Origin of the sequence: Paenibacillus sp. FSL H3-0321 (assembly GCF_038002865.1) — a bacterium.
GTDB lineage: Bacteria > Bacillota > Bacilli > Paenibacillales > Paenibacillaceae > Paenibacillus_AQ.
Genome location: NZ_JBBODH010000001.1, coordinates 1,153,428 through 1,211,098, shown reverse-complemented (window position 1 = coordinate 1,211,098; position 57,671 = coordinate 1,153,428). Strand labels below are relative to the sequence as shown.

Here is a 57,671-nt window from a genome sequence, read left to right as displayed (position 1 = left end):
GATTCAAAACCTGAACCAAGATGAACTGAAGCAGATTATATATTGGAAACCACAAGTACTTAAAGAGATAGTTTTTAATAATTGGGATTAATGAATCAACCTGACAGAGACTCTTCCCGGGAAGGGTCTTTTTTACGCAGATTGCTGAATAGAGCGGATCAGAATGAAGCATGTCTCGATAAGCTGGATGAACATTACTACTTAGGTTGGCTGGCAAACGTAACAGAAACGGAGGGGAGACCCTTTAAAGATTGATCGGAGGCCCCCCCTCTCCGCAGTGGCTACGTCACTCTTTTCTCATGAACCGGGGGCTAAGTAGTAACTTAAATTCATTCAATACAGCAGTCTTGAAATTCTTCCAAAACCTTGGATTTGTCTCCATGAATCTTTTCCAGGTGATCCTCTCCCCAATAGCATAAATGGTCTAGCGCGGGTTTTAATCCCCAGCCGTAGTGCGTTAACTCATACTCCACTTTAGGGGGGATCTCCTTATAAACCTTTCGTGTAACAATCTTATCCTTTTCCAGGCCTCTGAGCTGAGTGGTCAGCATTTTTTGAGTAATGCCGGGTATTAACCGACGAAGCTCAGACGTTCGTTTCCGTCCTGTCATCAAATGGTAGATAATTAAAGGCTTCCATTTTCCTCCCATTACTTCTAAAGCCGCTTCCACTCCAACTTGATACTTCTTTTGAACGCTATTTTTCATCTGTTCAGTCATCTCTTAATCCTCCGTTAAAAAGGCTAGGTTTGCTGAGAAGAACCAATCACTTCAATCTGTTACTCAGGTCAGTTTCTAGGGAATCTGCCTAGGGTACTTCCATGTTCCTATGGCACCTGTATCTTCCTATAGAACTTAAAAGTGCGTACTTCCAGATCATTTTCCTACTGTTTATAATAGCATCAGCCATTGATCATGGCTAGAAGTCAGCTGCTCAAGAAAGGTAGTGAAGATACAAGCATGAAAGTATTAATCGTTGTTTCACACCCGAGAAAAGATTCCTTGACCTTTCAGGTGACTGGTCGTTTCGTACAAGGTCTTGCCGAGGCTGGCCACGACTACGAGATATTGGATTTGCACGGGATTGGTTTTGACCCTGTTTTAAAAGGAGCAGATGAACCCGATTGGTTAGTTGCGGAACAGTCCTTTTCCCCTGAAGTAGAAATGGAAATAAGACGGATGAAGGAGCATGATGCTTTGGCATTTATTTTTCCACTTTGGTGGTGGCATTTGCCGGCTATGCTAAAGGGGTATATTGACCGTGTATGGAACAATGGGTTTGCATACGGTTCGAACCACCTTCATCATCAGCATGTCTTGTGGATTAGTTTGGCTGGCGTTTCGAAAGAACAGATGAAAAAGCGTAACTATGATGAAACGATTACTCATCTGCTGAATGTAGGAATTGCAGATTATTGCGGTGTTTCCAATTCCAAGGTTGAATTCTTATATGAGACCATGGATTCAAATCCCGGTCATTTCGAAATGCTGCTGAACCAAGCTTACCGCTTAGGTTTGAATTATGCCAAGGATCATTAAGCTGGAGGGCGGTTTGCTGCTGCTGTTATAGCTACGTTTTCCGAGCAACTTTGTGCGCGAATTCCCGCCCAATTCAGGATCATTCTATTAACCTCAGAGGGGAAAGAGGTAGTTAAGCCGAATAATATATCAAGCGAAAAAGTGCACAAAGAATTAACATCGCTGAGGTAGTTGAGATCGGAGAAACTGCATTAATTCACTAGGAGGTAGAGTATGGGACATCGGGCCAATCTCATGATTATTCGGGAAGGTAATTACTCTTTGTACTACAGCCATTGGTGCGCAATTACTCTTCCAAATGATTTGTTCTGGGGGCCGGAAGCGGCTGTGGCTTTTATTGAACAGCAGGAACCAGCAGAGGGTTGGCTGGACAATGCATGGGCGGAAGGCTGTGCATGTGTGGATTTGGATCACCGGCAATTATTGTGGTACGGCGGAGAAGACGAGCATTATGAGATTCCGCTGCGCCGGCATCTATTGAAGATGATGCAGCCCTTATGGCCGGGATGGACCATTGAATGGGCTTCTTCCGGGATATTGGACATGGCAGCTTATGTGGGTTATCCGGTGGAAGAACTCATCAGTGAAGTGAGTAGGACCATTACACCATTAGCGCTGGTGCCTGAATCCAGGGACGGCTGGGTCCGAACGGTGGCAAGCGTGGTTTATCTGGATGGGGAACTGCGGCTATACCCGGTACAATCGGAGCTGGAAGATTATCTATTGCAGGGGCCTTCGCTGGTAGAATTGCTTAATAAATCGGAAGGCAGCACAGAATTGGACTTAAACGAATGGCCGAAAGAGACACCGGATCAAGGCTTCCACCTGGATTTGCTGGCACGAACGATAGATATCTGGTATGCCCCGGATGCGGGGACTCTGTTGCAGCAGATTCGCACAGCTTGGCCGGGATGGACCGTTACCGATCAAAGAGATCAGTATGAGTCGCAGATCCGGCTGACAGAAGGGAAGCTGTGCTTTAAGATGGAGAATCCGCAAGAGTTGACGGAGCGGTTAACCTCTCATTTGCTGGGAAGTCACTCCAGTCCTGTAGATACCATTAAAGAGTTTGCCCGTTTAAAGGCAGAAGCTGGAGAAGAGATAGAGGTGAACCCGCATGCTCTGGTGGATGAGCCTCAGGACATTCCGCTAGATACGCGTGAGCAGCTGCTGCGGTATGCCGTTGCGAACATGGCTGGGTGATGTTGTGGATTTGAACCCAGACCTATCGCCCAGACCGTATTCCACAGGGGCGCAAAGTATGAGGTGCTTGCTTCGTGCAAGTGCCTTTTTTTGGTGCTTGTAAATCAAATCGGGATATGCTAATCTGTAAATGTAAAACATGTAACCGGTTACACACATGAGGGAGTGAGAGCAGTCCATGATTACAATTAAGGATGTCGCCAAAATTGCCGGCGTTTCGGTGGCCACGGTTTCACGGGTGATCAATGAATCAGGTTATGTCAACATCGATACCCGCAAAAAGGTAGAGGCGGCGATCCGGCAAAGCAATTATTCCCCCAATGAAGTGGCCCGGTCTTTATACAAACGCAAATCCAAGTTAATCGGTTTACTGCTGCCGGATATTACCAACCCTTTTTTTCCACAGTTGGCACGCGGTATCGAAGATTACATGCAAGAGAATGGGTACCGGATTATTTTTGGCAATAGTGACGAGAATGAGGAGAAAGAGCTGGATTATATCCGCACTTTTGTACAGAATAATGTTGTAGGTGTGATATCTTCAACGAATTTTCCCGACAGCGGGGCTTATCTGGAAATGAATATTCCGGTCGTCTTCCTGGACCGTACTTCCAATGACAGTCCTTCCGTTTACGCGGATGGCCGGAAGGGCGGACGTCTCGCCGCTCAGGAAATGGTCGCAAGAGGCAGCAGCCGGATTACCATTATCCAAGGACCGGCCCATGTCAAGCCGGCGCAGGACCGGTTTCAGGGCGCGGCCGAAGCGCTTGAAGAAATGGGGATCAGCTACAATGTGATCCGGACATCATCCTTTTCCTATACCGAAGCAGAGCAATGGGCGACCGAGCTGTTTGAACGGTTTTTGGATACAGACGGCGTGATCGCCAGTAATGATATTGTGGCCACAGCGGTTCTTCATGAAGCTCACCGGCTGGGCAAAACCGTACCGGAGGACGTTCAGATTATCGGCTTTGACGATATTCCGCTCAGCAGTCTGATGTCGCCATCTTTATCAACTATCCGCCAGCCTGCACGTGACATGGGCAGTGAGGCCGCCCGATTATTGATTCAGCTCATTGAGCAGGATCAGGTGGAAGATAAGATCATTCAGTTGCCGGTCAGCTTCATCGAGCGGGAAACTACCCGGAGCAGAATGGAAACCAGTAAGAAAGGGTGAAAGATATGGCTAAGATTTGTGTAATTGGAAGCTGTTCCATGGATTTGGTGGTAACCGCTTCCAAACGGCCTCAAGTTGGTGAAACGGTTCTAGGAGACCGCTTCACCACCGTTCCGGGAGGCAAGGGTGCGAACCAAGCGGTTGCCGCCGCACGGCTGGGTGCTGAGGTAACGATGATCGGCTGTATCGGGGACGATTTTTACGGCAAAGCGATCATGGACAATTTTAAAAGAAATGGCGTTATTACCACCAATGTGGAACCGGTTACACATGTAGAGAGCGGAACAGCCCACATCGTTTTAGCTGAGGGGGACAACAGCATTATCGTGGTCAAAGGTGCAAATGATCACGTCACACCTGCTCTGGTCGAACGGGCACTGGACGCCATCCGAAGCGCCGATATGGTCCTGGTGCAGCAGGAAATTCCGGAGGAAACGGTATCGTATGTTAGCAGCCTCTGCCAGAGAATCAATGTGCCCTTGCTGCTCAATCCAGCGCCTGCCCGCCCGCTTAGTGAAGCGGTGATCGAAAAGGCTGCCTATCTTACGCCGAATGAACACGAATGCTCCATTTTGTTCAGCGGGATGGATAAAGCAGAAGCTTTACGGAAGTTTCCGGGCAAGCTATTCATAACGGAGGGTAGCAGCGGCGTGCGGTATTACGATGGAGAGCGCGAGGTGCTGGTGCCCACTTATCAAGTGGAGGCTATAGATACAACTGGAGCTGGAGATACGTTCAACGCCGCATTTGCCGTGGCTCTGGCCGAAGGCAGCTCCATCCCGGACAGCGTGAAGTTCGCGAATCGTGCAGCGTCTTTATCCGTAACAAAATTCGGCGCTCAAGGCGGCATGCCCATGAGAGCTGAAGTCGAGGAGAGTCTTTAATTATGAAGAAACATGGAATATTGAACAGTCATATTTCCAAAATACTGGCCGACCTGGGCCATACCGACATGATTGTCATTGCAGATATCGGACTGCCGATTCCGGCGGGCGTTCTCAAGATTGACCTGGCCCTAAAACTGGGCGTCCCCGGCTTTCAAGAGGTCGTCGATGTCATTGCGGAGGATATGGTGATCGAAAAGGTGATTGTGGCCGAGGAACTGGCCGTGAATAATCAAGCAACCTCGCAATATGTGAATGATAAATTCAGGGGAACGCCGATAGAGGCGCTTACCCATGAGCAATTCAAGCAGTTGACCCAGAAGGCCAAGGTGATTGTTCGCACGGGAGAAGCGAAGCCTTACGCGAACTGCATCCTGCAAGCCGGCGTCTATTTTTGATATGGAGGAGGTTCGAGGGATATGCGCATTGCAATGAAAGACATTTATAAGTCCTTTGGCACCAACCCGGTTCTTGCGGGGGTAGATTTTGAGCTGCTGGATGGGGAGATTCATGCCCTGATGGGGGAGAATGGTGCCGGCAAATCCACGCTGATGAACATTCTGATTGGTCTTCATCAGCGGGATCAGGGAACGATTCACATTGATGGGCGGGAAACCTATTTTGCCAACCCCAGAGAAGCAGAGCGAAGCGGGATCGCCTTTATCCACCAGGAGCTGAATGTATGGCCGGATATGACGGTTCTGGAGAACCTGTTTATCGGGAAGGAAAAAATCTCTTCACTTGGGCTATTGAATATGAAAGAAATGAAAGCGTTAGCAAACGAACAGTTCCGCAAGCTCTCCGTGACGATTCCACTGAACCAGGAGGCTGGGGAATGTTCCGTCGGGGAGAAACAGATGATCGAGATTGCCAAGGCGCTCATGACCCATGCCAAGGTTATCGTGATGGACGAACCCACGGCTGCACTGACCGAACGGGAAATTCAGAAATTATTCGAAGTCATTGCCTCCCTCAAAAAAGAAGGCGTCTCCATCGTCTATATTTCGCACCGGATGGAGGAGATCTTTACGATATGCGACCGGATCACCGTCATGCGGGATGGGAAAACCATAGATACCCAAGCCATTCCAGACACGGATTTTGACGATGTGGTTCGGAAAATGGTCGGGCGCCAATTAACGGACCGTTTCCCTCAGCGCGTCTTCCAGCCCGGAGAAGTGGTGCTTGAAGTGAAGAATGCTTGCAAAACGGGAAAATTTAAAGACGTTAACTTCTCGGTGCGGGCCGGTGAAATTATTGGATTCTCCGGATTGATGGGATCGGGCCGGACGGAAATCATGAGAGCGTTGTTCGGACTGGATACACTGGACAGCGGTGAGGTGAAGATTCGGGGAAAGCAAGCGGCAATCCGCAATCCCCATGATGCGATGCAAGCGGGTATCGGCTTCGTTACGGAGGACCGGAAGGATGAGGGCTTGATTCTTGATTTTTCCATTCGGGACAATATGGCAATGACGAATTTATCCAGCTTCGCCCCCAAGGGTGTAATCATAGACAAGAAGGAAAAAGATTTCGCGGACCTGCTCATTCAGCGTCTTCAGATCAAGACGGAGTCTTCATCTACGCTGGCGCGTCAGCTCTCAGGAGGTAATCAGCAGAAAGTGGTCATCGCCAAATGGATTGGTATCGGCCTCAGCGTGCTGATTCTGGATGAACCCACACGCGGCGTCGACGTGGGAGCGAAGCGCGAAATCTATCAGCTCATGAACGAGTTAACTGAACGCGGCGTTGCGATCCTTATGGTCTCTTCTGAACTGCCAGAGATTCTGGGGATGAGTGACCGCATAATAGTGGTCCATGAAGGGGAGATCGGCGGAGAACTCTCTCGGCAGGAAGCGACGCAGGAAAGCATTATGACATTAGCCACAGGGGGGCAATAGAGATGACAACAATTACGGATGGCAAAGACAAGAAGAGTTTGCGGGTGGGGCAGATTACACAGAAGTTGGGTCCGCTGTTGGGTTTATTTATTCTTGTTCTCATCGTGTCCATGCTGAACCCAAGCTTTCTGGAGCCGCTTAATATTCTGAATTTGCTCCGGCAGGTTGCGATCAACGCGCTGATCGCCTTTGGCATGACCTTTGTCATTCTGACAGGCGGAATTGACTTATCGGTGGGTTCCGTTCTCGCGCTCTCCAGTGCCTTCATGGCCAACTTGCTGTTGGCGGGCTGGAATCCCATACTGGCGATTATCGGCGGCTGTGTATTGGGTGGAGTGATCGGGATGGTCAACGGCCTAATGATTACCAAGGGTAAAATGGCACCGTTCATCGCTACCTTGGCGACTATGACGATCTTCCGGGGATTAACCCTAGTCTATACGGATGGCAACCCGATTACGGGCCTTGGAGACAGCATGACGTTCCAATTGTTTGGCCGCGGGTACTTCTTGGGCATTCCCGTTCCCGCTGTGACGATGATTATCGTGTTCGCTCTGTTGTGGGTCGTACTGCACAAAACGCCGTTCGGCCGCAAGACTTATGCCATCGGCGGCAATGAGAAAGCTTCAATAATTTCCGGGATTAAGGTAGACCGCATCAAAATTATGATTTATTCACTGGTAGGTATGCTGTCGGCATTGGCCGGGGCCATTCTGACTTCCCGGTTGAATTCGGCCCAGCCAACGGCGGGAACCTCCTATGAGCTGGATGCTATCGCGGCCGTTGTACTGGGAGGCACCAGCTTGACCGGGGGCCGCGGACGTATTGTGGGTACCTTAATCGGTGCGCTCATTATCGGAATTCTGAACAACGGGCTTAATCTGCTGGGCGTTTCTTCTTTCTACCAAATGGTGGTCAAAGGGATTGTCATTGCGATAGCCGTACTGATTGACCGCAAGAAAGCCGCATAAAAGGGGGATTCTATTATGAAAAAAATCACTTTAGTCCTGACGTCCATACTGCTGCTGCTAATGACCGGCTGCTCCCTGGAGCCCCCGGAATGGGCCAAGCCCAATAATGAAGGCAACGGGCAAAATTTGAAAATCGGCTTATCTCTCTCAACCCTGAACAATCCCTTCTTTGTGGCCCTCAAAGACGGCGTGACGGCGGAGGCGAATAAGCAAGGGGTGGAGATCCTGGTTATCGACGCGCAGAATGACTCTGCCAAGCAGAACAATGATGTGGAAGATCTGATACAAAAAGGGGTAGACGCGTTATTGATCAACCCTGTGGATTCATCGGCAATCTCGACGGCGGTCCAGTCGGCGAACAGCCTGGATATCCCCGTCATTACATTAGACCGCTCGGCGGATAAAGGAGATGTCAAAGCGCTGGTTGCTTCGGACAACATCAAAGGCGGTTCCATGGCGGCCGAATATATCGTCCAGAAGCTGGGCAAAGGCGCGAAGGTCATCGAGCTGGAAGGATCGCCGGGCGCATCAGCCACCCGTGAACGGGGTAAGGGATTCCATGAAATCGCGGATACCCAGCTTGAGGTTATTGCAAAGCAAACCGCCGATTTCGACCGCACCAAAGGATTGACCGTCATGGAGAACCTGATCGAAGGAAATCCGGGCGTGCAGGCAGTCTTCGCACACAATGACGAAATGGCTCTTGGGGCGATTGAAGCGATCCAGAGCTCGGGTAAAAACATCCCCGTAATCGGGTTCGACGGCAACAAAGACGCGCTTGATTCCATCGAGGCGGGCAAACTGACCGGAACCATTGCCCAGCAGCCCGAATTAATCGGCCAGTTGGCCGTTCAAGCTGCAAAGGATGTGTTGGACGGGCAAACCGTGAAGCCGATGATTCCCGCACCGCTGAAGCTGATCGTGAAAGAGTAATAGAAGACAAGGCATATTCTGCTTCAACCCATGAAAAGCCCGCGTGATTCAGGAATTCCTGCATCACCGGGCTTTTTTTAGCCCTATATTATTCCATTGAAACAATATGCATATCAATCCAGTCATTTGAATTAGAACTCAATATACTTTTTGCTGCCTCATCAAATGTCAAATCAGCATCATTCGTGTAAATAACCCATTTACTCGACTTTTCAGCATTTGGCATTGTGCCGCTTAACTCAAGACTATATGTATACTCTTTTCCATTTGCATCTACATATTTAGTGGGGCTATTTTTTGCACAAGCTGACGAAGAGATAAGTAAAATTGCGAGAATCAATGCAACTGAAATGTTTTTTTTCATATTCATTACCTCCATAATAGAATTTACTTGGTTAATTATACCATAAAGGCAAAGGCAGCCCCGAAAATTGGACCTAACAATTCCAACAATACCGGTGGAGGTTAAGTATTGGGGAAAGGGTTAGAAAGGCAGGATATGTTATTAAAAAACAAAAGCTCCCACAGCATAATATATGATGCTGCGGGAGCTTTTGCAGTTATCCTATTTATTTTTTAGGATAAGGAGCTTTATGATTTGTTCTGTTTAAAAGATAATCAGTACTGGTCTGATGCAAATCAGCAAGTTTTATCAAAATAACTACAGGGATATTTACGTCACCTCGCTCGTAGTTACTGTAGATTCGTTGACTACAACCGAGATATGCTGCAACCTGTGCTTGTGATAAATCCTTGTCTTCACGAAGATCCCTGATTCTCTCATACATAATGACCACCTCAATTTCATCATACTTTAGCGATTAGGTCGCTATTGATTTTTAGCGATATAATCGCTAAGATTGTATTAGTATGGCGAAAGAGAAAGGGGCTTAACCATGAGTAACTTATTGGAAAACTTATTTTACGGTAATATACGTCCAGACGAGTCCATTCATCCCAATACTCCTGAATACCAACTGCTAAATCAGCAGATTTCAAAGACAATAGAAGCCTATCAAAAGAAACTCACAATGGAAGAATTCGATGCTTTGGAGGAATTAATAGATTTGCTGGGTCAAACTACATCCATTTATGCTGCTGCGTCATACACGCAAGGTTTCAGGTTGGGAGTCTTGATGATGCTTGAGGTGTTGGGTGGTGGGGATAGATCAAATTCTTCGTAAAAGAACAATTGAAACTGGCTCATGGAGGATAGGCGATGTTATAATAAACATAATTTTTCAGGAGGTGCTCCTTGTGACCCATTCCATACGTTTACGGTAATTGGAGGTGCAAGACTGGTGAACTCGCCCATTTTTCGAGACAAGGGAATGAGTTTATTTGTTATGCGCCTGTTTCAGTCTGCCTATGCTAAGGGAATGAGTTTATTTGAGTTTTCAATCAAAGGAGATGACCTTATGCAAAAACAATGGAAAAAAACATTCGCGCTTATTTTTAGCGGACAGATATTCTCTATACTTACGAGTTCGATGGTTCAATTCGCGGTGATCTGGCATTTGACGGAATCGACAGGGTCAGCCGCAGTTTTGATGATTGCCGGATTGGCTGCATTCTTGCCGCAAGCTGTCCTGGGTCCCTTCGTAGGGGTCTGGCTGGACCGCTGGAGCCGTAAATTAACGATGATTATTGCGGATAGCGCAATTGCGCTCTTCAGTCTGATCTTAGGGTTCTATTTCATTTTGGGGGAGCCGGGACTCGGCTTCGTCTATATCATTCTGAGCTTGCGTTCGGCGGCTTCGGCCTTTCATGCCCCGGCGTTCCAGGCGGCCGTTCCGTTGATTGCACCGGAAGAGGAGCTGACAAGAGTCGCGGGTTGGCAGCAGATGGTCTTCTCTTTCTCGAATGTAATGGGTCCAGCGCTTGGGATAGCAGTATATTCGGCGACTTCGCTTGGGGCGGTATTGCTCCTGGATGTGGCCGGGGCGCTGATTGCGAATCTAATGCTGTTCCTGGTGAAGATTCATCAGCCCAAAGCGCAGGCAACAGTTTCACCCTCCTTTATCCATGAATTCCGGTTGGGTTGGAGCGCACTCATTCAAGCAAAACCCATTGTGTTGATTACGGGGGCTACAGCAGTGTTCAGTATCGCGTTTATGCCGCTGGCGACACTATTTCCTTATATGACGTTGTCTCATTTTGGCCGTGGGGGCTATAGTGCCAGCTTGGTGGAAGCGGTGTTCAGCATCGGGATGATTTTGGGAGGATTGCTTCTGTCGGTGTTCTCATCCAAATGGAGTGATATTAGCTATATGAGCTTGGGTCTGCTGGTCATCGGCCTGACCTGTGTAATCAGCGGCCTGATTGGTCCGAATGCTTTTGTGATCTTTGCGGTTCTCTCGTTCTTCATGGGCAGTGCCGCACCCTTCTTCAATGGCCCCTTCATGGCGATGATTCAGCGTTCATTCGAGCCGGAGATGCTGGGCCGCGTCATTTCACTCGTGACCAGTATTATGATGCTGTCTTCACCGATTGGACTTCTGTTGGCAGGACCCGTGGTGGATGAATACGGCGTGCAACTATGGTTCCTCGGTTCAGGAATTGTCGTGATGCTGACCGCTCTGTTTATCTTCATTCAGTTTCGGCGGCTGGCGTTCCGGCAGCGCACTGAGACTGAATAGACGTTTAGCCGCGAACAGCGGAACGAAATCAAGAAATTCTTACGACTACAGCGGCCGGAAGATCAAACATTCTCCGCAGGTGTATGGTAAGAACAACGATGGAACAATTGCAGAAAAATGGTGGGGAGAGGGTACCTTGTTCTTGCGCAGTCTTGAAATTCTGAGGAAACATGAAATGGACCATAGCCGTTATCCGTTTTCCATTACAGCTCTAAAGAACCTCAGCACCATCGAATTCAAATCAAACGTTTCCTTCTTTGTGGGAGAAAACGGTTCGGGCAAATCAACCCTTCTGGAGGCCATGGCCTATCAATGCGGGTTTAATACTGCAGGAGGCAGCAAGAACAACCTCTACGAGGTGGATGCTTCCCACTCAGCTCTGGGAGATCATATTCGCCTATCATGGCTGCCCAAAGTTACAAACGGCTTTTTTCTTAGGGCAGAGACCTTTTATCACTTTGCCTCTCATCTGGATACTATGCCTCAGAGCTTGCAGTATTATGGTGGGCGCTCGTTGCACGAGCAATCCCATGGTGAGGCTTTTCTGGCACTCTTTAATCATCGTTTCGGCAAAAAGGCGATTTATTTACTCGACGAACCGGAGGCGGCTCTTTCGCCAGCACGGCAATTGGCCTTACTCCGTATTATTAAGGATCTGGAGCATGAAGCCCAGTTCATCATAGCTACACATTCGCCGATTCTTCTCGGTTATCCGGATGCCCAGATTCTGAATTTCGATGAAGACCCGGTTGGGGAAATTCGTTATGAAGAGACGATGCATTACATGATCACAAGACGGTTTCTCGAAAATAGAAAGAGTGTTCTGCGTGAGCTGTTCAGCGATTCGGATGAAAATGACTATAAGAATTGAACTTATAATTCTTCTATTTTGGGATTGGCCGTGACTCCAGAGAATATTTGGACTTCCGGCCGCTGTTAGGTTTGGATTTCCTGAATTTAACCGCGAATCGCGGTAGAAATCCAAACCTTGCCCATGCTTCCGAAGCGAGCTTTCCTGCGGAAAACTTTCAGGCGGACGCTATCGCTCCTCCAGTTCCAAAATTCCCCTCCGCCACTTTTCCCTACATGTAATTCTCATGTTCAATCTATATAGGGTTGCAACTTCCTTGAAAAAAAGTGATTATGGGCCGGTCCGAGAGGGGCGGCTTTTTTGGTTTATCCATCCCGAGGCCGAGCTTTAAATCATCTCACAGACCGTTAAGATCCAGCAGGTGCGGGATTATAATAAAGCAGCACTGAGGAAATACATATCAGGTTTATATTCAGTTTAAATAAGGGGCTTACCATCCTTATATATTCAGTTGTTTAGGAGGAATTGCAAATGAATCAATTAACGAAAACAGCACCACACCACGGCGATTGGGCCATTGAAGCGCAGGGGCTTGTCAAAGTCTTTGGAGACAACCGGGCGGTGGACGGCGTGGATCTGAAAGTGGGCACCGGTTCGATCTACGGTGTGCTGGGTCCGAATGGAGCGGGGAAGACCACAGCCATCCGAATGCTGGCGACCTTACTAAGACCGGATGCAGGTTCGGCGAGGATCTTCGGACATGATGTGGTAAAGGAACCGCAGATTGTGCGTCAGCTGATCGGGGTGACCGGCCAGTACGCTTCAGTCGATGAGTCGCTTAGTGCGACAGAGAATCTGGTGATATTCTCCCGCTTGCTCGGACTGGGACGTGCCGAGGCGCGTCATAAGGCAGCGGAGTTGCTGGAGGAATTCGGACTCACCGAAGCGGCGAAACGTCCGCTCAAAAATTTCTCCGGCGGTATGCGCCGGAGGCTGGATTTGGCCGCAAGTCTGATTGCGCAGCCACCGCTCATTTTCCTGGATGAACCCACGACTGGTTTGGACCCGCGTACGCGCAACCAAATGTGGGATACGATCCGGCGGCTGGTGAAGTCGGGTTCAACCGTGTTGCTAACCACGCAATACCTTGAAGAGGCTGATCAACTGGCCGACCGGATCGCGGTTATTGATCATGGCCGTGTGGTTGCCGAGGGCACCGTAGATGAACTGAAATCCTCTGTCGGAAGCTCGTCGCTGCATTTAAAGGTTCAGAATCCGCAAGATCTCACGAATGCCCGCCGGCTTGTGCAACAGGTGCTTCAGGTACCGTCCAGTCTTTCGGCGGAAGTGGCGAAAATCACTGCACCTATGGGCAACGCCGACCGGGTTACCGATCTGTTGATCGCGCTGCGCGAAGCAGGTATCCCGCTAGCCGAATTAAGTGTGCAGAAACCAACGCTGGATGAGGTATTTCTGACGCTCACGGGCCATGGTGTACAGGAGGACGCGGTTCAGGCGTCCGGCAAATCGAACAAAGTGGAGGAACAACAGTATGAGTACAATCATTAAACCGGGTGCCGAACGAAAGCTGAAAAATCATTCGAGCTTTAGCCAATCGGTACGGAATTCACTCACAATGGCCTATCGGGGGTTGCTGAAAATCAAGCGTACACCCGAGCAGTTGTTTGATGTCACGTTTCAGCCTATCATTTTCACGCTGATGTTTACTTATATCTTTGGCGGTGCGATCTCCGGAGATGTGCATAATTATTTGCCGGTCATCATCCCCGGCATTCTCGTACAGACCGTTATTACGACTTCCATAGTTACAGGCGTTCAGCTCAGGGAGGATATGGAAAAGGGAGTGTTTGACCGGTTCAAGTCACTGCCGATCTCGCGGATTGCCCCGCTCGCAGGAGCATTGCTTGCCGACACCGTCCGGTACACCATAGCGACAGTGCTTACTTTTGTCATGGGATATCTTCTGGGCTTTCGTCCCGAAGGCGGGATCGGGCATGTAGCAATCGCAGCGCTCCTCGTGATCGGATGTTCCTGGGCGATCAGCTGGATTTTCGCCTTCTTCGGCGTAATAGCACGCACGGCTTCCAGTGTGCAGGGGATATCCATGATTGTGCTGTTCCCGCTCACCTTTCTTTCCAATGCCTTTGTGCCGGTCAATACCATGCCGGACTGGCTCCAGTGGTTCGTGAATATTAACCCGATTTCGCATCTGGTGACAGCTGTCCGGGAGCTGGTCAACTCGGGGACGATGGGCACAGATCTTGTCTTCTCCCTCGTCGGAGCGGCTGTAATCGTAGCGATCTTCGCTCCCATCACCGTGCGTGCATATATGCGTCGTACGTAACTGTTTGGATTTCTACCGCAAATCGCGGTTAAATTCAGGAAATCCAAACCTAACAGCGGCCGGAAGTCCCAAATATTCTCTGTAGTCACGGCCAATCCCGAAATAGAAGAATTATAAGTTCAATCTATATAGTTGCCCGATACGGAACGGGTTCGTAACTTTCGTACCGGGCACGGCTTATAAGGCATGAGGATTATATTCCTGCAATTCCTCTACGCTGAACAAATGCCTCTGCAGCCCATGATAATAGTTCCCTTTCTCTGCCGTAAAACACAGCATGCAATAATCCGGATCAGTTGGCCCAAGCGGATAATATTGTTCGTCGCCTTCTTTCCAGAATTTCTGCTTCGTTTCATCATCAAGGAATACCTTCATATGCCCTGTAAGCATCAATCCGTGAAAGCCCTCGGCGTCGAGAAAGTAAATACAAGATTTGGAGTTGTGCATCCATTGGCTGGTGCGGATTGCAGACGTGTTTGTCGAGAACCAGAAGGTCTTTAAGCCTTCATGTTTGAGCTTGAACATATTTTTGGCGTTTGGAAATCCGTCACTGTCAATTGAACATGCAATGGCATCACGGCTATTTTCAATTAGTTTGATGATAGCGTCTTTAGTTTGCTGCTCCATTTCGGGTTCCTCCAATTCATCATTTCAAATTATCAACAATTCTGCTCAGCATTTTCCCCAATGCAGTAACTTCTGATTCTGTGAATCCCTGATAGAACAAAGTGTTCATTTGTTCAGATACGAGATCGTAAGCCTCACGGTATGCTTTGGCCTGTTCAGTAATCGTTATGAAAGTTTGCCTGCGGTTATGGTTGTCTGGAATTCGAACAATAAGCCCCCCTTCTTCCATTCTGTCAAGCATGCTGGTCAAAGAAGTATTTGCAAGCGAGGTAAGCCGGCCAATCTCGGAAATCGTAAGCCTCTCGTGTTCCCACAGCACATACAAAATCCTTCCTTGTGCGCCATTAAACGCATCCACACCGCTTTCTTTCAACATTTTTTCAAAAACTCTGCCTTGGAGCTGTTTGATCTGAGAGATCAAGAAACCACCTGATGTTTTCGTGTGGACCACCTTCCTCCTGCACAGGGTATTCCTATATAGGAATGTTATCTGCGCTTTTTATCACACTTGATCTTCATATTTTTCCATTTGATAATATGATAGAATACGTTCACTTGGAGGGATACATATTATGAATCTTCACATTGCCATTTGTGACGATCAGAGGACAGAGGCCTCAAGATTGGAAGAATTGCTAATGAAGCTGCTGATGAACCTGCAGGGGATAACTGGCACCATTGAGATCTTTGAGTCAGGTCAATCCCTGCTTACGGCCATGAGCTCTACTGCTTACGATATTGTTTATCTGGATATGGAGATGCCCGGGTATAACGGCATAGAAGTCGCAGAGAAGATCCGGCTAGAAGATGCCAGGGTGTTAATCATCTATGTCACCAGTCACACCAGTTATATGAGAAGAAGCTTTGAGGTTCATCCGTTCCGTTATTTGCTGAAACCCATTGATGAACATGAACTGCAGGCCGCGACAGTCAAGGCCGTCCAGCAATGCATGCAAAGAAGCAATGTGCTGTCATTCTCAATCCATCATATAGACTATAATTTAAAAGTAGATGACATTATGTACATCACGGTAGAACGGGGAAAAAAATTGGTCCTGTGTACTGAAAACGCTACTTATTCATATTACGGCAAATTGGGGGAGTTGGAGGGACGGCTCTGGCCGCATGATTTTTGTCGCGTACATACGGGATACCTTGTAAATTGGCTCTATGTCCGTTCTTTAAGTAAAGAGCTTATTCAATTGAAGAACGGAGTGGAACTTCCTGTCAGCCGCAGTAGAAGCTCTGATTCTTTACGGTCGTACCATGCCTTTATAGAAAAGAGGCTTCTTAGATAGATGTCTTTCATTCAGGAGAATAGTCCCTACTTTTTGCTCGGTGTGTTTATGCTCATCCTTATTTATGCCCCGCAGGGGTTTGCATTCTATATTTTTCTAAAGAAATTTCTAATTCTGAACAGGAGCAAGAAGTCATTCGTAGGCTGCCTTATTCTCGTTTATATGGTTAAATCACTTACCGCAGCCAGCTTGCAGCCGGTTGTTTCGGTTGTCCTTCACTTCCTAGTGTATAGTTTGATTACGACCGTTTATTTTCGCGGCAGTGTGCTGCAAAAGCTGTTCTTCAGCAGTTTCTATACGGTATTTACAGTTGTTATTGAAATGCTGGTGTGGTATGGGGTTCAGTATATCCCGCTCGATCCCGAGCGAATGGATAACGCCAATTTCCTATGGCTGTCTTTCAGTTTCATCGTTGTTATTTTGCTAAGCATCATGTTATGCCTGTTATTGTTGCGGCTATTCCAAGTTGACAGCACAACATTACTGTCGAATCAGGATTGGGCTGTGCTGAATCTTGTTTCGGCGGGCTCTTTGCTCATTATTATTGTGAATATAAGAGGGGATGGGTTCAAGCCTTCCAATATCCCGCTTGAATTTGTCATCATCCTGTTAGGTATTCTTGTCATTAACATTGCTGTAATGTTTATGTACCATAAGTTAATGAGACGGATGCAGGTAGAATTCCATAATCATGTGCTGGAGCAGCAAGTGACGGAATACACAGGTAAACTGAAGGAGAATCAAGAAGCAAAGCGCTTGCGCCATGATCTGAATCATGTTCTGCTCTTCATTCATTCTCTGCTGGAAGCAGGAGCTGTACAAGAAGCCAGAGCTTATGTTGCGGAGGTTGCTTTGAAGCATAGGCCGGGAGAAAGATTCATCTCTTCTGGAAACATTGCTATTGATGCGATCTATAACGAGAAGTTCGCCATAGCCGAACTGAACAAGGTTGCAATGCAATCTCATTTTCGCATTCCTCAGGACTTGTCGCTTGCAGGCAAAGAGGTGAATATTGCGATAATCCTTGGCAATGCCCTCGACAATGCGATTGAAGGGGTTCAGAGATTACCCCAGCCAGGGCCGTATTCAATTGAGCTGGAAGTGATTTTTAGCGACGGATTATTGGTGATTTCCCTGAAGAATCCCGCATCCCTGCTTACTGAGGACGGACATGGCTCCTTTTTATCCAGCAAGCGGAACTTAGGCAGCAAAGGGTTCGGAATCGAAAGTATTGAGTATGCCGTTCAGCAGCTTCAAGGAAGTGTCACTTTCAGATATGAGGATCAGCAGTTCATGATGCTGGCGGTATTGCCAGTGCACGGGTAGCTATCAAATGCCAATTACTCCATCAACCGGGCAAGTTACGGTCTCCTCCCGTTTCAGAGAAGCAGTCCATGATAAAGTGAGGCTGTTCTTTATTTTAAGGAGGTTATTCCGTTGACATTGTCATTGCTCATCAGTGCAGTCCTTCAGCTCATCTTATTCACCTCTATTCCCTATGTATACTGGTTCTTTACAGGCAGAAAGACATCTTCGTTTGTAAAGTGGATTGGCTGGAAGAAACCTCAAGTGGTTTCCAGAAGGCATTTCATCCTATGCTTCATCCTTACAGTGACTATATTCACCAGCTTGGGAATGCTTACTACAATCTATATGCTGGATAAGGATACTTTGGCCAGCTCTCAGTTTTACGGTACAGGTCTTAAGGGTCTGATTCCGGCGTTGATCTATTCATGGGTGCAGACGAGTTTGTCCGAAGAGATTCTGTTCCGCGGATTCATTGGCAAACGGCTAAGCTCGAAGTTCGGATTTGCAATTGGGAACAGTGCCCAGGCTCTATTGTTTGGTGCCGTACATGCTGTTATGTTATACAGTAGTGCCGGATTTTTTCATTCTGTAGTTGTAATGATTCTTGCAGGCTTTGTGGGCTGGAGCATCGGACTGTTGGACGAGAAGTTATCTGCCGGCTCGATTATACCAGGTTGGGTCCTGCATGGGCTGACTAACCTGATCTCCTCTATTGTTATGATGTATCAATGGATGTAGAGAAGTTTACAGATCTCCTGTGGGTTAAAACCAACCATAAATTGGAGGGGATTTGATGCACAAAAATGAAGCATTGCAGACATATCCATGCTCCGGGATCGAACATTTGAAGGTTCATGGCAGAACAACAGGCTGTCTGGACCCGGTAACCTTGTTCTGGACAGGAAGTGCAGTTGAATTCAACGTAAAGGCTTCGGAGCTCTGGATTGAAGTGGAGTCCGGATATGATCAGTACGAGCCTTGGATCAGTATACTCATCAACTCTGTACCTGTAAGCAGACAAATGTTAACCGCCGGAAGGTACTGGGTCTGTGTGTTCAGAGGGATGAATGAGAATGCTGTGAAGAATGTCCGGATTGTAAAAGATGTGCAGGCTATGAGCGGAGATCCGGGCTGCTACATGCAAATCCACGCCGTGAAGACGGATGGGGAATTCGTGCCTGTTGAAGCTAAGCCCTATAAATTTGAGTTTATTGGCGACAGCATTACTTCCGGGGAAGGCGTCGTCGGAGCCAAAAGTGAAGAAGACTGGATCCCGATGTGGTTCAGCGCAATACATAATTATACGGCAATGACGGCTGACGCTTTGAACGCAGAATATCGGGTTATTTCGCAAAGCGGGTGGGGAGTGCTTACTAGCTGGGATAATAATCCGCATGCCAATCTTCCTGATACCTACGAGCAGGTGTGCGGGCTGCTTGCCGGTGCGAAGAATACAGCGTTAGGGGCTTTTTCAGCAAACGATTTTGATTCTTGGCAGCCAGATGTGGTAGTGGTTAATCTCGGAACCAATGATGACGGTGCTTTTCATTCTCCGGGATGGCAAGATGAAGTTAGCGGGAAGATTCATAATCAACGGCTAAATGATGACGGGACTTATAATGAAGCGGATTTGGCGGCATTCGAGTTGGCTGTTGAGAAATTTCTTCTGAAGCTCAGAACTAATAATAAAACTGCACACATCATCTGGGCCTATGGAATGTTGGGCATCCCGATGATGCCGGCGATTCATCGTGGTGTAGACCGTTATGCCAAGAGAACAGGCGACAAGAAGGTTTCTGTATTTCAACTTCCGAATATGACGAATGAAACTATAGGTGCAAGAAGCCATCCGGGGGTTTTGGCCCATAAGCAAGCGGCACAAGAGCTGACCGGTTACATCCAAGGGATTTTAGCGATATAAGCTGAATTACAGACGATTTCCTATCAAATGTCCAGGAGGTGCAGGATGAAGGAAAGATTTTGTAAAGCGTTGGAAAGTAATAATTTGGCTGAGATGAGAAAAATACCAAAAGGGGATTTGCACAACCATCTTCCAAGAGGCGGTAATAAGAAGTATATCGAAGAATGGGCCGGGGTGAAAATACCCGAATGTCCGAAGTTTAAAGATCTGGATGAAATGAATCAATGGAATGCGCAATACATAAAACCATTATTTCAGGGAAGATTAGGGTATGAAAAACGACTCGAAGCCGCATTTATGCAGGCAAAGTTGGATGGTGTAGAGCTGCTTCATATGAGTGTTTCAATAGGAGAAGAGGCTTTTTATGATCAATCCATTGAGGATTTGGTTAAAGCATTAAAAAGGATTCACCAAGCCGTTGCTCCAGATGTTACTTTTGTACCGGAAATTGCATTCTTATCCTATATTCCTATTGATGAGATAAATGAAAAGTTAGATCAATATTTCGCTCAGGATTATTTTCAATCGTTGGATATGTTTGGCGATGAATTTGCTGTTCCTTCCTTCAAAAAAGTATACAGAAAAGCGAAAGATAAGGGGTTGCTGCTAAAAGCGCATGTAGGCGAATTTGGATCAGCTGAATTAGTCAAAGAGGCTGTAGAAGAACTTGAGCTCGATCAAGTTCAACACGGCATAGCTGCTGCCAGCTCGCAAAGCATTATGAATTGGTTATGTGATCATAAAATTCAGCTTAATATATGCCCGACAAGTAATGTTGTACTTTGCAGGGCAGCAGATTATAACGTGCACCCTATTAGAAAATTATATGATAATGGGATTAGAGTCACCGTAAATACGGATGACATGATTATTTTTGATCAAAGTGTTTCGGAGGAATTTTTCAACCTGTATCATGCAGGTGTTTTTAATCCAGCAGAATTAAATGAGATCAGAGAAAATGCTTTGTGAACAATAAATTTCGGATAAAGGAGATATTATGACGGAGAAAATAGATGCAGGATGGAATTTCGACAACAGTTATGTTTCTCTTCCCGAATCGCTGTATACAAGGCTCAAACCGGATTCCGTACGACTGCCGAAGCTGGTGATTTTCAATGAAACCTTGGCAGCATCTCTTGGGTTGAAGGGTCCTGCGTTGCGTAGCGATGATGGGGCTGCAGTGCTTGCAGGCAACGAAATTCCTGAAGGCGCTGATTCACTTGCCCAAGCTTATGCAGGGCATCAATTCGGACATTTTAACAGGTTAGGTGACGGCAGGGCTGTGCTTCTTGGTGAACAGATTACACCAGAAGGCGAGAGGTTTGATATTCAGCTTAAGGGTGCAGGTAGAACGCCATACTCCCGCGGAGGCGATGGACGGGCAGCGCTCGGGCCAATGCTACGCGAATATATTATCAGTGAAGCCATGCATGCGCTTGGTATTCCTACCACCCGAAGCTTGGCGGTAGTCACTACAGGGGAGCCGATATTCCGCGAGACCGAGCAGCCGGGTGCTATAATGACCCGTGTAGCTGCCAGTCATCTGCGTGTTGGTACCTTTCAATACGTCTCCGCATGGGGCACTGACAAGGATCTGCAGGCTCTGGCAGATTACACGTTGCAAAGACATTATCCGGAAGCTGACTCTGATTCTGATCCGAACCGTTATCTTGTGCTGCTTCGGGAAGTGATCAAACGTCAGGCTGAGCTGATTGCTAAGTGGCAGCTGGTCGGGTTTATTCATGGAGTGATGAATACCGACAACATGGCCCTAAGTGGAGAAACCATTGATTACGGTCCTTGTGCCTTCATGGATGTCTATGATCCTGCGACAGTATTCAGCTCGATAGATCTTCAAGGCCGGTATGCCTATGGCAATCAGCCGGGGATTGCTGCGTGGAATCTCGCAAGATTTGCGGAAACGCTGCTGCCGCTGCTGCATGAAGACAAGGGCGAGGCGATCAGCCTTGCCGAGGATGCAATTGCAGATTTTCAAGAGATCTTCCTCAGCCATTGGCTCGCAGGAATGAGGGCGAAGCTGGGAATCTTTAATGAAGAACCGCAGGATGAATCCCTTATCGAAGGCTTGCTTGAAATGATGCAACAGTATCGTGCCGACTATACCCATACTTTCCGGGCTTTAACTTTAAATAAGCCGGAAGAAACGGTTTTGCATGGAACACCTGAATTTACCGGGTGGTATGAACTTTGGCAGGCGAGACTGGGCAGGCAGCAGGAATCGCAAGACGCCTCGCAGCAGCTAATGCGCGCCAGCAATCCAGCGGTAATTCCACGCAACCACCGAGTAGAAGAAGCGCTCGAAGCAGCAGTGAGAGAAGAGGACTTCAGTGTGCTGGAGCGGCTTCTTGGTGTGCTTGCGAACCCATACGCCTACTCTTCAGATCAGGATGACTACAATTCACTGCCAGAGGAATCCACCATGCCCTACCGGACTTTCTGCGGTACCTGATTTGGACACAGGAGAAAGGGAATATACATGTACCCTGGCTTCTTATCTACAGTGTTTAAAATATGGTAAACTAATAAAGTCTAAAATATTCACCCTAAAGTGGATACACTATTTTTCTTGGGAGGTAGATATTATGAAAAACAATGCCAGCAAAAAAAACAATATGGGGATAACGTTTAACTAATCGTGTCCGTTAACGTTCCCCGCCATCTGAAAGGGGAAAATCAATTTGAATCAGGTATTATTAATTATCGACGCGCAGCAAGAGTTAATCGATGGAAATGAGCAGGAAAGCGCGGTATTTAACAAAGATCAGCTTATCCGGAATATTAATAAAGTGATTGAACGAGCCCAAGAAGCAGGTGTCGAAGTTGTGTTTGTAAGGGACCTCGATGTAGCGGAGGGAGAAGGTACAGGCTTTCAAGTGCACCATGAAATAAATAAGTCTGCGGATGCCAAAGTCTTTGATAAACTGGCAACCAATTCTTTTCACGGGACAGGACTTCTTCAATACCTGAAAGATCAACAGATTGGGCATGTGGTCATTATGGGTTGTAAAACTCAGCACTGCATTGATACAGCAGTCCGGACTGCTACGGTCCGTAATATGGATGTCACCTTGGTTGGGGATGGACATTCTACAACGGACACTGATGTTCTAAGTGCAGAACAAATCATTAGGCATCACAATAAAACGTTACATGGGCACTACAATGTGGAGCACTTTTCTATGGTCAGAGATTCCGAGGAAGATTTGTTTCGTCCCACGCATGACTCTTATAGATCATAATTCGCAGGCGGCACTTAAATGTGCCGCTTTTTGCTGACTTTTCACTAGTGGGAAATTATGAATGATTCCAAAAGACGCAATAGAATTAATAGAAAAATTCCCATTGTTTTCTATGGAATATAATGTTATATTATGTCAGCGATATCTATTGATGTCATACATAGCCTCTATACTATCAATCATATCATTTTGTTTTGAATAGCTGGCCGGCTTTCAAATATAAAAAAAATTGAAGAATTTATAGAAAAGAGGAAATAACATGATTTTGAAGAAAGGCATATGTTTAATGGTTTTAAGTTCAATGCTTCTTGTTCCAACGATAGCAAGCGCAGAAACTGAAGGAAGCAATATTGAAATTCAAAGCGAAGGAATTAAACCGGCTCAAGAAAAGCTAGATTCTTTTATATCAAAAGCACGTAATTTATCTGAAGAATATTCAACATCGAACAAACAACAAACCAATAATTTAAATTCGATTCCTGAAACATTTAACTATACATTTGTAGAGGGAGATACGGGATATTTTTATGAGAAGTCTTCGGTAAGTGCTGATGAATACGTATTAACTTACCCTATAGAATATTTAGCACAAAACGAAATAACATCTAATCAGAGTGAAGTAACTGCTGCTGCCTCCGACACAATTCCAAGTGGGATCGGGGGACGAGCAACAGTTCAAAAAAATGGCAGCATTAACACCTTTGTTATTCGTACCCCTGCCACTACTACTGGACCTACAGCCAGAACCTATATTTATGGCGGTTTTTCCGGTGTAGGAAAGGACAAGTCAGGGACTTCTAACAGAACTATTGAGGCAGATATGGGACTTGTATTTTCAAATGCATATGGTGTTAATAAGTGGCAACCAACTATTAACTACTATTGGGGAAGTGAAGGAGATGGACATACTGTTCCAGGAAATCGCATAAGTCCATATAATGAAATTTGGTATAAAAATGGATATGTTCCTGGTAAAGATGTAGATGTAACCATTTATCGAAATCTTGGTAATAATACTAGATTATCCACAAGAGGTTATGCTCTTTATGCTGATCATGAGGGAAACGGAACAAATACGTATCTTACAGCTGTTACAGAGATAGCAAACACTTATGTTAGTAGTACCAGTAGTTGGAAGTATTTGGCTACTATTGCGGATACAGTAGTTAATAAAGTGCCTCAAGGGGACGCTGCTGGACAAGTTACTGGTATATTGAGTAATATTCTCATAGACAGTAGCGCATATACTCCTGTGTCCAACGGTACCGATTTTGCTAATGTAACCATTTCGAGCAACAATGTAACAATAAAGGTTTCAAAATAATTATGACTACGTAGAGTTTAGAGTAAATAAATTTAAAGACACCTTATTTTTATGATGCCGTGGAAATATTCTCTGGTGTTATCACATAAGGTGTCTTTACTACTTTATCTTGAAAGGTTGATACATGTGTTCATCAAACGAAAGATAATGATGCTTTGTCTTCTGATAACAACTTTTTCATCGATCACCATAGCAAATGCAGCATCCACTCCATCTGCACCGGTTAAATCACCATTATTGTTGAAAATTAATCAGTTCTACGTGGCATATACCGCTCCCCATGCACCTTATGTTGATAACAAAAATCGTTTAATGGTTCCCTTGCGCAGCATATCTGACTTATTGGCTGCAGACGTGAACTATGATGCCAAGACAAAAATCGCCATGATCACAAGAAAGAACTATCTAAAGGAAGAAGAGAAGAACTTTACCATAAAAATGACAGTTGGGGCAAAAGAGATTGAAATAAATGATGTGAAATCCGAGATGGATACCGTTCCAACCTTAATCAAAGAAAGCATGTTCATTCCATTGAGCGTGGTTACTAAAGCACTCCATATTGAGACTACCTGGGATCATAATAAAGGACTTGTAAGTTTAAATCTCGATCCGGCCTACTTGCCTTCGGGAGTAGTAAGTGATGAGGGACATCTCGGGAAATCCGATACGAAGGTTAGGCCTATAAACTCAACTATTCAAACGACAGTCAACAAAGCTGGAATACCCATCATTAATGTAAATGTGACAGCCCTCAACGAGGGGAAATCATCATTAAGCAAAGGAAACTATTTGCGCTTTTATGTTCAAGATTCGAATTTCGGTTCTTTTGATGTATACAATAAGGATCAAATCAAACCTGGCAACACATTCTCCGTTCAAACAACAAATACAATTCTTGCAGATTCACTAAGATATATTCTAGTTGATGCTTTTGCAGATTAATTTGTAGGGTTTATGATGCTACAAATACTGATAGGATGAATGGGAATAAGCCCTTGCCATTAATGGCAGGGGCTTTAATATTAGGGCTGTATCCATTCGCCAAATAACAACTGCGCCTTGTCCCAATCCACCCCAAGGCCTCCGTACCATCCCGCCCACGGCATTTCCATGTCGGACCGGCCTCTTGTATTGTTCAACTGCAGTTCTCCGTTTACAATGTCTTCCCTATTGCTCCAACGATCAGCTTGAAGCTCCAACACCTGATTGGGCAGGATGCCGACCGTTGCCAGTGATTGCAGGATACCCCGGCGCACACCTGCCGTTCCTTTAACCAGCTTCATGGAGGTTAGGCGTTTCTCATATTTACCTGGAGTCTCATCTTCGGGCGCCTCAGCGAGACTGCGGAGCAGCCGATTAAAAACGGCAATATCCTCACTACTCGGGATTATAGGCTCATTCTTTATGATTTGCGCAAACTCGGTTATGTCCACATAAGCGCCAATTGGACTATTTCCATATACATTCCCTAAGTGAATGGCATATCTAATATAGGATGCGTTTGTCCAGCCTTCATCGTTGTGGTTGAACCCGCACACTTTACAAAAGCGGAAACGTTCTGCTTCTTCATAACGATGCGGGCGGGTGTGAAGCATTTGGTGATAACTGGTCAAAGGGGAGATTCCCCGTGGAAAGCTGCCTCCTACACCTGTGACAAAAGCGGCGGCAATCACCTTCCACGAAAGGTTTGCATTCGCCTGCATCGTGGTCAGGCTCTGAATCACAGAATCATGTGTGATGTGCCCGATATCATTAGCCTGCCAATGATGCTGCTCCAGCAGTTCACGATCGGCAGGTGACAGGGTATCCAACAGGTAGAGGCTTACTTCCCTCTCTCTGTCGTAATCGTAATTAGGGTACTTGTACAGCTTATTTAGTGCTTTAAGCAGTTTATGGTTCATATGAGCTCACCTCCCTACCAGTTTGTTTATAGTTATACCAAATAATACGGGTTCATTTCAAATAAAAGGAAGAGGGGAGGTTCATAGAACTTTTTTCTAAAGCAACGAACCATGTAATTGCACTAGGCATATGATGTATTAGTTTATTAGGAAGGGAGTGTTGACCATGAGTTTTCAAACTGCAGGATATCAGCAAAAAGTTTTGTATCAAGCAGACAGCCAATCTGTTCAAAACTTAAAAAACATTAGAAGCCACCTACAGCATATATGTAAACAACATGGTAATCAAATTGTCAGAATTGAAACCCTGGACGGTCAAGTTTACGTCGGGAGAATTGTGCATTGTGACAGAGGCTTACTGTATTTCGCAGTTCCAAAGCAAGGAGGGCAGCGTGCTTTTTTCGGAAGTCCTTCTTACAGTAGTGATGAGATGATTCTAACTCTTGTCCTGTACGAGCTGCTTGTCATTACTTTATTGTACACATAACATAAATGGGAAAAGAGCCTCCATAGCGTAGGCTCTTGTTTTATTAATATCATTTTAGAACGTTCTCAGAACAATTACCAACAGAATGTAAAGCACCAAGATGACAGTAGTAGAAGTATACCCTCCGAATCCTGCACAACCACTCATTGTTGTTCCTCCTTTGCTTTAACTTATACCCCATACTATGTATCTGTCCCTATCTCTGTAACGACTAATGCCTAAATTGTTTTTTTTTCTTGATCATCTTCATCGCTCATTATAAATTCTATATCCATCAATTTTTACAAATATCGTGTTATTTTTGCGATTTCAAGCCTTATACTTCCTTTATGAGTCATTTCACCTAGTCCAAACCCACATTCCCTACACATAAAAGCATTCGGTTCATTCAGGAGGCTCAGTTTATGAGTACATATTCGAAGGAAGAAAAAAGCTGGATGTGGTACGACTGGGGTCATTCCGCCTACTCTATCATCATTTCGACGGCAGTCTTTCCGCTCTTCTACAAAGCAGCAGCTCAGGATGCTGGCATTAGTGCCGCGGATTCTACGGCTTACCTGGGATATGCTGTTGCAGTTTCGACGTTTATACTTGCCCTGCTAGGCCCGATCTTGGGCACAATTGCCGATTACCAAGGGTTCAAAAAAATGTTTTTCGCCTGCTTCAGCTTGCTCGGCATAGTCGCTACCGCGCTGCTCACGTTTATTCCGAACGACAGTTGGGAGCTGCTGCTCATCTGCTATATGTTCATCGCGATCGGGTCGGCGGGCTCCAATGTGTTCTACGATGCGTTCCTAGTAGACGTCACCGACAACGAACGGATGAATAAGGTGTCTGCCCGCGGATTTGCGATCGGGTATATAGGCAGCACGATTCCTTTTATCATCAGCATCGCGATCATTCTTCTTGCTGAGCAAGAAATTCTGCCGATCTCCGTCACGGTGTCGAGCCAAATCGCTTTCTTCATTACGGCCCTCTGGTGGGGCATCTTCACCTTACCCATGCTCCGCAATGTACACCAGAAGCATTACTTGAACCGCGAGCCGCGAATCGTTGCGAACAGCTTCAAGCGTCTCTACGAGACCTTAAAGCAAATCAAGCAGCATCGCGCGATTTTCCTTTTCTTGCTTGCTTATTTTTTCTATATCGACGGCGTCGGGACAATCATTACGATGTCAACCGCTTATGGAACTGATCTCGGCATCAAGTCGACTGATTTGCTCATTATATTGTTTGTCACGCAAGTTGTCGCTGCTCCATTTGCAATATTGTACGGGCGTCTGGCGGATCGGTTCTCGGGCAAAACCATGCTGTATGTCGGTATCTGCGTCTATATCATCGTATGTATCTACGCTTATTTCATAAAGTCGGTGTTCGACTTCTGGGTGCTTGCGATGCTGGTCGCCACCTCGCAAGGCGGCATTCAGGCGTTGAGCCGGGCTTACTTCGCACGGATGGTGCCGAAGGAGAACGCTAACCGGTTTTTCGGGTTTTATAATATTTTCGACAAGTTCGCATCGATTCTGGGGCCTCTTCTAATCGGAGTCACCGCGCAGCTCACCGGCCACACGAACATGGGGGTCTTTAGCCTTGTTGTCCTGTTCATTGCAGGTATCGTCATTCTCATGCTAGTGCCGGAGCAGGGAAGGGGACAGGTGGCCAGTTTGTCAGGTGGGCATCATGGCCGCAAGACGAGCGGGTTGAACTAGTCAGTGCGGTAACGCGTCTTGCTCTACCAACGTAAATTAAGAAGCTGAGCATTAAGGGTTAGGAGAGAACGGTAGTCCAATAAAACAGCGGCAGTCCGGGACATGATTTCGTCGTCCATGACTGCCGCTATTTCCTATAATAGGGTCAGACTGTGCTATGTACTCTTTAAGTATAAGAGTTTTAGCCCTCGTAATGGTCTTCCAATTAATAGTATAATGAGAACTTATAGGGCTATTATTGCTCTGCTAAAGAAGATTACATATCCATATTTGAAACATAAGGAGATGAGCTCATGACAGCAATTATCCCTACAGAACAAATCCGTATTATTGAATACGATCCTTCTTACGCTGGGGCGGTCGCAGAGATGTGGAACCGCAGTAACGAAAGCTGGGGCGGCGGCACCAACCACAGAACAGAAGACAGTGTGCGCAGGGAGATGGAGGTTTCGGCCAATCTTCATGTGTTTCTCGCTGTCGATGGCAAAGAGGTGGTCGGATTCTGCAGTTTTGCACATTACCGCCAAGATGAAGGGGCATTGTACGTACCGTTATTAAACGTACGCCCCGATTATCACGGTTACAAGGTAGGCCGTAATCTGATTTTGAACGCCGTCCGTAAGACAGTCGAAGCGGGGTGGCCTCGTCTCGATCTGTTTACCTGGGCAGGCAACACCAAGGCTGTGCCGATGTATAAGAAATGCGGATTCTTCTGGGAAAAGAATGAAGATTACGTCCATCTGATGAACTTCATTCCAACCGTTCTGCAGACTGAAGCGCTTGCTCCCTATTTCGAGGAGCTGGATTGGTACGCAGACAGCACCCGCGAACTTCCCATTCAGCCGGATGGCCGGCGGGAGCGTGGTTTTGATTTCTTTGATTACACTTGGCAAAAGGGAGAACTCTCCTTGCGGGCAGAATTCGAGAAGTCCGGTCGCGGGCTGACCGCTCTTGATACACCTGACTATGAAATCTCCACTGAAATCGACGATCATGATCTTGTGTTTGGCTCCACTTACAAGATTCGTTATGTGATCAAGAATCGTTCTGCTTCCGAGCTGGTGATTGAGATCAAGGGCCAGAATGACAAGAACATCCGGTTTGACCTCTCCGCTGCACATACACTTGCTGCGGGAGAAACGGTCATTGTAGAGGGTGATTTCGAGCTTGATCCGGTTCGTGAGGAGCAGAACGATAAGAAGACCCATCCGGTTGTGACGAGCCAATGGATCATCGGTGGCAAGCGGGCTGAGTTCCGTATTGGCGTAGCTCCGAAATTTCCGGTCAAGATGAAGATTGTATTGCCAACCCGGGAGCTGTATCCGGGCCTTCCGGCTGAGCTGTATCTGAACGTGGAGAATAACTTCGCCTCGGAAGCGGAGTTCGCTTTTGACTTGCCGGAGGAGGATTTCCTGCAGTGGGGGGAACGTGCAGTACGCTTCACGGTTCCGGCTAAGAGCAAAGCTTCTATCCCGGTACCCTTCACCCTGTTGTCCTACGGGCTTTACTCACAAGATGTTGAAGTGACGGCCGTTCCAATTGGGCAAAAGGCGGTCTCCTTCACAAGTAAACTATCCGTTCTAATGAAGGGAACGCAGGGCCGCTTCGGCGGGCAGGAGGGTGACCAGTGGGTCGCCGTGAACGGCGCCTTCTCGCTCCATATGAACAAGTCCGACAATGGAATGTGGATTGAATATCCCGGCTCCAGCCATAACTTCTGGTGGACCTTTCCGAAGCTAGGCAAGCCGTTCGCAGAAGAATTCTCTAAGAAGCAGGCCGTCAGCGTGAAGATCTACTCGGAAGGGGAGAGCCAGGTTCTCGAAGCGCTCTACGCGTCGGATGAATTCCCGGGTATGGAGATAACAACGGTGGCTAAGCTATTCGCAAACGGAATCGCTGAGTTTCATCATGAGATCTGCAACACCAGCAGCAAAGCACTGGATGAGAACATGTATGTACTGACGAATTTCGGCTTTTTTGGCAAGCAGCTCATCCTGCCGTATCAGGGACATTACGTGGACATGGGCGATGCGTACGCCGGCGATCCGGGTCTTTGGGACAGCGACCAGGTCACGGAGAACTGGATGTTCTGCAAGGAAGAGAACGTCACCTGCGGAATTTGCTGGGACCCTTCTCTGAAGCTGCTTCGCCCGGAATACACGCTTGGGCTTGAGCATAACCTTGGGCAGATTTCCGCTGGAGAGGTCGTGCGGACAAAGGCAACTGTGTTTGCACTAAACACCTTTCCCAAGTGGCCGGAATTCCGCGCCTTCGCCAGAAAGCAGAAGAATTCGGTCATCCCGGTGCTGGACGATCATCTGGAACTCACACTCGGCGGCGGAAATCCGTTTGCGGCGGGTGCGCTTCAGGCAGAACTACTCGAACGAAAGATGACCCCGCTTGCAGGAAGTCTCGATCTGTATGTGCAAAACGATGGCGGAGCGGAGCAGAGAGCGGCTGGTATCAAGTTGCAAAGGGAGCAGGATTTACGCTCTGCGGGCTTTGAGCTCTCTCCTGAGGAAATGAGATCACCGGGACACAGCAACTCCGGCCAGAAGGTCCGGGTCGTCTATCGCGGAGAGGATCGCATTCAGGAGCGGTCGGGTCTTTGGTTCCCTCAGACGGAAACAACTGTTGTTTGCGAGATCGAAGAAGGTCCGGCGGGTTCCGTTTATACGGTGAGTAACGGAGTACTTTCGATAGCGGCTGCCCCTCAGTTCGGAAGCGTGGTGCATTCCTTGAAGCACCAAGGGGAAGAATGGCTGGACAGCTCCTACCCGGAAGCCGTTCCGCGTTCCTGGTGGAATCCTTGGTACGGCGGTCTCGGCGTAGGGATTTCCGGAATGGGCGGATTCAGCCGGCAGCAGGAGACGAGAACCGCAGCATGGGTGAAGCGGAAGGATGTACACGGCAATGTCTGGAAAGGTCTGCGATTAACCACTTCTATCGAAAAGCAGGAGGCAAACCGGGGGATCACAATCAACCAGCATTACCTTATGCTGCCCGGCGTCCCTGTGCTCTGTATGCTGCATTCGGTGACCAACAGAAGTGGAATGGTTCTGCCACAGTATTCGCTATCGGAGGATAGTTACTTCAAGCCTTCACCTGTCTTTTCCGAAGGGTGGATGGAATTCCCCGGGGAAGGCAAGTTCATTCTTGGGAAAGTGGAAGCTCATCTGGATTCTAAGGGGATCTTGCGAGTCGGTGCAACTTCACGTAAGGACATGCTGCATGTTGTGAATAATTACCCCAACCAGAGGGCTTCAGCGTATGTGAACAATAAGGTATTCGCTCATGATGTGGGTCATCATCTTCCACTTCTGAACGGAGAAACCGCTTGGACACAGCCAACCTTCCTGATCATGGGGGAGATCCCTCTGAATCCAGAGGATGTACGGGGACTTCTGAAGCTGGCCTTTGCCAGTCCCACTGACGAAAAGGAGAGCTTAAATGCCGATCATTGATATACACATTCATCTGTCTGACATCGACAGCTTTCATCAAACAGCGGCGGATCTGTCCAAGGTCGATTACACAGCCGCTGGCCTCAAGGCGGAGTTTGACAAGAACGACGTTGTTCTCGGTATTGGTATGGGGGTCACGGAACAGACGAAGGGTGCCTTTCCTGACTCTACTTCACCCAATCCGATGGGTCTTGATTTGGAAGCCAATGTTCCGCCGTTCTTAATGGAATGCGTTGGCATCAACCCGAACATGCTTGCAGGGGGCCATGTCCAAGAGGAGCTTGACCGAATCGAAGCACGGCTGCAAGCTCCCGAGGTAGCGGGAATTAAGCTCTACGCCGGGTACTACCATCATTACGTCTATGACAAAATCTATACACCCGTCTATGAGCTGGCTGCCAAATACGGCTTGCCTGTGGTCATTCATACCGGCGATACGTATTCGATGAATGGATTGCTTAAGTATTCGCATCCTCTTACCGTGGATGAATTAGCCTACCAGCAGCGGGGCGTGAACTTTATGATCTGCCATCTGGGCGATCCCTGGGTGATGGACGCTGCCGAAGTGGTGGCCAAGAATCCGAACGTCTATGCCGATTTGTCCGGCCTTGTCGTCGGCGATCGGCCCCATTTTGAACGGTTTATGAACGAACCCTTGTTCATGGACCATTTCCGCCGGGCACTGGTGTACTCCGACCATTACGAGAAAATGTTGTTCGGTACCGATTGGCCGCTTGCCCCAATTGACCTGTATGCGGAATTCGTCCGCCGGCTTGTGCCTGAGCAGCATCACGAGAAGGTATTTTACGAAAATGCCTTTCGGCTGTTTCCGCGTATCCAGCAGCGGATTGCGGCGCTCTGATACTACCGGGGACAGCCCAGCCAGAGTGCAATGAAGCATAATTGAACAAGCCATCCCCTTAGACCGTGTGAGGGGATGGCTTGTTTTTGGTTAAGGGAAATGTAAGATTTTTTAAAACCGTATGGAGTTGTGGCGCTTTAGCCTTTATAATATGACGAGTATAAAGAATAAAGGAAAAGGTGTTAAATACATGAGCATATTAAACGTAGAAAAGCTGAGTCACGGGTTTGGAGACCGGGCGATTTTCACCGATGTATCCTTCCGCCTGCTGAAGGGCGAACATATCGGTCTGATCGGTGCCAACGGTGAAGGTAAATCCACCTTCATGAACATCATCACAGACAAGCTTCAACCGGACGAAGGTAAAGTTGAATGGGCTAAACGAGTGCGGACCGGATATCTGGACCAGCACGCGGTGCTTACCAAGGGACAATCGATCCGTGATGTATTGCGCGGAGCGTTCCAGTATCTGTTCGATATGGAACAAGAGATGAACGACATGTACGGCAAAATGGGTGAGGTGTCCCCGGAGGAGCTTGAGCAGCTGCTCGAGGATGTTGGAACCATTCAGGACACATTGACGAGCCAGGATTTCTATATGATCGACGCCAAAATCGACGAAACCGCCCGCGGACTTGGACTTACCGACATCGGCTTGGATAAGGACGTCCATGACCTTAGCGGGGGGCAGCGGACTAAGGTGCTGCTGGCTAAACTGCTGCTGGAGAAACCGGACATTCTGCTGCTTGACGAGCCTACGAACTATCTTGACGAGCAGCACATCGTGTGGCTGAGGCGGTATTTGCAGGAATACGAAAATGCCTTCATTCTGATCTCGCATGACATTCCGTTCCTGAACAGTGTCATCAACCTGATCTACCATATGGAGAATCAGGCACTGACCCGTTATGTGGGGGATTATGACTATTTCCAGCAGGTGTACGAGGCGAAAAAGTCGCAGCTTGAATCTGCGTTCAAACGTCAGCAGCAGGAAATCGCAGATCTGAAGGACTTTGTTGCGCGGAATAAGGCCAGCGTGGCTACGCGGAATATGGCGATGTCCCGGCAGAAGAAGCTGGATAAGATGGAGGTTATCGAGCTCGCGAGGGAAAAACCGAAGCCGCAGTTCAACTTTAAGGACGCGCGCACTTCCGGCAAGCTGATTTTCGAAACGAATGAACTCGTGATCGGCTACGATTCTCCGCTGTCCAGACCGCTGAACCTGCGCATGGAGCGGGGACAAAAAATAGCGCTCGTCGGTGCGAACGGGATCGGGAAGACGACGCTGCTGCGCAGCATTCTCGGCCAGATTCAGGCGATCTCCGGTTCGGTCAAACTCGGCGACCTGCTGGAAATCGGCTATTTCGAGCAGGAAATGAAGGATGCGAACTACAACACCTGTATTGAAGAAATTTGGACCGAGTTCCCGTCCTATACGCAGTTTGAAATTCGGGCGGCTCTTGCTAAATGCGGTCTGACTACCAAGCATATCGAGAGCAAGATCGCGGTCTTAAGCGGCGGCGAGAAAGCCAAAGTCCGTTTGTGCAAGCTGATCAACCGTGAGACAAATCTGCTCGTACTGGACGAACCAACCAACCATCTTGACGTGGATGCGAAGGACGAGCTACAGCGCGCACTCAAGGCGTACAAGGGCAGTATTTTGCTGATCTCCCATGAGCCCGAGTTTTACCGCGATATCGTGACAGAAACATGGAACTGCGAATCGTGGACGACAAAAGTGTTTTAAACAGCCGGCAACAGAGCTGGTCTGTTATCGCAGGTTTGAGTGAACGTAAAGGGCGTCGCACTTAAGTGATGAAAAGATAAAAGCTTCTGCAGCATAGTGAACTGTGACCGTATTTGTGGAAAGTTTAAAAAAGAAGACCTTTAAGAAGCGGTTAATAGGTGACTCCTGAATTCATCGGGAGTCATTTTTTTTAATGCCCATTGATATCGCTCGGAGTTATAGTAGGCGATATAGTCATCCACCCTTGTTCGTAATTCCACGAGAGTCATACATGACTTGTACTCCAAATCATCCTTCATATGGCCAAAGAAGCTCTCGATGGCGGCGTTATCCCAGCAGTTTCCTTTCCGTGACATGGACTGTGTAAACCCAGCTTTGTGTACGAGAAGGCGGAATCTAGGATGAGTATAGTGCATTCCTTGATCCGAGTGTAACAGAGCTTCTGGATGAATATTGCCATCCAGTCGTTCAAGTAGTTTCTCCAGTGTTCGTTCTACAATTGGCATGGCCAATGACGAAGAGAGGTAGTGAGCTAGAATCTGTCTCGTAGCCCCGTCTTTCACCACGGATAAATAAGCACATTGTCCATCGCCATAATGCATATAGGTAATATCCGTCAGTAGCACTTTCTCGGGCTCTCTTTGGTCAAACTGACGCTTGAGTAAGTTGGGACACGTTTGGTGCTCTTGTGTGGCTTTTGCCATCTTCCGATAGGGATTGGCTTGCCGGATCGTAGCAATGAGCTTATATTTTCGCATTAATCTTCGAATTTTCTTATGATTCATGATGATACCGTTCTCCCGTTCCAGCCTCATCTTCACGACCAATGCTCCTGCTCTACCATTTAAAGCATCATAGTGTTTCTTGATGAGGAAAGCGTCACGCTCGTCCGCTTCCTCTCGCAACTGTCTGGCTTCCTCAACAGCTTGCCAACGGTAATATCCGCTTAAGCTCACACTGGCTAGCCTGCACAAATAACGCGTCACTCGCTGCAAACCGTGCTTACGTATCGTTTGGTTAATAATTTCAAAGCGCTCGGAGGGTGTCAATGTTCCCTCTGCATCTTCTGCTTTTCGAGCGCCTCTAGCTTTTTTAAAAAATCGTTCTCCATCTCCAAAAGCTTGATTCGTGCCTCTGCACGTTTGAACTTTTCCTCGATAGAAAGTTCTCCAGCTGGTCGTCTGCCCGGGGATCCCTTTCCTCGTTGTTCCTCTAGTAATCCAGCATCTCCCAGAGCATTGTACGTATTACGCCAACGGGTTAGGCAATGCTTAGGCTTCTTGCGACCGATAATATCTACGTCAAATCCCGCACTAAGGAAGATTTCCATTGGAGTTTGACCCTCCTTATAGGCCTTAACCGCAGCCAACTTAAACGTTGACGAATAGGTGATACTCTTTTCCGTCACGTTCTCTACATTTGGATTGTTCTCTAGTAGTTTAATCTCTTTTTCGTTGAATATTTTTGAGCTTCCTCTTGTTTTATTATTCATGAAGGCTTCCTCCGCTATTTCGCTATTTCGATTAAAACACAAATGACCCATAAGAGGGTCACTTTTTTCAAAGTTTCCATCTTACGGGTCACAGTTCATAGTGCTGCAGGAGCTTTTTTGTCTTTTACATATTAACAACAATAATATATTTAAAAGCACTAATTATTTATTGAAAAACGATAAATTATATGCTAAAGTCATATTAAATTTAAACATAAGTGAGGGGCTTTTTATGAAACGAGGAACAACACTTTTTTTAAAGGCAGCAGTTATTCTGATTGGAATCCCGGTTCTGGCTTTGTGCATATTTCTGGTACCTGAGATCGCGAATTTTGCAGCAGAATTGTATCCGGAGTTGACGTACATCCAATTTCTCGTTTATCTAGATTTATATGCATCGGCGATTCCTTTTTACATTGCTCTGTATCAAGCTTTTAAACTTCTGGGCTATATTGACAAGAACAAAGCTTTCTCAGAATTATCAGTACGAGTATTAAAAAATATAAAATACTGTGCGATTACAATCAGCAGCGTGTATGTGTTAGGCATGCCACTCTTCTATCTCATAGCGGAGAAGGATGATGCCCCTGGAATCATAGTCATCGGATTGATTATTATCTTTGCCTCCATGGTGATTGCCGTTTTTGCTGCTGTTCTCCAAAGGCTTTTAACAGAGGCGATTGAACTAAAATCTGAAAATGATTTGACAGTCTGAGGTGAAAACTATGGCGATTATAATCAATATTGATGTGATGTTGGCTAAGCGGAAAATGAGCGTAACCGAACTTACGGAGAGGGTTGGAATCACGATGGCTAACCTGTCTATATTAAAAAATGGAAAGGCAAAAGCGATTCGCTTCTCCACTTTAGAGGCGATTTGTAAGGCTTTAGAATGTCAGCCTGGCGATATCTTAGAATACAAAAGTGACGAAGATACTAATTGACCTGAAATGTCTAAAAATAGTTCATAAAAGCTACTGCTGATGTTTTGGCGGGAGCTTTTTTGGTTGTCTTTAAATTTGTGTAAACGGTTAGTGGAGAGGATTTCTGTCAAGTAGCTGCAGAGAAGTTGAGGAATAGAACGTCTAACTAAATGAAGAACGATGCTGTACGGAGTATGAAATATTACGAACATGAAGAGGAGAGACAATGAAGAACTTATTTAGGAGAAAAGGCTTAGCACTAGCAAGTGTAATCTTGCTTATCGTAATCATTACTGCCGCTGTTGACAGGGGCGCGTTTGGAACGTTGTTTACGGAAGGGAAATATGATACTGAGGAGCATATGGTAGAGACCCTTATGGCCAAAACAGCGACTCCAGGAGTAGCGATAGTCTCATCCAAGCAGGGCAATACAGATTATAAAGTATACGGATACGCAGATGTTGACCTAGACAAGAAGGTCACTGAAGAATCGTTATTTGAATTGGGATCGACGACCAAGGCGTTTACAGCTCTGGCTATTATCCTATTGAAAGATGAGGGGAAATTGGCTTTTTCGGATTCTGTCTCAGAGTATCTTCCCCGTTTTGTCCCAACCTTTCAAGAAGAGAATGTGAATATTACAATTGATCAGCTGTTAGCTCATACAAGTGGGATTCCGTCTTGGAGTATAAAGTTAATTCCTGAAGGAACTACTGAGAATCTGCTTGACGAAACCATAAATAAGATTTCAGATATTTCATTGGATACATACCCGGGGGCAGAATATCAGTATGCAACTGTAAATTATGATATTCTGGCGATGATTATTGAGAAAGTTACAGGTACAAGCTATCAGAATTATGTAACTCAGAATATACTGGTTCCGCTAAAAATGACGGACAGTTATTTTTCAACAGGTCAGGAACAGAAACCGGATCAGCTTACCAGAGGATACCGGGTGTTTTTCGGAAAAAGCTTCCAATATGATGCCCCCAGATATTATGGGAATATTGCTGCTGGATATTTGGTGACGAATATAAAGGATTTGGAGCATTGGATGAATGCCCAATTAGGAATGGGTGATATCCCGGAGGGTCTGAGGAGAGCTATTCAGCAATCTCATGAGGTGGACCTCCAAACCGCTGGATATGAAGAGAAGAACCAATACTATTCATACGGTTGGAGTAATGATCCAGAAGAACGGGTGATTAGTCACAGTGGAAGTAATCCTAATTATTCCTCACATTTTATTATGGATATAGGGAAACTTGAGGCCGTATTAGTATTAACTAATTTGAATTCAACTGCACCTTCGCTGATTGCACATAACCTGCATGAGAATATGAATGGTAATCCAATGAATAAATTTACATACGATGACAGTTATATATTGCTTGATTTGATCTTTTCGTTCCTTGCTTTACTAACAGCCATTAGTTTAAGTCTTAAGGTGATTAAATTAGCTGGAGGAAGCAAGCAAAATAAAAATGTTGAAAAGACAAGGAACAAGAGGATTATAGTGATTTTTGTTATTATCCTAAGAGCGATGTTGCTGGTATTAGTTATATTCTGGCCTTATCTGTTAAACAATAATTACTACATGATTAGCGTGTGGATGTCGTATTCACTATTCCTATGGATGGGGCTTGTTTCACTCAGCTGCATGTTATCGATTATATTGAATTTGAAAAAGATAGGAGTCCTTAGGAGCAATTTATCCTAGCTAAGCCTGAACCACTCCCATCTGCTAACAAGTAGCTTTACCGATTTTGCTTTCCTGGTTCTGTGCTCCACGATAATGTGAAGTATCACCCAGCAAATCGACGTATGATTTTCCATCTATTACTTGTACTTTACATAGAGCAGTGGAGAAAATATCCGGCATTTCCCCGATTTCCCGCAGTGATTTATTGAGAAAATGAGCCATAATTACTTTTAAGGTCATTCGATGTGTAACGATGAGCAGCTTCTGTCCCGGGTTATCGTTAAGGATGCACTCAACAGCGGGAATCAATCTTTGTTCTAGCTGTTCGTACGTCTCGCCTAAGCTGACAGGAACATATAGATCAGGACTGGTGAAAAATCGAGCATATTGCAAGGGATAATCTTGCTCTATTTGCTCGGTTTTCATTCCTTCCCATATCCCCATATTGATTTCCATCAGCTCATCCAACTGTTGAATAGGCAGCGTTCGATTTCCCCTCAAAATTTGTGCGGTATGGAATGCTCTTAGACTGCTACTTGAATAGATCGCGCCTAAGTTCTCTCCCTCTAAACGTTCCTTCAACCATTCAGCTTGCTGCTTTCCCAGGGTAGTAAGCGCTGAATTCTGATGCCCTTGCATTCTTTTCTGCAAATTCCATTCTGTCTGCCCATGGCGGGTTAAATATAATACGGTTTCTGTCATGTTCGAAGCCTCCCTTATTTATAGATGTAAGTATAAAATAAGAGAATATAAATAAACATTATATAATAATTAATATTCATAATGTATATTTATAGTTGCGAATTCCTGTTTGCACAAATATAGCGTTTCATTCATATCGTTAGGAAGGTATTCAGATGAACTTTCATGTATTGAGATTGTTTTATTACGTGGCGATAACAGGTAGTGTAACCAAAGCCTCGGAGCGATTGCATATCAGCCAACCCGCGATATCCGCACAGATTCGTAAGTTTGAACGGGAGAATAACATTACGTTATTAGAAGTGAGAGGAAAGAGGATGGCGCTCACACCACTTGGACACAGGCTGATCCAGCCACTTGAGAAACTGTTTGCCATGGGTGAACAAATAGAGCAAATGATTGAAGATTATCACAAATTTCCGATGGGGAATATCCGCATCGCAGGCAATTACCTTGCCACAAGCCTGCTCATTCCCAGATGGGCCTCCTTATTTAAACAACGGTTTCGCGACCTTGGAATTCAGATTTCGACCGCCAATTCTTACGAAACTATGGAAAAATTAATAAACTTTGAAGCGGACGTAGCTATTTACAGTGATATGGAGTTCCCATCCCATAATACGGGAAACTTTGAGTACCGCGAATTATACAAGGATGAGTACGTGTTTGTGGTTTCTTCCGAGCACCCTTTTGCCAAGCAGCAGGTCTGTCTTGAAGACATGGTATCTGAGGCGTTTATTATGAGAGAGGAAGGCAGTGCGGCCAGAGAGAGACTGCTTCGGCTGTGCGAAGACAGAAAAGTAGGGCAACCCAAGATTGAACTGCAATTTAATGGTGTGAACGAGACGATTCTGGCCGTGATAGCCGGTTATGGAATTACCTTTGTCTCTTCCTTGTTGGCACAGCCTTATCTTGATCAGGGGACGTTAGCCAAGGTTGAAACAGGAGACACTGTTACCAAGCATTCCATATGGATGGCCAGCAGACCCAAGGCAGAGCAGGAAAGTTATGTTCAGTCGTTCATTGCACTGGTCATGGAACAATTAGAAAAGTAGTTGCTTGAACAGAGATAAAAAAACTCAAGCCGTTAACGATTTCTTAAAATCTATTTGATCTAAGCGTAATAAGAGAAGACCGTTCCTAATAAGGAGCGGTCTATTTGTAGTGGTGTCTATGGGAAATCTAACTCTTGAATGCGGGTTGGTTCACTAATTGCACCAGCTCAAGCAGCAGCTCTTCTTCCGAGTGAATGATTTCAAGCATTTTCTTATGGATTTTGCCGCGTTGTGCCGGTTTGTTACCCGAACGCATCACCTTTATCATAAATTGATTCACCATATTCCACATCTCCCCGGCAATCCGGTAGCCCTCGGCAATCCGGGTAAGCTCAGGCACTTCTTGATCAGCGGAAATGGCACTCAGGAAAAGGCTGTACCTTATCCGTGTGATCGGAAGGGTGTTGGCAGCCAGCAAGAAATAGGCACTATATTCCTCGGGATTCTCGGCGATTATTCCTGTCTCGAGGTAGGCATCAGCATAGGCCCTTAGATGCTCCGCAACCTGGAGCGGCTGGACTTCATGCTCTTGATTCAGCAGCGTATGCTCAAGGGCAAGGCGCCATTGCCCAAGGGGGCGCGATGGTTCGCACAGGCTGAACTCTGCGAAGAAATGGCAGGCGGACTCCCATTCATCCAAATCCACCGTTTCCAGGGGACGGCCGTAGTAGCCATCCGTTAAATAAATCTTCCGGCTTGAACGATCGACGCCTACAGCCAGACAGGCATGTGAAGTATGCAGCCTACGGTAGGCCAGACACCAGGGGCAGCTATAGGAATCGAATCCTACCAGAACAGGCATGCCGCCAGCGAGCCGTTTCTCCAGCATTTCAAGCAAAAAAGACTTGTCCATCGCCGGCTCTTCCCGGTTAATATATGTGAAATTTATCCCATGATAAGCCGCCAGATACTCCTTGCTGATTCGCGGAGTAGATACCCGGTCGATGATGGACTGTTCTGAAGACCGTTGTTGCTTGAAGGAGAACTGCCAGGCATTGCCGTACATGTACTTGCTGTCTTTACCCTGCCATTCAGCCACTGATTGGATACAGTCATCGATACAGCTGCGAAGCGTAGGGTAGGGGGTGCTTTTAACGGGCAGGATGTTCAGCAAAACTTATCATCTCCTTGCCAACTGAGAAATGACTGTGCCCCCAATTGCGGTAATTCCCCGGTGTCATCCCGCTGTATTCGCGGAACAAACGGTAGAAGTATTTCATATCTCCAATCCCGACCTCAAGCGCAATCTTCTGAATGCCGAAGTCTGTGAACATCAGCAGTGCACAGCTGTATTTCATACGTATTTCCTGAAACACCTGGATATAGGATTTGCCGGTCTTCAGCTTGAACAGTCTTTGAAACTGGCGTGAGCTCATGGAAATATAGCGGCTGATCTCCTTCAATGAAATTCTCTGCTTAAAATTGCTGACCATATATAGAATTACATCATGCAGCGGATCATCTGCCTGCTGTAAACGGTCTGAGAAAGGAACACCCGCACAAGGCTCGACAATCCTTAGAAGTTCAAATAATAAGGGATACAGCCTCAGTGGATCTGCCGATGGGCTGTTGTTATGTAACTCCTGCATGCGGCGGAACAAGACCTCCAGTTCCATTCCCTGCCCATGGTATCCGAACCAGGATTTCTGTTCTTTCAGCAACCGCAACCGCAACCGGAGTTGCTGTTCTTCATCGAACAGCCCCGTGAAGAGCGCCGGCAAAGCGGCAGGAAGCTTGAATACCTCAGGACTCAGCATACAGTTCAAGATCCGCAGCGGCTGTATTCCACTCAGATCCCGGGGCTGGAACACATGGGATACCTCAGGCGGGATGACAAACAGATCACCTTTTGCAACCTGTATCTTGTCCCCGGCGATAAGCTGAATGCCCTCTCCCTCAAGCACATATGCGATCTCCATGAAATCATGCTGGTGGAGAACAGAAGTGAGCGATTCTTCGGTCAGCAACACTTGAACCGGTGAATTTGTGTCAAATAGATATTCCCCAGCAACTACCGGAAAAACCTCCATAGACGAACCTCCGTTTCAGCTAGAAGTAGAAGAATAAGTAAGATTAGTAGTCTGGAATCCATCTAGTATAACTGAATATTTTGGCGCATTCAACCATATATTAACAGTTTTAAATTTGGTATATTCTTTTCATTCCATCCAAGTAAGCACAGAGAAAGGAGTATACACATGCAGCAAAAAGTTATTGAAATCATAGCGGAAATCAAGGAGGATCCAGCGTTGTTGCAAACGCTTGACGGCAGCTCCGATTTGACGATTGACGCTGCTCTGGATTCTCTCCAGATTATTAATTTTATTCTTAGGATCGAAGACGAGTTCAATATCGAAGTTGATTTCGATACCTTTGATCTGGAGCATTTGAAATCGGTAGACCGTTTCACGGGTTATGTTGCCGGGCTTACCGGACAATGAAGACTACGGTGCATTGCGGCAGCTTTGAGTCGGAACGGTACTGGCGGGAGAAAGACCTCGCCGCGCTGCCTTCCATTCCCGACCTGAGCGGGATGTCCATTGTACAGGCTATGGATGAAATGCTGTTTGTATTCTGCGGCAGCGGCGATGTTCTGCTGACCCGTTACGGCATGAACAAAGCGCAGGTCGATTATTTGCATTCCCTCGGCTACGCATTCACTACCAATGTGTATCCGATGACATTGCAAGAGGAAGGTGCTGCACAGGAGAGTCTGAATATATTTGAGCTGCTGGACAGACTGGACCCGGAAGGCCCATTAGCCAGGATGATACCCGGGGGAGCGTCGCTTTCCCCTTTTGCCGTGCTTCCCGGAACACAGAATGCCCTAAGGCGCTACCGCCTTCAGCCTGAACTGCCGGACGAGCAGACGGTTCGCAGCGTGAACACCAAATCCTACTCGATTGCTATGCGGGACCGATTGTCGTTGCCGAACGTAGGATTAGCAGTTGACAGCGTCCAGGAATTGCTGAATACCGGGCTGCAAATGCTGGAGAAGGGCCCATTCCTGATTAAGGATGAGTATGGTGTTTCCGGCAAAGGAAACCAGCTGGTAGATTCCGAGCGGACCCTGCGCAGAATTGCCGGGTATCTGGAATCCGGCAGGAATAAGGAGAAGCGAATCCGTTTTGTACTGGAGCGGCTGCTCGACCGCGAAATGGACTTCTCCTGTCAATTTCATATTGACCAAGCAGGTGCAATCTCCATTGTGTCTGTGCAGCAACTGGTGAACAACGGGTTTGCCTTCGGAGAATCACAGTCTCCCGGCAAAGCGCTGCTGGATAGGCTGGAGCAGGAGAATTATTGTGAAATCATGCACAGTATAGGGAGAAATCTCTACAAGGATGGCTATTATGGCGATGTCTGTGTGGATTCGATGCTGCTGCGCGACGGCTCAATCGCGCCTCTGGTCGAGATTAACGCACGGAAATCGATGAGTCTGATCAAGCACAGCGTAGACCGGTATCTGAACCGGGAAGACATCCATACAGTTCTGATTCAGGTCCCGCTGGTTTCTATGGGGCAAGCCTCTTATGAAGTGCTGCTGCAGCATTTGGAGCAAGCGAATATTCTGTTCGGCGCGGAAAACGGGGAAGGCGTGATTCCTTTAACTTCAGGAACGCTTCATCCGCCGGGCAAGGAGCACTCCGCAGGCACCAAAGGCAAGCTGTATGCGGCACTTGCTTACCGCGATACTGCGCATAAGAAGGAGCTGTCGGTCAAGCTGGACGAGGCGCTGCAAAGCAGCGGATATACTATTTTGCGGAAATGAAGGGAAGCAGCCAATGAAGGATACAGTGACAATACTATGTTCTGGCTTTGGGCTGGGCTTTTATGTCCCTGGCCTGCTGATTGAACGGGCGCTGAAGGTTTTGGGAATCAAGGCGGAGGTGGAGGTCTTCGAAACCTTAATGTTTGAGGATAAGAAGAAGACGACAGATAACAGCCGCAAAGCTTACAGGGAGAATTTTGCCGTGGCGCTGACTTCGCAAAAAATACCGGGGGATATCCGCAACAGCCTTGACCCCACTGTGGTTAAAGCTCTATTTGAACGTTGGCGCGGGGAAGGAAGGCAGCATTTCATTACACTCTCCGGACACTGGGTTCATGTACTGGATATGTACCGGGAAACGGCGGCTTATGAAGTCTTGGCCGATTTGCTCTACATCGATGCGGACCTCTCTCCTTCCTGGAAGAACCTCCGCAGACTGAACCCCGGGTATGCGCAGGGCTACCATGAAGTGAACATGTATGACCTTGTGAATCGGAAGGTGCTGTGCAGAATTGACACGGGTATCGAGCCGCTGCCCATGCCGGCAAGGAATGGCCGATTGGTTGTGCATGGCGGAGGTTGGGGAATCGGAACATTCCGCGAGAAATTTGCTGAGCTGGAGGCAGCGGGCTACCTGCTTGATATAGCTGCTTACAGCAATGAGGAGATCGGCGAAGAAATCCACGGAAGACATTACTATATGAATGACCCGCAGTGGAGGACATGGCTCCGTGACAGCAGCGGACACTACAGCTTCCCTCCCTTTGCCAAGGTGAGCGGCAGCGGGGAGAACCGGTTCCCGCCTTGTCAGAATTATCCAGAAGGCATGTATGGTGTTATCCGCCAGGCCTCTGCAGTCATCAGTAAGCCGGGTGGTGGTGCCTTGGTCGATTCACTGTCTTCCGGGACTCCGCTCGTGCTGCTGGACCCATTCGGTCCCCACGAGCAAATCAACAGTGATCTCTGGGTCGGGCTTGGCTTCGGTATCCGTTATGAGGAGTGGAAGCAGGCTGGCTTTGACCGTGAACTGCTGCGGAGGTTATCGGAGAACATCCTAACGTCCAGAGAACGGTATCCTGATTATGCCAAGAGCTATGCAGAACGTCTGTATGCAGCAGAAGGGAGAAGCTAATGCAACCAAGCAGCAAAGTAGCGCTGGACGCCAAGTCCTTTGAAGCGCTGAAACGCACCATCAAAAATGTAGTCGTTCCTCATAGAGAGCGGAAGCTTGATCCCGGCTTCAAGACGGTGATGCCGGAAATTATGTCGCTCAAGCTGACTAACCGTTGTAATCTTCGTTGCAAGCATTGCTATCAGTGGAATGAATCCGGCTATCACCATGATATGGACAAGGCCGAACAGAATCTCGACATGAGGCTGGACATGATCCGCGAACTGCTGGAGGAGACCGATGAAGCACAGTCCAGGCTGTACTTGTGGGGCGGAGAGCCGTTGTTTCACCGCGATACACAGCAAATTCTGGAGCTGCTCAAGGCGCATCCCAGAGATACGACGATTTGCACCAATGCCCTTCTTCTCTCTAAATATGAAGAGGAGCTGTGTGCGATCTCGGACAATCTGGAACTGCTGATCCCGATTGAGGGCTTCGAGGAAGAACATGATCTGTTGCGGGGGAAAGGCTCTTTTCAAAAAGTGGTCGAGGCTGTGGACCGGCTGCTTGCCTTGCGGGAGCAAGGGAAGTTCAGAGGCAGAATATCGGTGCATAATGTGATCAATGACAATATGATCGGCAAGCTATACGAAATGGTGGAATACTTTGAGCAAAAGGGTGTCGATCTGGTGCTGCTCTGCTTCCCCTGGTATATATCCAGTGAGACCAGTCTGGAAATGGACCGGTTCTATGACGAGCGCTTCCAATGGCTTGCCGAGCTGAGCCTGGACCACCGCAGCAGCTGGCATGCCTTCAAGTATCATATCAAACCTGACAATGTGGTCAAGCTGACGGAAGACCTGAAACGGATCAATGCCCACACCTGGAAAAATACCCGCATCCGTTACCAGCCGGGACTGGACTTCGATGAGATTGAGGATTTCGTGGCCGGCAAGCCGATGGCGTCCCGCAGCACCTCGAAATGTCTGGCGCTTAGCACCCGGGTCGATATTGCCCCGAATGGCGATGTGAGCGCCTGCAAGTTCTTTTCTGAGTTGTCCATCGGCAATGTAAACGAACAAACGCTAACAGATATTTGGAACTCCGAGCGTTATGACCGGCTGCGGCGGATTCTGGATGAAGGGTTGTCCCCGGCCTGCTCCAAGTGCAATGTGCTGTACCTGAATACCTATTCGGCACTGACACATGTATGAGGATTGAAGGCGGGACACACTCTTACAAGCTCGGCATTCTCGGTGCTTCTAATATCATCAGGCCTGCTCTGCTGGAACCGGCTCGTTATGTTGATGATATTACCGTATCCGCTATTGCCAACCGCACTCCGGTGAAGGCCGTGGAACTGGCTCACGCATACAACATCCCCCAAGTTGCAGGCAGTCTTGAGGCGTTGCTGGAAATGAAGGAGCTGGATGCGGTATATATCGCTCTCAGCAACGATCTTCATGCAGAGTGGGCCCTCAAGGCACTGGCGGCTGGCAAGCATGTGCTGGTCGAGAAGCCAATCGCCTTGACTCCCGTAGAGGCGGAACAATTGAGGACGGCTTCGGCACAGCCTGCAGCCCACAAGCTAGTCGAAGGCCTGATGGTGGCCCATCATCCTTGGCAGCAGGCGCTCAAATCCATCATTGATTCTGGTCAATATGGCCAGCTGCGCAGTCTGAAGACCCGTATAACCATTCCTGCCAAGGACCAACATACCGGGAATTACCGCAGCATCAAGTCAAAAGGCGGCGGTGCCTTTGCCGACCTGGGCTGTTACTGGCTACAGTTCGTGGAGAACATAGTAGGGCTTCAACATGTGCAAATCTCCGGGCAGTCGCAATTTGACGGTCCGGACGGCTGCGACTGGACCTTTCAGGCATCGCTTAAGTATGACAGCGGGCTGGATGCGGAATGTCTGATCTCCTTTGAGCTGCCTTACCGTGCCTCGCATACCCTTTATTTTGATCAGACGGTGCTGACGGTACCCGATTTCTTACGGCCGCTCAAAGGATTCTATCCTATGAAAATACGCCATGATCTGCCGGATGACCGCAGTACAGTTCAAGATTTTGAACCAATGAATTATTACGTGAACCAGCTTCGAGCTTTCGCTGAAATAATGGACGGGACCCGTGAAGCTGGACTGGAGTATTCCTTGGAACGGGTAACTCTTCAAGCGCGAATGATGGCTGTGGCCCAACAGGCCTGGAGCTATAGGTAAATAAGAAAACAGTCTGCATCCGGTGGCCAGAACTGCTGGTCCAGGGATCAGACTGTTTTTTGTGTGCGGATTAACGGTCTGACAAGGGAGGCGGATGGTCTATCCAGTTGCGCTCATTGTTCTTTACATAGATTCCCAGTGCCTGGTCAGAGGAAAGCCCGGGGTTGTGGAAAGAGAGCATCATCGCTGCAAACCGTGTGCTTTTATTGACATTCGGATTGAGTAGAAGCTCTGTAGCCCGCTGTTTGAAATCCTCCGGTTTGTGCGGCGCAGTCTCGACCGTATCAAGCAAGGCCTTGTGGCTGGGGAAGAGCATACGGTTATAGGCCAGGATCATCCGCCCGCTGTAAAATACAAGATTGCTTACCGTATGCGCCATTAGATAGGCATCGTTATTTTTGGCGGCTTCCTTGGCGAAATAAAAAGCATACAGGTGAATCTGCGCGCTGAAGTCCCGCAAATTGCGCTCACGGTTCCCTTCGGGATAAATGGGGATTCGAGCTACAAGACGCTCCAGTTCAGGCATTCTTGAGAAAAGCACATGTGAACCGGTAAACGCATACCGCGTCGTCTCGTTACCGCGCTCAGCGGCCAGCTCCAGAAAGCGGAGATTAATCACCTTCACATCCACGTACCCGCCTTCATATATGCTGGCCTCCCGGTCCACATAAGACAGGTTGTTGTTTCTTGCATGCGCTTCGTAGGATTCATCAGTTACCACCAGATGGACATCCACATCGGAAGTTTCCTTCACCCGGTCCCGGGCAACCGACCCAGAGGTGATGACCGCCAGACAAGAAGCGTCAACTTTCAGCTTGTTCACGAAATTCTCCAATGTCTGTCTATGGTGTTCCAACATCAGGTTCATCCTCTCTATATTGTTTTTGCTCTATTAAGCGTAACGATTACCGCGCTTAGCGGCTATGGTCAATGAAGACATCTATTCATCCGCAGCATGTAATAAAATCGCTTGCTTTGGAGTTAACTCCAAGGAGTAAACTACATTTGAAGGAAACAATATCTATGGGGAAGTGGGGAACAATCAAATGGAATATGTGAAACTCGGAAATACTGGTTTGGATGTCTCTCGGCTATGTCTGGGTTGTATGAGCTTTGGTGAAGCAGAACGATGGGTCCATCCATGGGTCCTTGATGAAGAGCGGAGTCGTCCCATTATTAAACAAGCTCTGGAGAATGGGATCAATTTTTTTGATACAGCAAATGTATATTCAGACGGAACAAGCGAGGAAATCGTTGGACGGGTTTTAAAGGATTATGCTAATCGAGATGAAATTGTCCTGGCGACGAAAGTTCATTTCCGGATGCATCAAGGTCCAAACGGTGCCGGACTCTCCCGAAAGGCGATCATGAGTGAAATAGACAAGAGTCTCAAGAGACTGGGAACAGATTATGTGGATCTATACCAGATTCACCGCTGGGATTTCAATACTCCCATTGAAGAAACGATGGAAGCCTTGCATGATGTTGTCAAGGCCGGGAAGGCAAGATATATTGGTGCTTCTGCCATGTTCGCTTGGCAGTTTCTAAAGGCATTACATGTAGCTGAGAACAATGGATGGACTAAGTTTGTATCCATGCAGAATCATCTAAACCTCGTATACCGTGAAGAGGAGAGAGAGATGCTGCCGCTTTGTAAGGAAGAAAAAATCGCTGTGATTCCATATAGCCCACTTGCATCAGGGAGATTGACCCGTGATTGGTCGGAAACCACACATCGCTCCGAAACCGACCAAGTCCAGAAATCTAAATATGATGCGACTGCGAATACGGACCGGTTAATTGTAGAGAAAGTTGCAGCAATCGCAGAGCACCGTGGTGTTCCCCGCGCTCAAATTGCACTTGCCTGGGTGTTGCAGAAAGCACCAATAACAGCCCCGATTATCGGTGCCACGAAAATGTCTCACCTTGAAGATGCCGTAGCCGCTCTTTCCATTACGTTAACAGCTGAAGAAATTGCGTCGCTGGAAGAGCCATATGTTCCTCATCCAGTAGTGGGCCCTATTTCGATGTAATGATAAAATTGCAAGCTATGAACAGACAAAGACACTAACCTGCGTTAGTGTCTTTTGGTCTCTTTTACTGATAGGGGATTCTTAGCCCCTCCCTATTTAATTTCCCTTAAATAATCTTCTAGCTTTTGTACTTCAGTATAGGAGAGCTTTAATGAATATCCATCGTTAAAATCCAAAATAAATAAATGCTCAAATGCGTTGTTTGGCAAAGCATATTCGGTTGAATTCATTGATTTTCTTGTCTGAGGAAAGGCATTAGGAAATATCAATGCAGATAAAACCGATCTATCGATAGTCATTTCATCGTTAAATTGTGTAATGATTTCAACCTTAAAAGGAGTCTTTTCTGTAAAATAAGAAGTTGTTTTGGTCTCATTTTTACGCAGCTTTTTATATTGATCTATATAACTTAACAACCTGTCTCTGTAATCATGGTCAATGAGGACAAGCTTTGTTTCATTACGAATAGAGAACTCTGATGACTCAAACGAATCACCAAGGAACGAAAAATCATAGTAGTTGCTATGCAATGATTTTATAGTAATTTTTTCATAATCCGGGGAATTCGTAATTTCGACATTTTGACGTGATGTTATAAACTCATATCGATTTTGAACTCTTAAATTAAACTCTTCATTACGAATACTCTTCATTTCGTTACGATTAATATTCAAATTAGCGCCGTAATACACGGGTAGGTGTATGCGGCTGTCCTTTTGCGCTTCCACCTGATTCTTTGCATAATCTGGATTCAAATATTGTGTATACAACTGATAGAATGAACTATAAGTATGTGTTATTAGCTTGTCAATTTGATCTTGCGAAAGAGGGAAATCTAAAGATTCTGGGATACGACTTTCCCTAATATCAATTAATTCATAATTAAGCTCTTTATCTTCAGCGAAAGGGGAACCAACCTCATAGATCAGAAATTCCCCCTCCGAGAACCCGTACTGCAGAACAAAATATAAGGTATCTTCGTTATAAAGAAATACGCTCATTGGTTCATCATGTTGTAAAGTACTAAGATATGAGTCTTCGGGAACTCTAAGCCTATATTCATATGGAAACCCTTCAATTTCCATAGCTAATATATTTTCGCTGGTTTTGTTATTGAAAAAAGGATTAACATCGATTAACTGGTATCTAACACTCTTATCATGGAAAACTGAAGACAGATACTCTTTTACATCAACGGGCTCCGAATACAAAAAATGAGGATCAGAGATAAAGCCGCCGTATAAAGGAAAGATTCCGGACCACTCAAAATTCCGCAAGTTATATTTATCTCGCTTGATTTCCACGTTGTTCCCATCATATTCTTTAGAAGATATTTGATTGAACCCGAAAATTTCTTTTTCATAAGTTCGTAAGATTAAGAACGAGAACACAACAAAAGAAACTAAAGTAATTATTATGTAAAATCTTTTCACTTTCATCGCTCCTACATAGTTGTTTCTATTTTATACAATATACTAAATGTATGAGATAGATATTGACCTTACTATACAGTTTTTTTGTTGAAATCAATATTGTGGATATAGTAGGAAGGAGTATTATGGCTTGTTGAACCCCGTGCGGATGACTTTAACTGAATCTAAGCAAGCAGCCCATGTGGATTGTCACATGGGCTTTTTTGTTGCGGCTGTGCTCTTTTTGCTGAAGTAACGATCGGTGGATTAAAAATTAATGAAAGATATATGACAGTTTTTATTCACCCATAATACCCACTTGACTAGGGGGAATAATAGGTTTATAGTATGAAAAAAGCTTGAAAAACAGAGACGTGTTTTAAAATAATCATCTATTTAATCTATTAATTTAATAATTGAGCATTTTGCATTAATCTAAGCCCTTGTTACACAAAGGAATTTTGGGTATAAAAAAGGACTTCACCCCAACTTGGAGAAGTTTTTTGGTGACCAAACCAAAACACTCAAGAGGAGGAAGCCCCCTTTGTATATTCTCCAAGAAAGTCTTTTTTCCTTTGAGGAGCTTCAAAGAATCGAATCTAAAGAACGACTGCCTATCTTTTTCAGCGCACTCGACCTGCGACCTTACGCGAGAGAATTGAGAAATCGCTCACCCCGAGGAGCGGATGGGCACTGTCGTCAAGGCATTCTTCGCGCGTTACTCGCGGCTCCCTTAGAGAACATCGATACGTTTAGCGGCCTACAACGCAGACTGGAGTTTGACCTTCGTTTCCGTTACCAATGTGGGCTTCGGTTGGATCGTCCTGCCCCTTCCATTTCTACGTTAAGCCGAGTCTTCGCCGGGTTGACTCACAAAGGCCTTGCCCAGCGGTTGTTTGAGGATCTTGTGGCTCAGTGTCAAGAGGCTGGAATCATCGACGGCACTCATGTCGCCATCGACAGCGCAGCCATTGACGCCTACGAGAAAAAACAACCCAAGCGAAAAAGCGAACTCACCGGCAATGCCAACTGGGGTGCAAAGTTTGACACCTTTGGCAACAAGGTCAAGTGGTTTGGCTATAAATTGCATCTGGCCGTCGATGCCAAGAGTGAACTTCCCATGGCGCTCAAGGTGACCCCTGCCCATGTGAACGACGGAGACGAAGGGCCTGCGCTTATGGCGTTTATCGCTGCGAAATCCAAAACGAAATTCTTCATGCTGGATGCGGGCTATGACCAAATGAAAAACTACGAGGCAGCCCGGAGCGTCAAGGCACAAGCCATTATTCCGCTGAATCCCCGAAATGAAAAGGAACCGCCAGCAGGGATCACACGAAAAGGCACGCCCTGTTGTTCGATGGGTTTTCCCATGACGTATTGGGGACACGAAAAGGTACATTTGAAATTCCGTTGTCCGCATGCGACAGGTCAAGTGGATTGTCCTTTAGGCATGGCCGCTTGTTCGTCCTCCAATTATGGAATGGTGGTCAAAACCAACAGTCAAACGGATCTCCGGCGCTATGCGTTACCGCATCGGGAAAGCCGAGGCTGGAAGGAGCTTTACAATAAACGAACCAGTGTGGAACGCTGCAATTCTCGAATGAAGACCTATTTGACCGCAAATCAGCCCCATGGCTGGGGGATTCAAAAAGTGACAACCCACCAATATTTGAATGCGATTGTGTTACTTGCCTCTGCACTCGCCATCGCGAAGCAACGAATTTACAACGCCGCTTAAAAACTTCAGCTTCACCGAAATTCTGCCCGTCTGCCTATTTATAGCTCAGCTCTCACAAAACTGGAATTTCGCTGTGATCTGAACATGACTCTGAAACGAAGTATGAATTATGCAAAACGCTCAATTGTATACAATTATACAAATATATTTAAAGCCACTCTCAAATTATCGATGAGGAGCAATATAGGTATGGTGATACGATCACGAAGGTTGTCAAAGGATAATACCTACTATGCATTAAAACAAAAAATTATTGATAGTGAGTTAGAGCCGAATCAAGCGGTAAATGAAGAAAATTTGGCGGCGTTGCTCGGGGTCAGCCGGACTCCTTTAAGAGAGGCCATTCAGAGATTGGAGAATGAGGATTTTCTCGTTCGTCAGCCGAATGGCAGGTTGCGGGTAGCCTCCGTAACTATCAAAGAGGTGGAAGAGGTATTTCTGATTCGCAGCATGCTTGAAGGCTATATTGCAAGAAGTGCAGCTAAGCATGCTACTGATAAAGATATTCTACATTTAACGACGATGATGGAGCGAATCAAACATTCCTTCCAGTTAGGTGACAAACAGGATTTTGTATCCTATGGCTTTGAGTTCCATGATTATTTATCTGAAATCAGTGAACTTAGGACCTTTGAGAAAGTTCTGAATCAATTAAGAGATCATTCGCTTCGCTACTGTCGCTATGTCTCCATGCATGGAGATTGGAACACACAGGCGGATGAAGAACATAATTATATCCTGCAAATGATAGCTGACAAAAATGAAGATGGTGCAGAAAAAGCAATGCGGGATCATATTCTAAGCAGCTTATCTACTGCGCTTGCGCGAATCAAAGGGATGGAAGAAAACGAGATAGACCATATCGGTCCATAACGAAAGGGGATTACTTCACCTATGAAGCCACTGCATAAGATTGATCATGCTTTAGCTAGTCAATTGATAGAGGTCCGAAGAAACCTGCATCGAGAACCAGAGCTGGCATATGAAGAGTTCAGAACAACAGAGAAACTGCGCGAATGGCTGACAACTGCCAATATACATATTTTAGACCTCCCTTTAGAGACTGGACTAATCGCAGAGATTGGACAAGGTGACGGGCCTGTTGTGGCCATTCGCTGTGATATTGATGCACTTCCGATAGAAGAACAAACGGAATTACCTTTTGCCTCAGAGATTCCAGGAAAAATGCATGCATGTGGCCATGACTTTCACACCGCTACCATCTTAGGCGCTGCCTTGTTGTTGAAGGAGCGTGAAAGTGAATTGCCGGGAAGAGTTAGAGTCTTGTTCCAGCCGGCAGAAGAAACAGGACACGGAGCGGAAGGTGTCTTAGCATCAGGAGGCCTCAAGGATGTAGCTGCTATATTCGGTTTACATAACTCACCTGACTTGCCTACAGGATCTTTTGGAACGAGATCGGGAGCTTTAACGGCAGGTGTTGACCGGTTTGAAATCACTGTAAAAGGCGTTGGCGCTCATGCTGCTACTCCGGAAAAAGGTGTGGATTCGATTGTGACTGCTGCGCAAATTGTTACAATGCTGCAAACCATCGTAAGCCGCCAAAATAATACTTTAGAGCCAGTTGTGTTAAGTGTTACCAGAATTAACGGAGGCTTCACATGGAATGTGTTGCCGGAAAAAGTTGAATTAGAAGGTACGGTACGTACTTACAATGAAGAGATCCGCCGCCAGATTCCTATACAAATGACCCGAATTATCGAAGGGATTGCTGCAGGAGCCGGGGCTGAGGCGCAATTGCATTGGTATCCAGGCCCGCCAGCAACTATCAATCATGGGGACTGGGCTGACTTCACCAAGGAAGTCGCCTTAGAAGCCGGATATGATGTGCATGATATCCCGCCGCAAATGGGGGGAGAAGATTTCTCATACTATTTACAGCAGATACCGGGTGCTTTTGTAAATATCGGAACAGGCCCGGCCTATGCTTTGCATCACCCCCGATTCGATGTTGATGAGGCAGCTATACTGCCTGCCGCTAAATATTTTGCTTCATTAGCAGAGCAAGCACTTCAGAAGCTGCAAGAAAAGGCTTAATCCTAAATCTTAAATCTACAATATGATTGAGGGGAATGAACATGATTGAATTAAAGAATGTGTACAAAACATTCACTCGCAAAGAGATTACGATTGATGCTCTGCAAGGGATCAATTTAAAGGTTGAAAAAGGCGATATATTCGGGGTTATCGGCTATAGTGGTGCGGGAAAAAGCACATTAATCCGTTTAGTCAATTATTTGGAAAGACCCACAAAAGGACAGGTTCTAGTAGCCGGGCGTGATTTGGGAACATACAGCGATAAAGAGCTGCGGGCGGCCAAGAAAAATATCGGCATGATTTTTCAACATTTTAACCTGCTAGAATCTAAAAAAGTATTTGATAATGTCGCGATTCCTCTTGTTCTGCTGAAAAAGAATAAAGATGAAATCCGCAAGCGGGTACAGGAGCTGCTTGAGTTTGTCGGATTAAGTGACAAAGCTGGAAGTTACCCGAGTGAATTATCAGGTGGACAGAAGCAGCGGGTCGGGATTGCCAGAGCGCTTGCCTCGAATCCGTCTATCCTGCTGTGTGACGAAGCGACTTCTGCCTTAGATCCACAGACAACACGATCTATTTTACAGCTTTTGAAAAAAATCAATGCGGAATACAACATTACGGTGATGATCATTACGCATGAAATGTCTGTCATTCAAGAGATTTGCAACAAGGTGGCTGTGATGGAAGAGGGGCGGATCATCGAACAAGGAAGCGTGCTGGATGTATTCGGTCAACCCAAACATGAGACCACGCAAAATTTTGTGAAAACCGTTATTCAAAACAGCATGACGTCCAGCGTTCAAAAATCAATAAAAGCAGAACATGGAAGTCTGCTCTATAAACTCAGTTTTGTTGGTGAAAGTGCATCTGAGCCCGTTCTGTATGAGATGATTCGTTCTTCCGAGATAAAGGTCAATATTTTATTTGCGAATATGACAGAGATTCAAGAAACGACACTCGGAACAGTGATCATTCAATTAAATGGAGAGCAATCAGAGATTAACAATGCTTTAGCTTTCCTGAAAAGAAGCGGAGTCGGTGTAGAGGAGGTAGAATCTTATGTTTTCGACCACAGTAACAAGTGAACAATTTATACAGGCCATAATAGAAACGATTCAAATGGTAGGGTTTTCCTTGTTTCTTGGTTCACTGCTCGGGATTCCAATCGGTATATTGCTAGTAATTACTCGTCCAGGCGGTGTTTTGGAGAACAAAGCCCTTTACGCCATAATAAATCCGATGATCAACATTATCCGCTCTCTACCCTTTATTATTTTGCTGGTTGCGATTGTTCCGTTTACACGGGCCATTGTTCATACTTCGATCGGGACAAGCGCAGCGATTGTACCGCTGATTATCTATATAGCGCCTTATATAGGACGTTTGGTAGAGAACTCGCTGCTTGAAGTGAACCCGGGAATTCTGGAAGCCGCAGAGGCGATGGGAGCTACTCCCTTTCAAGTCATCTGGTACTTTTTGTTGCCGGAAGCGGTCGGATCCTTAATCCTGTCATTGACAACAGCAACGATCGGATTGATAGGTGCAACTGCAATGGCCGGAACAGTAGGCGGCGGCGGAGTCGGCAACTTGGCCATAGTCTATGGATACCAGCGGTTTGACACCGTAGTCGTGGTAGCCACCGTTCTTATTCTCATCATTTTGGTGCAAGGCATTCAATCTTTAGGTAACAAGCTGGCAAGAAAAATTCGCCGCTATTAGTTATTACAGAGACATGGAGGGATTGGCAGATGAGTGAATGGAGTAAGCAAGATCGGTTTAAAGCAATATTGTCCGGAGAACGGGCGGATCGTCACATTGTCAGCGGATGGCGTCATTTTATTGACAAGGAACAAAATGCAGAAGATTTAGCAGCAACAACGATTTCGTTTACGAAAAAATATGATTGGGACTGGGTCAAAATTAATCCTAGAGCAACTTATTTAGCTGAAGCTTGGGGTAATCAGTATGACTTTACGGATTATCAGACTGTCTTTCCAAGACAGAAGACGACTGCTATTCCTACAGCCGATAACCTGTGGGATCTCGAAGTGAAAAAGGCAACCCAGACTGCATCTCTGCAGGAGCATTTAGAGGCGGTCAGAAAAATTCGTCAAGGGTTACCGGACACTCCGCTAATCCAAACCGTATTTTCGCCATTAACGGTGTTGCTGTTTATCGTAGGGCGTTCTGCATATGTAACAAAAACAGTGTTTGGCATTGAGCAGCCTGTTACTTTGGAATCGTTGTTTAAAGAGCATAGAGCGGCAGCACACCATGCGTTACATGCTATTTCATTAACCTTAGCTGATTATGTGCAAGAGTTGCAGCATGCGGGTTCAGATGGTTTGTTCTACGCGGTGACAGGTACAGCACATCCGGGATTGTTTGACGAAGCGATGTTCGATGAGCTGTCCAGACCCTATGATTCTATTGTCTTGGAGGCCGCAAGTTATGGCAAAAACATCCTTCATACCTGTGGAGCCCATGCAAAGCCGGAGAAATTCAATGATTATCGTATTGATGGGATCAGCTGGGATACTATAGCCGAAGGCAATCCAGGTTTAGAAGCGAATCTTAAAGCTACTAAAGTAGGCGGCGTTGATCATGGATTGTTTGCAGTAAACAATATAGATCAAATTCAAAAGCAGGCGAAGGAAGCTTTGACGTTAATGAAAAACCAGCCTTTTATTCTCTCGCCAAATTGTGCGATCCCGCTAAATGTTACAGATGAGGCGTTAGAACAACTAAAAAACTCAGTATTTGAATAGGAGATGAAGGTAATGAAAAAGTTAATGTTAGTAATGTTGATAGGTGTTCTGGCGGTGTTAACAGCCTGCGGCAATAAGGAAGCAGAAAGCTCTGGAGATAAGAAGAAGCTTACCGTTGGTTTCGGTGTCGGAACCTATGAGGAACAATTCCGTCAATCGATTCTGCCAATCCTGGAGAAACAAGGCTATACCGTTGATATTAAAACCTTCTCGCAAAACATGCAGGTTAATCCGGCGATGAAGGAAGGCTCCATTGACGCGAGCATATTCCAAAGCACAGCCTACATGGAAGCCATTAATAAAGAAATTAATGCAGACATGACAGGGATTGCTTATGTGCCAGGCGCTCCA

The 57,671-nt window shown here is 46.6% G+C and carries 58 protein-coding genes (2 of these 58 cut by a window edge); 45 read left to right on the top strand and 13 right to left on the bottom strand.

The annotated features are described in order from the left end of the window. A protein-coding gene (locus MHI45_RS05285) for a hypothetical protein (RefSeq protein ID WP_076112471.1) crosses the window boundary here: on the top strand, positions 1-91 show its 3' portion. The gene continues 386 nt to the left of window position 1, outside the view; the window shows 91 of its 477 coding nt (coding positions 387-477); its start codon lies beyond the left edge, outside the window; its stop codon occupies positions 89-91. A 238-nt stretch (positions 92-329) separates the two neighbouring features. Here MHI45_RS05285 and MHI45_RS05280 read toward each other — a convergent pair whose 3' ends face one another. Beyond that, positions 330-719, bottom strand: coding sequence for a winged helix-turn-helix transcriptional regulator (locus tag MHI45_RS05280; protein WP_076112472.1), 390 nt, complete (start codon positions 717-719; stop codon positions 330-332). A 240-nt stretch (positions 720-959) separates the two neighbouring features. Between MHI45_RS05280 and MHI45_RS05275 the strand changes: the two genes are divergently transcribed. From MHI45_RS05275 to rbsB, 8 genes are all read left to right on the top strand, one after another. Beyond that, positions 960-1,538: an NAD(P)H oxidoreductase gene (locus tag MHI45_RS05275; protein ID WP_076112473.1), complete on the top strand. Its 579-nt coding sequence runs from the start codon at positions 960-962 to the stop codon at positions 1,536-1,538. Between the two features lie 213 nt (positions 1,539-1,751). Next, positions 1,752-2,741 carry a hypothetical protein gene (locus MHI45_RS05270; protein WP_076112474.1) on the top strand — a complete coding sequence of 330 codons (990 nt, stop codon included), beginning with the start codon at positions 1,752-1,754 and terminating at the stop codon, positions 2,739-2,741. 178 nt (positions 2,742-2,919) lie between these two features. After that, the gene (locus MHI45_RS05265) at positions 2,920-3,918 is read left to right on the top strand and encodes a LacI family DNA-binding transcriptional regulator (protein ID WP_076112475.1); all 999 of its coding nucleotides are present in this window, start codon (positions 2,920-2,922) and stop codon (positions 3,916-3,918) included. A gap of 5 nt (positions 3,919-3,923) precedes the next feature. Continuing rightward, positions 3,924-4,802 (top strand): ribokinase, encoded by an 879-nt coding sequence (gene rbsK / locus MHI45_RS05260; RefSeq protein WP_076112476.1) that lies wholly within the window; start codon positions 3,924-3,926, stop codon positions 4,800-4,802. A 2-nt stretch (positions 4,803-4,804) separates the two neighbouring features. After that, on the top strand, positions 4,805-5,200 hold the full coding sequence (gene rbsD / locus MHI45_RS05255; RefSeq protein ID WP_076112477.1) for a D-ribose pyranase: 396 nt from the start codon (positions 4,805-4,807) through the stop codon (positions 5,198-5,200). 21 nt (positions 5,201-5,221) lie between these two features. Then, positions 5,222-6,703, top strand: a complete 1,482-nt coding sequence (locus MHI45_RS05250; protein ID WP_076112478.1) for a sugar ABC transporter ATP-binding protein — start codon at positions 5,222-5,224, stop codon at positions 6,701-6,703. A 2-nt stretch (positions 6,704-6,705) separates the two neighbouring features. Further along, positions 6,706-7,674 carry an ABC transporter permease subunit gene (locus MHI45_RS05245; protein ID WP_076112479.1) on the top strand — a complete coding sequence of 323 codons (969 nt, stop codon included), beginning with the start codon at positions 6,706-6,708 and terminating at the stop codon, positions 7,672-7,674. Positions 7,675-7,689: 15 nt separating this feature from the next. Continuing rightward, positions 7,690-8,607, top strand: coding sequence for a ribose ABC transporter substrate-binding protein RbsB (rbsB, locus tag MHI45_RS05240; protein WP_038593917.1), 918 nt, complete (start codon positions 7,690-7,692; stop codon positions 8,605-8,607). An 88-nt stretch (positions 8,608-8,695) separates the two neighbouring features. Here the strand turns inward: rbsB and MHI45_RS05235 are convergent, their stop codons facing one another. After that, positions 8,696-8,971, bottom strand: a complete 276-nt coding sequence (locus tag MHI45_RS05235) for a hypothetical protein (protein WP_076112480.1) — start codon at positions 8,969-8,971, stop codon at positions 8,696-8,698. A 205-nt stretch (positions 8,972-9,176) separates the two neighbouring features. Further along, a complete protein-coding gene (locus tag MHI45_RS05230) occupies positions 9,177-9,395 on the bottom strand; it encodes a helix-turn-helix domain-containing protein (RefSeq protein ID WP_076112481.1) in 219 nt (72 codons plus the stop codon). 108 nt (positions 9,396-9,503) lie between these two features. On the opposite strand from MHI45_RS05230, the gene MHI45_RS05225 reads away from it, so the two are divergent. The 5 genes from MHI45_RS05225 (at position 9,504) to MHI45_RS05205 (ending at position 14,422) form a co-directional block, all read left to right on the top strand. After that, positions 9,504-9,791, top strand: coding sequence for a DUF6809 family protein (locus MHI45_RS05225; protein ID WP_076112482.1), 288 nt, complete (start codon positions 9,504-9,506; stop codon positions 9,789-9,791). Between the two features lie 234 nt (positions 9,792-10,025). Next, positions 10,026-11,246, top strand: coding sequence for an MFS transporter (locus MHI45_RS05220; RefSeq protein WP_076112483.1), 1,221 nt, complete (start codon positions 10,026-10,028; stop codon positions 11,244-11,246). Positions 11,247-11,382: 136 nt separating this feature from the next. Then, positions 11,383-12,117, top strand: a complete 735-nt coding sequence (locus tag MHI45_RS05215) for an AAA family ATPase (protein ID WP_076112484.1) — start codon at positions 11,383-11,385, stop codon at positions 12,115-12,117. Positions 12,118-12,588: 471 nt separating this feature from the next. Next, positions 12,589-13,626, top strand: coding sequence for an ATP-binding cassette domain-containing protein (locus tag MHI45_RS05210; protein WP_038593905.1), 1,038 nt, complete (start codon positions 12,589-12,591; stop codon positions 13,624-13,626). Then, positions 13,610-14,422, top strand: a complete 813-nt coding sequence (locus MHI45_RS05205; RefSeq protein ID WP_038593902.1) for an ABC transporter permease — start codon at positions 13,610-13,612, stop codon at positions 14,420-14,422. Before MHI45_RS05210 ends, MHI45_RS05205 begins: the two co-directional genes overlap by 17 nt. A gap of 177 nt (positions 14,423-14,599) precedes the next feature. On the opposite strand, the gene MHI45_RS05200 is transcribed toward MHI45_RS05205, so the two are convergent. Both MHI45_RS05200 and MHI45_RS05195 read right to left on the bottom strand, forming a co-directional pair. Further along, positions 14,600-15,049 carry a pyridoxamine 5'-phosphate oxidase family protein gene (locus MHI45_RS05200; protein WP_076114318.1) on the bottom strand — a complete coding sequence of 150 codons (450 nt, stop codon included), beginning with the start codon at positions 15,047-15,049 and terminating at the stop codon, positions 14,600-14,602. A gap of 19 nt (positions 15,050-15,068) precedes the next feature. Then, positions 15,069-15,500, bottom strand: a complete 432-nt coding sequence (locus tag MHI45_RS05195) for a MarR family transcriptional regulator (RefSeq protein ID WP_076114319.1) — start codon at positions 15,498-15,500, stop codon at positions 15,069-15,071. 121 nt (positions 15,501-15,621) lie between these two features. Here MHI45_RS05195 and MHI45_RS05190 point away from each other — a divergent pair, with 121 nt between their 5' ends. From MHI45_RS05190 to MHI45_RS05150, 9 genes are all read left to right on the top strand, one after another. Further along, positions 15,622-16,347 (top strand): LytR/AlgR family response regulator transcription factor, encoded by a 726-nt coding sequence (locus tag MHI45_RS05190; RefSeq protein ID WP_341118916.1) that lies wholly within the window; start codon positions 15,622-15,624, stop codon positions 16,345-16,347. Then, positions 16,348-17,673, top strand: a complete 1,326-nt coding sequence (locus MHI45_RS05185) for an ATP-binding protein (protein ID WP_076114321.1) — start codon at positions 16,348-16,350, stop codon at positions 17,671-17,673. A gap of 111 nt (positions 17,674-17,784) precedes the next feature. Further along, positions 17,785-18,393, top strand: coding sequence for a CPBP family intramembrane glutamic endopeptidase (locus MHI45_RS05180; RefSeq protein WP_076114322.1), 609 nt, complete (start codon positions 17,785-17,787; stop codon positions 18,391-18,393). 55 nt (positions 18,394-18,448) lie between these two features. Next, on the top strand, positions 18,449-19,576 hold the full coding sequence (locus MHI45_RS05175; RefSeq protein WP_341118915.1) for an SGNH/GDSL hydrolase family protein: 1,128 nt from the start codon (positions 18,449-18,451) through the stop codon (positions 19,574-19,576). A 45-nt stretch (positions 19,577-19,621) separates the two neighbouring features. After that, entirely contained in the window at positions 19,622-20,545 is a 924-nt protein-coding gene (locus tag MHI45_RS05170) for an adenosine deaminase (RefSeq protein ID WP_076114324.1), read from the top strand. 28 nt (positions 20,546-20,573) lie between these two features. After that, positions 20,574-22,046 (top strand): protein adenylyltransferase SelO, encoded by a 1,473-nt coding sequence (locus MHI45_RS05165; RefSeq protein WP_076114325.1) that lies wholly within the window; start codon positions 20,574-20,576, stop codon positions 22,044-22,046. Positions 22,047-22,275: 229 nt separating this feature from the next. After that, the gene (locus MHI45_RS05160) at positions 22,276-22,836 is read left to right on the top strand and encodes a cysteine hydrolase family protein (RefSeq protein WP_076114326.1); all 561 of its coding nucleotides are present in this window, start codon (positions 22,276-22,278) and stop codon (positions 22,834-22,836) included. A 259-nt stretch (positions 22,837-23,095) separates the two neighbouring features. Next, complete coding sequence (locus tag MHI45_RS05155) at positions 23,096-24,160, top strand: YrpD family protein (protein WP_076114327.1); 1,065 nt, start codon at positions 23,096-23,098, stop codon at positions 24,158-24,160. Between the two features lie 126 nt (positions 24,161-24,286). Further along, positions 24,287-25,102 carry a copper amine oxidase N-terminal domain-containing protein gene (locus MHI45_RS05150; protein ID WP_179091884.1) on the top strand — a complete coding sequence of 272 codons (816 nt, stop codon included), beginning with the start codon at positions 24,287-24,289 and terminating at the stop codon, positions 25,100-25,102. Positions 25,103-25,182: 80 nt separating this feature from the next. On the opposite strand, the gene MHI45_RS05145 is transcribed toward MHI45_RS05150, so the two are convergent. Beyond that, positions 25,183-26,061 (bottom strand): hypothetical protein, encoded by an 879-nt coding sequence (locus MHI45_RS05145; protein WP_076114329.1) that lies wholly within the window; start codon positions 26,059-26,061, stop codon positions 25,183-25,185. 166 nt (positions 26,062-26,227) lie between these two features. Here MHI45_RS05145 and MHI45_RS05140 point away from each other — a divergent pair, with 166 nt between their 5' ends. Next, positions 26,228-26,548 carry a hypothetical protein gene (locus MHI45_RS05140; RefSeq protein WP_076114330.1) on the top strand — a complete coding sequence of 107 codons (321 nt, stop codon included), beginning with the start codon at positions 26,228-26,230 and terminating at the stop codon, positions 26,546-26,548. A gap of 54 nt (positions 26,549-26,602) precedes the next feature. On the opposite strand, the gene MHI45_RS05135 is transcribed toward MHI45_RS05140, so the two are convergent. Next, positions 26,603-26,695, bottom strand: coding sequence for a YjcZ family sporulation protein (locus MHI45_RS05135; RefSeq protein WP_231578298.1), 93 nt, complete (start codon positions 26,693-26,695; stop codon positions 26,603-26,605). A 257-nt stretch (positions 26,696-26,952) separates the two neighbouring features. Between MHI45_RS05135 and MHI45_RS05130 the strand changes: the two genes are divergently transcribed. The 4 genes from MHI45_RS05130 (at position 26,953) to MHI45_RS05115 (ending at position 34,330) form a co-directional block, all read left to right on the top strand. Beyond that, positions 26,953-28,257 (top strand): MFS transporter, encoded by a 1,305-nt coding sequence (locus MHI45_RS05130; protein WP_076114331.1) that lies wholly within the window; start codon positions 26,953-26,955, stop codon positions 28,255-28,257. Between the two features lie 293 nt (positions 28,258-28,550). Next, the gene (locus MHI45_RS05125; protein WP_076114332.1) at positions 28,551-31,721 is read left to right on the top strand and encodes a GNAT family N-acetyltransferase; all 3,171 of its coding nucleotides are present in this window, start codon (positions 28,551-28,553) and stop codon (positions 31,719-31,721) included. After that, positions 31,708-32,583 carry an amidohydrolase family protein gene (locus MHI45_RS05120; RefSeq protein WP_076114333.1) on the top strand — a complete coding sequence of 292 codons (876 nt, stop codon included), beginning with the start codon at positions 31,708-31,710 and terminating at the stop codon, positions 32,581-32,583. The genes MHI45_RS05125 and MHI45_RS05120 overlap by 14 nt, the downstream gene beginning before the upstream one ends. A 190-nt stretch (positions 32,584-32,773) precedes the next feature. Beyond that, positions 32,774-34,330 carry an ABC-F family ATP-binding cassette domain-containing protein gene (locus tag MHI45_RS05115; protein ID WP_076114334.1) on the top strand — a complete coding sequence of 519 codons (1,557 nt, stop codon included), beginning with the start codon at positions 32,774-32,776 and terminating at the stop codon, positions 34,328-34,330. Between the two features lie 140 nt (positions 34,331-34,470). Here MHI45_RS05115 and MHI45_RS05110 read toward each other — a convergent pair. Next, positions 34,471-35,822 (bottom strand): IS3 family transposase gene (locus MHI45_RS05110; RefSeq protein WP_144024538.1). Its coding sequence is split into 2 segments (ribosomal slippage): positions 34,471-35,435 and positions 35,435-35,822, totalling 1,353 coding nucleotides; the frame shifts between segments, so codons are not numbered across the junction. 232 nt (positions 35,823-36,054) lie between these two features. Between MHI45_RS05110 and MHI45_RS05105 the strand changes: the two genes are divergently transcribed. The 3 genes from MHI45_RS05105 to MHI45_RS05095 all read left to right on the top strand — a co-directional run bounded on the left by MHI45_RS05105 (position 36,055) and on the right by MHI45_RS05095 (position 38,468). Further along, positions 36,055-36,537 (top strand): DUF2975 domain-containing protein, encoded by a 483-nt coding sequence (locus MHI45_RS05105; RefSeq protein ID WP_076114458.1) that lies wholly within the window; start codon positions 36,055-36,057, stop codon positions 36,535-36,537. A gap of 10 nt (positions 36,538-36,547) precedes the next feature. Next, entirely contained in the window at positions 36,548-36,766 is a 219-nt protein-coding gene (locus MHI45_RS05100; RefSeq protein WP_038593853.1) for a helix-turn-helix domain-containing protein, read from the top strand. Between the two features lie 205 nt (positions 36,767-36,971). Further along, positions 36,972-38,468: a serine hydrolase domain-containing protein gene (locus MHI45_RS05095; RefSeq protein ID WP_076114457.1), complete on the top strand. Its 1,497-nt coding sequence runs from the start codon at positions 36,972-36,974 to the stop codon at positions 38,466-38,468. Between the two features lie 24 nt (positions 38,469-38,492). On the opposite strand, the gene MHI45_RS05090 is transcribed toward MHI45_RS05095, so the two are convergent. Continuing rightward, positions 38,493-39,152, bottom strand: a complete 660-nt coding sequence (locus MHI45_RS05090; RefSeq protein WP_076114456.1) for a histidine phosphatase family protein — start codon at positions 39,150-39,152, stop codon at positions 38,493-38,495. 155 nt (positions 39,153-39,307) lie between these two features. Here MHI45_RS05090 and MHI45_RS05085 point away from each other — a divergent pair, with 155 nt between their 5' ends. Next, positions 39,308-40,207 (top strand): LysR family transcriptional regulator, encoded by a 900-nt coding sequence (locus MHI45_RS05085; RefSeq protein ID WP_076114455.1) that lies wholly within the window; start codon positions 39,308-39,310, stop codon positions 40,205-40,207. 127 nt (positions 40,208-40,334) lie between these two features. On the opposite strand, the gene MHI45_RS05080 is transcribed toward MHI45_RS05085, so the two are convergent. Continuing rightward, on the bottom strand, positions 40,335-41,321 hold the full coding sequence (locus tag MHI45_RS05080) for a BtrH N-terminal domain-containing protein (protein ID WP_076114454.1): 987 nt from the start codon (positions 41,319-41,321) through the stop codon (positions 40,335-40,337). Continuing rightward, the gene (locus MHI45_RS05075) at positions 41,299-42,237 is read right to left on the bottom strand and encodes an AraC family transcriptional regulator (RefSeq protein WP_076114453.1); all 939 of its coding nucleotides are present in this window, start codon (positions 42,235-42,237) and stop codon (positions 41,299-41,301) included. The genes MHI45_RS05080 and MHI45_RS05075 overlap by 23 nt, the downstream gene beginning before the upstream one ends. Before the next feature lie 168 nt (positions 42,238-42,405). Here MHI45_RS05075 and MHI45_RS05070 point away from each other — a divergent pair, with 168 nt between their 5' ends. From MHI45_RS05070 to MHI45_RS05050, 5 genes are read left to right on the top strand one after another with little or no spacing between them, the layout of a single operon-like run. Beyond that, on the top strand, positions 42,406-42,648 hold the full coding sequence (locus MHI45_RS05070; protein WP_038593838.1) for an acyl carrier protein: 243 nt from the start codon (positions 42,406-42,408) through the stop codon (positions 42,646-42,648). Continuing rightward, complete coding sequence (locus MHI45_RS05065; RefSeq protein ID WP_076114452.1) at positions 42,645-43,979, top strand: hypothetical protein; 1,335 nt, start codon at positions 42,645-42,647, stop codon at positions 43,977-43,979. Before MHI45_RS05070 ends, MHI45_RS05065 begins: the two co-directional genes overlap by 4 nt. Before the next feature lie 13 nt (positions 43,980-43,992). Beyond that, entirely contained in the window at positions 43,993-45,111 is a 1,119-nt protein-coding gene (locus MHI45_RS05060) for a hypothetical protein (RefSeq protein ID WP_076114451.1), read from the top strand. Further along, entirely contained in the window at positions 45,111-46,304 is a 1,194-nt protein-coding gene (locus MHI45_RS05055) for a radical SAM/SPASM domain-containing protein (RefSeq protein ID WP_076114450.1), read from the top strand. The genes MHI45_RS05060 and MHI45_RS05055 overlap by 1 nt, the downstream gene beginning before the upstream one ends. Next, positions 46,301-47,314, top strand: coding sequence for a Gfo/Idh/MocA family protein (locus tag MHI45_RS05050; RefSeq protein WP_076114449.1), 1,014 nt, complete (start codon positions 46,301-46,303; stop codon positions 47,312-47,314). Before MHI45_RS05055 ends, MHI45_RS05050 begins: the two co-directional genes overlap by 4 nt. Positions 47,315-47,384: 70 nt before the next feature. On the opposite strand, the gene MHI45_RS05045 is transcribed toward MHI45_RS05050, so the two are convergent. Continuing rightward, the gene (locus MHI45_RS05045) at positions 47,385-48,137 is read right to left on the bottom strand and encodes a nucleotidyltransferase domain-containing protein (protein WP_144024506.1); all 753 of its coding nucleotides are present in this window, start codon (positions 48,135-48,137) and stop codon (positions 47,385-47,387) included. 223 nt (positions 48,138-48,360) lie between these two features. Between MHI45_RS05045 and MHI45_RS05040 the strand changes: the two genes are divergently transcribed. Then, a complete protein-coding gene (locus tag MHI45_RS05040; protein ID WP_076114447.1) occupies positions 48,361-49,347 on the top strand; it encodes an aldo/keto reductase in 987 nt (328 codons plus the stop codon). A gap of 92 nt (positions 49,348-49,439) precedes the next feature. On the opposite strand, the gene MHI45_RS05035 is transcribed toward MHI45_RS05040, so the two are convergent. After that, positions 49,440-50,780: a hypothetical protein gene (locus MHI45_RS05035; protein WP_076114446.1), complete on the bottom strand. Its 1,341-nt coding sequence runs from the start codon at positions 50,778-50,780 to the stop codon at positions 49,440-49,442. A 523-nt stretch (positions 50,781-51,303) separates the two neighbouring features. On the opposite strand from MHI45_RS05035, the gene MHI45_RS05030 reads away from it, so the two are divergent. The 7 genes from MHI45_RS05030 to MHI45_RS05000 all read left to right on the top strand — a co-directional run. Beyond that, positions 51,304-52,497 carry a transposase gene (locus MHI45_RS05030; RefSeq protein WP_341118914.1) on the top strand — a complete coding sequence of 398 codons (1,194 nt, stop codon included), beginning with the start codon at positions 51,304-51,306 and terminating at the stop codon, positions 52,495-52,497. Positions 52,498-52,686: 189 nt separating this feature from the next. Then, a complete protein-coding gene (locus MHI45_RS05025) occupies positions 52,687-53,370 on the top strand; it encodes a GntR family transcriptional regulator (RefSeq protein WP_076114509.1) in 684 nt (227 codons plus the stop codon). A gap of 30 nt (positions 53,371-53,400) precedes the next feature. After that, positions 53,401-54,552 (top strand): amidohydrolase, encoded by a 1,152-nt coding sequence (locus MHI45_RS05020; protein WP_439823201.1) that lies wholly within the window; start codon positions 53,401-53,403, stop codon positions 54,550-54,552. A 41-nt stretch (positions 54,553-54,593) separates the two neighbouring features. After that, entirely contained in the window at positions 54,594-55,637 is a 1,044-nt protein-coding gene (locus MHI45_RS05015; RefSeq protein ID WP_076114498.1) for a methionine ABC transporter ATP-binding protein, read from the top strand. Continuing rightward, a complete protein-coding gene (locus MHI45_RS05010) occupies positions 55,612-56,271 on the top strand; it encodes a methionine ABC transporter permease (protein ID WP_076114499.1) in 660 nt (219 codons plus the stop codon). Before MHI45_RS05015 ends, MHI45_RS05010 begins: the two co-directional genes overlap by 26 nt. A 29-nt stretch (positions 56,272-56,300) precedes the next feature. Further along, entirely contained in the window at positions 56,301-57,320 is a 1,020-nt protein-coding gene (locus MHI45_RS05005; protein ID WP_076114500.1) for a uroporphyrinogen decarboxylase family protein, read from the top strand. A gap of 12 nt (positions 57,321-57,332) precedes the next feature. Further along, positions 57,333-57,671 carry the 5' portion of a MetQ/NlpA family ABC transporter substrate-binding protein gene (locus tag MHI45_RS05000; protein ID WP_038593800.1) on the top strand. Its footprint extends 492 nt past the window's final position, so only the first 339 of its 831 coding nucleotides appear in the window; its start codon is at positions 57,333-57,335; its stop codon lies beyond the right edge, outside the window.

Bases quoted from the DNA above. Each gene is read 5' to 3' on its own strand.
- MHI45_RS05280 (WP_076112472.1), bottom strand. From the start codon at position 719: ATGACTGAACAGATGAAAAATAGCGTTCAAAAGAAGTATCAAGTTGGA.
- MHI45_RS05275 (WP_076112473.1), top strand. From the start codon at position 960: ATGAAAGTATTAATCGTTGTTTCACACCCGAGAAAAGATTCCTTGACC.
- MHI45_RS05270 (WP_076112474.1), top strand. From the start codon at position 1,752: ATGGGACATCGGGCCAATCTCATGATTATTCGGGAAGGTAATTACTCT.
- MHI45_RS05265 (WP_076112475.1), top strand. From the start codon at position 2,920: ATGATTACAATTAAGGATGTCGCCAAAATTGCCGGCGTTTCGGTGGCC.
- rbsK (WP_076112476.1), top strand. From the start codon at position 3,924: ATGGCTAAGATTTGTGTAATTGGAAGCTGTTCCATGGATTTGGTGGTA.
- rbsD (WP_076112477.1), top strand. From the start codon at position 4,805: ATGAAGAAACATGGAATATTGAACAGTCATATTTCCAAAATACTGGCC.
- MHI45_RS05250 (WP_076112478.1), top strand. From the start codon at position 5,222: ATGCGCATTGCAATGAAAGACATTTATAAGTCCTTTGGCACCAACCCG.
- MHI45_RS05245 (WP_076112479.1), top strand. From the start codon at position 6,706: ATGACAACAATTACGGATGGCAAAGACAAGAAGAGTTTGCGGGTGGGG.
- rbsB (WP_038593917.1), top strand. From the start codon at position 7,690: ATGAAAAAAATCACTTTAGTCCTGACGTCCATACTGCTGCTGCTAATG.
- MHI45_RS05235 (WP_076112480.1), bottom strand. From the start codon at position 8,971: ATGAAAAAAAACATTTCAGTTGCATTGATTCTCGCAATTTTACTTATC.
- MHI45_RS05230 (WP_076112481.1), bottom strand. From the start codon at position 9,395: ATGTATGAGAGAATCAGGGATCTTCGTGAAGACAAGGATTTATCACAA.
- MHI45_RS05225 (WP_076112482.1), top strand. From the start codon at position 9,504: ATGAGTAACTTATTGGAAAACTTATTTTACGGTAATATACGTCCAGAC.
- MHI45_RS05220 (WP_076112483.1), top strand. From the start codon at position 10,026: ATGCAAAAACAATGGAAAAAAACATTCGCGCTTATTTTTAGCGGACAG.
- MHI45_RS05210 (WP_038593905.1), top strand. From the start codon at position 12,589: ATGAATCAATTAACGAAAACAGCACCACACCACGGCGATTGGGCCATT.
- MHI45_RS05205 (WP_038593902.1), top strand. From the start codon at position 13,610: ATGAGTACAATCATTAAACCGGGTGCCGAACGAAAGCTGAAAAATCAT.
- MHI45_RS05200 (WP_076114318.1), bottom strand. From the start codon at position 15,049: ATGGAGCAGCAAACTAAAGACGCTATCATCAAACTAATTGAAAATAGC.
- MHI45_RS05190 (WP_341118916.1), top strand. From the start codon at position 15,622: ATGAATCTTCACATTGCCATTTGTGACGATCAGAGGACAGAGGCCTCA.
- MHI45_RS05185 (WP_076114321.1), top strand. From the start codon at position 16,348: ATGTCTTTCATTCAGGAGAATAGTCCCTACTTTTTGCTCGGTGTGTTT.
- MHI45_RS05175 (WP_341118915.1), top strand. From the start codon at position 18,449: ATGCACAAAAATGAAGCATTGCAGACATATCCATGCTCCGGGATCGAA.
- MHI45_RS05170 (WP_076114324.1), top strand. From the start codon at position 19,622: ATGAAGGAAAGATTTTGTAAAGCGTTGGAAAGTAATAATTTGGCTGAG.
- MHI45_RS05165 (WP_076114325.1), top strand. From the start codon at position 20,574: ATGACGGAGAAAATAGATGCAGGATGGAATTTCGACAACAGTTATGTT.
- MHI45_RS05155 (WP_076114327.1), top strand. From the start codon at position 23,096: ATGATTTTGAAGAAAGGCATATGTTTAATGGTTTTAAGTTCAATGCTT.
- MHI45_RS05145 (WP_076114329.1), bottom strand. From the start codon at position 26,061: ATGAACCATAAACTGCTTAAAGCACTAAATAAGCTGTACAAGTACCCT.
- MHI45_RS05140 (WP_076114330.1), top strand. From the start codon at position 26,228: ATGAGTTTTCAAACTGCAGGATATCAGCAAAAAGTTTTGTATCAAGCA.
- MHI45_RS05135 (WP_231578298.1), bottom strand. From the start codon at position 26,695: ATGAGTGGTTGTGCAGGATTCGGAGGGTATACTTCTACTACTGTCATC.
- MHI45_RS05130 (WP_076114331.1), top strand. From the start codon at position 26,953: ATGAGTACATATTCGAAGGAAGAAAAAAGCTGGATGTGGTACGACTGG.
- MHI45_RS05125 (WP_076114332.1), top strand. From the start codon at position 28,551: ATGACAGCAATTATCCCTACAGAACAAATCCGTATTATTGAATACGAT.
- MHI45_RS05120 (WP_076114333.1), top strand. From the start codon at position 31,708: ATGCCGATCATTGATATACACATTCATCTGTCTGACATCGACAGCTTT.
- MHI45_RS05115 (WP_076114334.1), top strand. From the start codon at position 32,774: ATGAGCATATTAAACGTAGAAAAGCTGAGTCACGGGTTTGGAGACCGG.
- MHI45_RS05105 (WP_076114458.1), top strand. From the start codon at position 36,055: ATGAAACGAGGAACAACACTTTTTTTAAAGGCAGCAGTTATTCTGATT.
- MHI45_RS05100 (WP_038593853.1), top strand. From the start codon at position 36,548: ATGGCGATTATAATCAATATTGATGTGATGTTGGCTAAGCGGAAAATG.
- MHI45_RS05095 (WP_076114457.1), top strand. From the start codon at position 36,972: ATGAAGAACTTATTTAGGAGAAAAGGCTTAGCACTAGCAAGTGTAATC.
- MHI45_RS05090 (WP_076114456.1), bottom strand. From the start codon at position 39,152: ATGACAGAAACCGTATTATATTTAACCCGCCATGGGCAGACAGAATGG.
- MHI45_RS05085 (WP_076114455.1), top strand. From the start codon at position 39,308: ATGAACTTTCATGTATTGAGATTGTTTTATTACGTGGCGATAACAGGT.
- MHI45_RS05075 (WP_076114453.1), bottom strand. From the start codon at position 42,237: ATGGAGGTTTTTCCGGTAGTTGCTGGGGAATATCTATTTGACACAAAT.
- MHI45_RS05070 (WP_038593838.1), top strand. From the start codon at position 42,406: ATGCAGCAAAAAGTTATTGAAATCATAGCGGAAATCAAGGAGGATCCA.
- MHI45_RS05065 (WP_076114452.1), top strand. From the start codon at position 42,645: ATGAAGACTACGGTGCATTGCGGCAGCTTTGAGTCGGAACGGTACTGG.
- MHI45_RS05060 (WP_076114451.1), top strand. From the start codon at position 43,993: ATGAAGGATACAGTGACAATACTATGTTCTGGCTTTGGGCTGGGCTTT.
- MHI45_RS05055 (WP_076114450.1), top strand. From the start codon at position 45,111: ATGCAACCAAGCAGCAAAGTAGCGCTGGACGCCAAGTCCTTTGAAGCG.
- MHI45_RS05050 (WP_076114449.1), top strand. From the start codon at position 46,301: ATGAGGATTGAAGGCGGGACACACTCTTACAAGCTCGGCATTCTCGGT.
- MHI45_RS05040 (WP_076114447.1), top strand. From the start codon at position 48,361: ATGGAATATGTGAAACTCGGAAATACTGGTTTGGATGTCTCTCGGCTA.
- MHI45_RS05025 (WP_076114509.1), top strand. From the start codon at position 52,687: ATGGTGATACGATCACGAAGGTTGTCAAAGGATAATACCTACTATGCA.
- MHI45_RS05015 (WP_076114498.1), top strand. From the start codon at position 54,594: ATGATTGAATTAAAGAATGTGTACAAAACATTCACTCGCAAAGAGATT.
- MHI45_RS05010 (WP_076114499.1), top strand. From the start codon at position 55,612: ATGTTTTCGACCACAGTAACAAGTGAACAATTTATACAGGCCATAATA.
- MHI45_RS05005 (WP_076114500.1), top strand. From the start codon at position 56,301: ATGAGTGAATGGAGTAAGCAAGATCGGTTTAAAGCAATATTGTCCGGA.